Annotated in this window: 24 protein-coding genes (1 of these 24 running past the window's edge); 19 read left to right on the forward strand and 5 right to left on the reverse strand. The window is 56.0% G+C overall.

The features are described 5' to 3' along the window. Nucleotides 1-114: 114 nt before the first annotated feature. The 11 genes from NI000_RS30070 to NI000_RS30120 all read left to right on the forward strand — a co-directional run bounded on the left by NI000_RS30070 (nucleotide 115) and on the right by NI000_RS30120 (nucleotide 43,817). On the forward strand, nucleotides 115-981 hold the full coding sequence (locus NI000_RS30070; RefSeq protein ID WP_253415047.1) for a serine hydrolase domain-containing protein: 867 nt from the start codon (nucleotides 115-117) through the stop codon (nucleotides 979-981). 933 nt (nucleotides 982-1,914) lie between these two features. Then, the gene (locus NI000_RS30075) at nucleotides 1,915-2,646 is read left to right on the forward strand and encodes a hypothetical protein (protein WP_253415048.1); all 732 of its coding nucleotides are present in this window, start codon (nucleotides 1,915-1,917) and stop codon (nucleotides 2,644-2,646) included. A gap of 55 nt (nucleotides 2,647-2,701) precedes the next feature. Beyond that, nucleotides 2,702-3,046: a hypothetical protein gene (locus tag NI000_RS30080; protein WP_253415049.1), complete on the forward strand. Its 345-nt coding sequence runs from the start codon at nucleotides 2,702-2,704 to the stop codon at nucleotides 3,044-3,046. Between the two features lie 79 nt (nucleotides 3,047-3,125). Beyond that, nucleotides 3,126-12,845, forward strand: a complete 9,720-nt coding sequence (locus NI000_RS30085) for an amino acid adenylation domain-containing protein (RefSeq protein ID WP_375541018.1) — start codon at nucleotides 3,126-3,128, stop codon at nucleotides 12,843-12,845. A gap of 15 nt (nucleotides 12,846-12,860) precedes the next feature. Beyond that, on the forward strand, nucleotides 12,861-20,165 hold the full coding sequence (locus NI000_RS30090) for a non-ribosomal peptide synthetase (RefSeq protein WP_253415051.1): 7,305 nt from the start codon (nucleotides 12,861-12,863) through the stop codon (nucleotides 20,163-20,165). Continuing rightward, entirely contained in the window at nucleotides 20,162-27,607 is a 7,446-nt protein-coding gene (locus NI000_RS30095) for a non-ribosomal peptide synthetase/type I polyketide synthase (RefSeq protein WP_253415052.1), read from the forward strand. The genes NI000_RS30090 and NI000_RS30095 overlap by 4 nt, the downstream gene beginning before the upstream one ends. Before the next feature lie 46 nt (nucleotides 27,608-27,653). Beyond that, on the forward strand, nucleotides 27,654-35,507 hold the full coding sequence (locus NI000_RS30100) for a non-ribosomal peptide synthetase/type I polyketide synthase (RefSeq protein ID WP_253415053.1): 7,854 nt from the start codon (nucleotides 27,654-27,656) through the stop codon (nucleotides 35,505-35,507). A gap of 34 nt (nucleotides 35,508-35,541) precedes the next feature. Continuing rightward, nucleotides 35,542-41,202 (forward strand): non-ribosomal peptide synthetase, encoded by a 5,661-nt coding sequence (locus NI000_RS30105; RefSeq protein WP_253415054.1) that lies wholly within the window; start codon nucleotides 35,542-35,544, stop codon nucleotides 41,200-41,202. A gap of 8 nt (nucleotides 41,203-41,210) precedes the next feature. Further along, entirely contained in the window at nucleotides 41,211-42,812 is a 1,602-nt protein-coding gene (locus NI000_RS30110; RefSeq protein ID WP_253415055.1) for a pyridoxal-dependent decarboxylase, read from the forward strand. Nucleotides 42,813-42,954: 142 nt separating this feature from the next. After that, nucleotides 42,955-43,668, forward strand: coding sequence for a hypothetical protein (locus NI000_RS30115; protein ID WP_253415056.1), 714 nt, complete (start codon nucleotides 42,955-42,957; stop codon nucleotides 43,666-43,668). 11 nt (nucleotides 43,669-43,679) lie between these two features. After that, nucleotides 43,680-43,817 carry a hypothetical protein gene (locus NI000_RS30120; RefSeq protein WP_253415057.1) on the forward strand — a complete coding sequence of 46 codons (138 nt, stop codon included), beginning with the start codon at nucleotides 43,680-43,682 and terminating at the stop codon, nucleotides 43,815-43,817. 176 nt (nucleotides 43,818-43,993) lie between these two features. Here NI000_RS30120 and NI000_RS30125 read toward each other — a convergent pair whose 3' ends face one another. Continuing rightward, complete coding sequence (locus NI000_RS30125; protein ID WP_253415058.1) at nucleotides 43,994-44,584, reverse strand: TetR/AcrR family transcriptional regulator; 591 nt, start codon at nucleotides 44,582-44,584, stop codon at nucleotides 43,994-43,996. Between the two features lie 189 nt (nucleotides 44,585-44,773). Between NI000_RS30125 and NI000_RS30130 the strand changes: the two genes are divergently transcribed. Further along, nucleotides 44,774-45,436 carry a nitroreductase family protein gene (locus tag NI000_RS30130; RefSeq protein ID WP_253415059.1) on the forward strand — a complete coding sequence of 221 codons (663 nt, stop codon included), beginning with the start codon at nucleotides 44,774-44,776 and terminating at the stop codon, nucleotides 45,434-45,436. A gap of 87 nt (nucleotides 45,437-45,523) precedes the next feature. Here NI000_RS30130 and NI000_RS30135 read toward each other — a convergent pair whose 3' ends face one another. Next, nucleotides 45,524-46,921 carry an MFS transporter gene (locus NI000_RS30135; protein ID WP_253415060.1) on the reverse strand — a complete coding sequence of 466 codons (1,398 nt, stop codon included), beginning with the start codon at nucleotides 46,919-46,921 and terminating at the stop codon, nucleotides 45,524-45,526. 115 nt (nucleotides 46,922-47,036) lie between these two features. Here NI000_RS30135 and NI000_RS30140 point away from each other — a divergent pair, with 115 nt between their 5' ends. From NI000_RS30140 to NI000_RS30150, 3 genes are all read left to right on the forward strand, one after another. Continuing rightward, complete coding sequence (locus NI000_RS30140; protein WP_253415061.1) at nucleotides 47,037-47,915, forward strand: LysR family transcriptional regulator; 879 nt, start codon at nucleotides 47,037-47,039, stop codon at nucleotides 47,913-47,915. 46 nt (nucleotides 47,916-47,961) lie between these two features. Next, nucleotides 47,962-50,979, forward strand: coding sequence for a WG repeat-containing protein (locus NI000_RS30145; protein WP_253415062.1), 3,018 nt, complete (start codon nucleotides 47,962-47,964; stop codon nucleotides 50,977-50,979). A 222-nt stretch (nucleotides 50,980-51,201) separates the two neighbouring features. Then, entirely contained in the window at nucleotides 51,202-51,588 is a 387-nt protein-coding gene (locus NI000_RS30150; RefSeq protein ID WP_253415063.1) for a hypothetical protein, read from the forward strand. 212 nt (nucleotides 51,589-51,800) lie between these two features. On the opposite strand, the gene NI000_RS30155 is transcribed toward NI000_RS30150, so the two are convergent. Genes NI000_RS30155 through NI000_RS30165 form a run of 3 tightly spaced genes read right to left on the reverse strand, consistent with a single transcriptional unit; the run spans nucleotide 51,801 to nucleotide 54,385 of the window. Then, complete coding sequence (locus tag NI000_RS30155) at nucleotides 51,801-52,610, reverse strand: DJ-1/PfpI family protein (RefSeq protein WP_253415064.1); 810 nt, start codon at nucleotides 52,608-52,610, stop codon at nucleotides 51,801-51,803. Between the two features lie 39 nt (nucleotides 52,611-52,649). Continuing rightward, on the reverse strand, nucleotides 52,650-53,300 hold the full coding sequence (locus NI000_RS30160) for a DUF2306 domain-containing protein (protein WP_253415065.1): 651 nt from the start codon (nucleotides 53,298-53,300) through the stop codon (nucleotides 52,650-52,652). 50 nt (nucleotides 53,301-53,350) lie between these two features. Further along, nucleotides 53,351-54,385 (reverse strand): DJ-1/PfpI family protein, encoded by a 1,035-nt coding sequence (locus tag NI000_RS30165; RefSeq protein WP_253415101.1) that lies wholly within the window; start codon nucleotides 54,383-54,385, stop codon nucleotides 53,351-53,353. Between the two features lie 250 nt (nucleotides 54,386-54,635). Here NI000_RS30165 and NI000_RS30170 point away from each other — a divergent pair, with 250 nt between their 5' ends. From NI000_RS30170 to NI000_RS30185, 4 genes are all read left to right on the forward strand, one after another. Continuing rightward, a complete protein-coding gene (locus NI000_RS30170) occupies nucleotides 54,636-55,322 on the forward strand; it encodes a response regulator transcription factor (protein WP_253415066.1) in 687 nt (228 codons plus the stop codon). 1 nt (nucleotide 55,323) lies between these two features. Beyond that, nucleotides 55,324-56,655: a sensor histidine kinase gene (locus tag NI000_RS30175; RefSeq protein WP_253415067.1), complete on the forward strand. Its 1,332-nt coding sequence runs from the start codon at nucleotides 55,324-55,326 to the stop codon at nucleotides 56,653-56,655. Nucleotides 56,656-56,888: 233 nt separating this feature from the next. Beyond that, entirely contained in the window at nucleotides 56,889-57,182 is a 294-nt protein-coding gene (locus NI000_RS30180; protein WP_253415068.1) for a hypothetical protein, read from the forward strand. A gap of 188 nt (nucleotides 57,183-57,370) precedes the next feature. Further along, nucleotides 57,371-57,671 carry the beginning of a transposase gene (locus tag NI000_RS30185; protein WP_253415102.1) on the forward strand. Its footprint extends 707 nt past the window's final position, so 301 of the gene's 1,008 nt are visible here — the first part of the coding sequence; it begins with the start codon at nucleotides 57,371-57,373; its stop codon lies beyond the right edge, outside the window.

Genomic DNA, 57,671 nt, shown 5'->3' on the forward strand with positions numbered 1-57,671 from the left:
ATATAACATACAATTAGCTATCAATGCCACGGCTGCAGCCATCTATATTATTAAAAACGACACGATTGTAAATGAGTGGTATGAAAACATGATTCTTCCGAGAATGCACGGCCGGTGACCCCAGAAAGTCAATTCAACGTGGGCTCTATTCGTAAAACGTATCTTGGCTTGGCTATAAGTTTATTAGTTGAGCAAGGTTTAATTAAAAGTATCGACGAAGAAATTGGAGATTATTTAGACGAATATAAGGGAGTAGCGAATGGAATTACATTACGCCACCTGCTCACTCATACTCACGGTTTAAATAAGCAAGCGGAAGAATTATCAAGAGAGTTTCAGCCAGGGGAAAATTGGGCCTACAGAAACCTGGGCATTACCATGTTGTTTGAGTTGGTCTCGAACTTATCCAGGAAATCCTTAAGTACTTTTATGCGAGAAAATGTGTTTGAAATTTATAAGCTGAACGAAACCGGATGGAGAACGGAGTTTCATGAAGAACTCATTTACAACTATTATAAAGATAAAGATCCTTGGGTCGGTCCTAACAACAGTGATGCAGGAGACCAAAGCAATTTGTTCGTTAGTGCAAGAGACTTGGCAATGTGGGGATATATTCACCTTAAAAAGGGCCGGTTGAACGGAAAACAGCTGCTGCCTCCAAGTGTGTTTGAACGAGTAACTTCGCTGGCCACCCCCGGGACGGTTCCGCTCCATTTGCCTCGAAACGGTTATATTTGGTGGCTTCAAAGCGATACTCCGTTGAATCAAATAGGTGAATGTTTGCCAAGTAGTTCTTATCAAATACTTGGGATAACGGGATGCGCATGCTTAGTTATTCTGGAGTATGATGCAGTCGTCGTACGAATGTATAACCAGTTAGCCAATACCGGCGAATATGATTATTTAAAAGATATAAGACAGTTTGGAAATTTGGTCAATGACCTTCTGAGGTCCTATTCAGTCAATGAGCCAGTCCTTTAATGGAGCCGATGAGCTGTGACCCGTAAGTTAGACACTTAGACAAAAGTGGACTATCTTACGGGTCGTTTTGTTTTGATCACATGATCGAAGAACGAACATAAAACGATGCCATCGCTCAACAAAAGCGGCGTTTAATATCTGTCGAAGGATGAGTCAATCTACAACATTCGACAGGTGATTGTCTAAAAAAATCAACCTTGCCCATCCACCTTTCGGTTGATTCGTTTTTTTGGGTTGATGGGGTAAGATGGATTTGAAGTGAAGAAAAGTAAATACTGCAAGTAAAACGGAAACCGAAAAAGGACTTAAGCTTGATTCCCACATGGAATCCCAAGCTAGCGAAAATCAGTTATAAAATCCGACAAAATAAGCCTCTATTCAATAAATTACCATTGATGTATGATATTCTCTAAAAATGACTACTGCTAGTCAATATGCGACTAAAAAGCTTTGGCGAAGGCGCTTTGGGAGACCGGTCCGATATAAACGAAAGAAGCTGATTTCGCAGAGAAGCTTGTACGGATTGTCAAAAAAGGTGGCAGGACATCGGACTGAGGTCCATGCAAACCCAAGAACGGAAGCGCTTCCAAAATAACATCTAAGCTGTCGGAGCGCCGAGTCTGTACTTTCCGCGTTCTTTCATCCGCAATTCGATCTGGGCCGTAAGGCCTTGCTTCAACCGAATATGCTACCAATTATTTATACGCTCCAAGCCTGATAAACCTTTTGAAGCCAGTCGGCTTTTCCCGCAAACGGAGCGTTGAAGTTGAATAGATTGCATGATCGGCTTTTCATCAAAAGCCCCTTCCATCCGTACACCTTGATTTTACATAACCGGTTTACCTAATCCATCGATTTACGAAACCAATGAGAGGAGTCATGGTCATGGCGCAAATTATTCCAAGTTTAGAGTTAAAATGGGGGTTCCCTTATATGTCTCCTAATGGGACAGAGCCTTCCCCTTATCTGTATCAAATCAACCTGGATCATGAAGTGGGGCCGGGTATTCTATTCCACGATTGTCTGGTGAAAATCGCCAATGCTCACAAGGGTCACCAAAAGGGGAGCATCTATTCCTGCTATGGAAGCTGGATCGGCGCAGGCGTCGTATGGCTTATGTATCCGATGAATGAAGCCGACGAGCGTGAAAAAGCTCTTTCCGACGAGCAAATTTTGTGTGAAGCGTTAGGGGAAGAGGAAGGCAAGCAGACGATCGAGGCGTTCCGCTCTACGTTAATTTCGGACGAGCGCAAGCTTCTGAAATATTTGCCGTCGGCCAGCAATCCGTCTTCCCAGAAAGAAGAAACGCCGATGGAATATATTTATTACGCCGTCGTCCAACTGAACGAAAAATCCGGCACGGGCGAATATCAAGAGCTGGTATCGAAGGCGATCCAAGCCCACAATCAGCACGGACAAGGGTTAAAATGGGTTGCCTATGCCGAGGCGGGGACGGACTCCCGTAAGGTCCACCTGTTTGTACCGATGAGAACATTCGGTGAAATGGATCATTGGCAGGGACTGGGAGACATCTTGAACGTATTCGGGAGTGAAGAAGCCAAGACGATTCGCGACTCGCTCTTGTCGGGTGTAGAGGACTACAAATCGTATTTGATGACTTTCGTGCCCAGCTGCGACAATTCCGGCTGCGAATTCGTCGAGTAGCTCATTTTCGAAAAAGCCAGACCAATTTGATCCCTTATAAAGGAGCTGTTCACTCATGGAACAATTTTTATATCACTTGGATTTCTATATTATTCCGAGTAAAACATCGCAATTTGAAGAAAATATCACCAAAATTTTGGTGGCTCACCATAATCATGCCAAAGGCCTGGGGCATCGGATGACGTTTTACCGGACCTTCGTAGGCGGGGATGACGTGTTGTCGTTGACCATTCCAATGGAGTCGCTCGGTGACATGGACTTGTGGATGCATACCCCCGAAATTGTTATCGAGTATTTCGGTCCGGAGGAAGGCATCCGTATTTTGAACGATTATTCATCGGCAATGAAGGTATGGAAGAGCCGAATTACGAAACGCTTCGACTTCAATTTAGCGATTTAACCCGATGCTGCCACCGGTGAATGTATTCAGCGGTGGCGGTCCCTTATTCTTTAGGATACTTATCTTCGAGGTGACGACAGTGCTCAAGGAATCTTCGTTTCTGGACATTCTTCGCCGACGTGTCGCCGACATGCCGGATCAAGCGATTCATACGTTCCTGCAGGACGGAGAGCTGCCCGGCGATTCGCTTACTTACGCTCAGCTTGATCTTCGGGCGAGAGCGATAGCAAGCGCTCTGCAATCCGAGGTTGCGCCCGGCCAGCGGGCGATTCTTTTGTTTTATCCGGGAATCGACTATATAACGGCATTGTTTGGTTGCTTGTATGCCGGTGTCATCGCTGTTCCCGCTTATCCTCCCCGCCTTCGCAACCGGGAGTCCCGCGGGGGAAGCCAGCGGATCAGTTCGATGATTCAAGACGCGGAGCCCGTTATTGCCCTGACGCAATCCGGGTTGCTGGATCAGCTCGAGAGCTGTAAAGAGCAGCTGCCCGAGCTATCGTCGATGCGTTGGCTTGCCGTCGATCGGATTTCTTCGGATCAAGCAGCGGCGTATACTTCATACGATACGGCTCCTGGGGCGGTGGCTTACCTTCAATACACGTCAGGGTCCACATCATTGCCCAAAGGGGTAATGGTTACGCACGGGAATTTGTTGGCGCAATGCCGTCTGATGGTGGAATCCTTGAGGTATCGGGCGGACTCCGTTTCGCTGATTTGGCTGCCGCCTTTTCACGATTGGGGCTTGATCGAAGGGATCATGCTGCCCGTATACAACGGACATCGCGGGTTGTTAATGGACCCGGTCTCTTTCGTACAGCAGCCGGTTCGCTGGCTGGAGGCAATCACACGCTGGAAAGTAACCCACGGCGGGGGACCGAACTTCGCGTTGGATTTATGCATACGAAAGGTGACTCCGGAGCAAATCTCCCAGCTGGATTTGAGCAGTTGGGAAGCGGTGGGGGTTTCGGCGGAGCCGGTCCGTCAAGAAACATTGGAGGAATTTGCTTCCATGTTCGCTGCATGCGGGTTTCGCCGGCAGTCGTTGTCGCCCGGCTACGGCATGGCCGAGACCACGCTTCAAGTCTCGTCGGCTTTGCGTCATGGGCCTACTTATATCATGGGAGCCCCCGCCGAGCTAGCCTTGAACAGAATCGTGGATTGCACCGACGGAGAACTCGGCACGGCCTTTCCTTCCTGCGGAAAAGCGGGATGGGATATGAGAGTTCTTATCGTAGACCCGGAAACGCTGCAAGTATGCGCTGACAATCAGGTTGGCGAAATATGGGTAGCCGGCGGGTCCGTTTGCGCAGGCTACTGGAACCGGCCGGAAGAGACGGAAACGGCATTCCGGGCCTATACCAGCGATACGAAAGAAGGACCTTTCCTGCGCACGGGCGACCTGGGGTTTCTGCGAAACGAAGATTTGTATTTTGCCGGCCGCCGGAAAGATTTGATCATTGTTGACGGACAAAATCATTATCCGCAGGACATTGAGCTTACGGCGGAAAGAAGCTGTCTGATTCTGCGCAACGGCGCCGGGGCGGCGTTTGCCGTGAGGACTCGTGGAACGGAGGGGGTCGGTCTTGTCTACGAGGTGAAGCTTGCGGCGCGCAAGGCCAAGCTCGACATGGAAGCGATCGCTCATGAAATTCGTCAGGCGATCTCGGACGTTCACGGCATTTCGCTGGAATGCTTGACGCTGATCCGTCCCGGCAGCATTCCCAAAACGAGCAGCGGAAAAATCCAACGAAGCGCAAGCAAACAAGCTTATGAAAGCGGCCAGTTGGATGTGATCGGAAGCTGGAAGGCCGTTGCCGCTCCCGAACAAGAGGCTTCGCGGATTCTTGTTGACGGCCCGGCGGGGCAGCGGTTGGCGAGCTCTTGGAAAGAAGAGGCATTGGAGCATTGGGTCCGTAAACAGGTAGCTTCCCGTCTGGGACTGCCTCCTGCGGAGATTGATCCTCTAACGCCTTTCTCGTCTCTGGGGCTAGGTTCGAAGGAAGCCATCCTTCTGACCGGGGAGATTGAGCTGCATGTCGGACGCAGACTGCCGCCAACCTTGCTGTTCGAGCAGCCGAACATCCGCGCCTTGGCAAGGCATCTGACAGACGCCGGGACAGATATGGGGAGGTCCCGCATCCAACGAAGCAATAACGCTGAGCCCATTGCGATTATCGGACTCGCATGCCGTTTTCCGGGAGCGTCCGATCCTGAAGCTTTCTGGAAAGTACTGGAGAGCGGGGGGGATTGCATTACCGAGGTGCCCCCAGAGCGATGGCGGGTGGAAGACTACTATGACGCGGAGCCCGATGCGCCGGGAAAAACGTACAGCAAGCATGGCGGCTTCCTTGCCGATATCGATGCCTTCGACGCCAAGCTGTTCAATATCTCACGTCCCGAAGCGATGGAGTTGGACCCGCAGCAGCGGCTGCTGCTGGAATTGAGCTGGGAGGCGCTGGAACGCAGCGGCTATGCTCCCGACCGGCTGGCAGGTCGGCCCGCAGGAGTATTTATGGGCCTTAGCCATAGCGATTATCAACGTATACAGTGGATGGATATTGAGCGGCTCGGTCCCTATACTGCATCCGGCGGAGCGCTCAGTACGGCAGCCGGACGGCTCTCTTACTGCCTGGGGCTGCAAGGGCCTGCAATGGCGGTAGATACGGCCTGCTCATCTTCGCTTATGGCCGTGCATCTGGCTTGTCAAAGCATACGTAACGGGGAATGCGAGATGGCTCTGGCAGGCGGTGTAAACCTTACGCTGTCGCCAGAGGTGAACATCGGTCTTTCCAAGGCAAGAATGCTGTCGCCAACCGGACGATGCCACACCTTCGACGGTACGGCCGACGGATATGTTCGCGGGGAAGGCTGCGCCGTTGTAGTACTCAAGCGGTTATCCGACGCTCAAGCGGCGAAAGACCCTATTCTCGCGGTCATTCGCGGGTCGGCTGCCAATCAGGACGGACGCACGAATGGACTCACCGCGCCGAACAAAGCTTCCCAGACTGCGGTGATCCGCGAGGCGATCGGCAATGCAGGCGTGAAGCCGCAGGAGGTCCAGTACGTAGAAGCGCATGGGACAGGAACCGTGCTCGGCGACCCGATAGAAATCCATGCGCTTGCGGAAGCGCTCGGCGAAGGACGCGGCCCGGATCATGCTCTTCTGGTCGGCTCCGTGAAGACGAATATAGGTCATTTGGAAGCAGCGGCCGGTATTGCCGGTTTGGTGAAAACGGTCCTCTCACTGCAAAACCGGTGCATACCCAAGCATCTTCATTTTCATCAGCCTAACCCTTACATCGATTGGAGCTCGCTTCCCATTGCCATCCCTGCGCAAAGCACACCCTGGCCGACCGGACCTTCCGCTCGAAGGATCGCAGGGGTCAGCTCGTTCGGCTTTAGCGGAACCAATGTGCATATGATTTTGGAAGAAGCGCCGCCGGTTGCGGAGAAGCCTGTCGCGGAGCCTTCCGTTTCCCCGCTGCGACTGCTGACTTTATCGGCAGGCAGCGAGCGGGCGCTGCGGGCTTTGGCCGAACGTTACGGGAAGTTCTTGGCAGAAAAGCCTTCCGTCTCGCTTGCCGATTTCTGCTGCACGGCGAATACGGCGCGAGCTCAACTGCCGTACCGTACCGCCACAGTGGGGGCAACCCCGGAGGAAATGTCGGGGCAGCTGCGGCTCATCGGTCAAGGAACGGATGGACCGTCCGCCTTGATACGGACTCGGACTTTAAAAAGTCCCAAGCTTGCGTTCCTTTATGCCGGGCAGGGGGAAGCATACCCTGGTATGGGGCGACAATTATATGAGACGGAGCCGGTATTCCGACAGACGATGGATGTTTGCGACAGAACGCTTCAAACATTTCCCGCGTTTAAAGAACGCTCGCTTAAGGCGGCGATTCTTCAGGAGGAGGGTGCGGACAATTGGATGCTAGACACTTCTTATGTCCAACCGTTTCTCTTTGCATTCCAATACGCCCTGACAGAGCTTTATCGCGCCTGGGGAATCGGGCCTGCGGCTGTGTGCGGCCATAGTGTGGGGGAATTTTCCGCTGCCTGTGCCGCCGGAGTGCTGGACTGGCTGGACGGCTTGCGGTTGGTTGCCGAACGTGGGCAACTGATGCAGTCGCTCACGGAACCCGGCCGTATGGCAGCCGTGATGTTGGCATTACCGCAGGTTGAGGCTCTGCTGGAGCTGTATTCGGACCGGCTATCGGTTGCAGCCGTTAACGGTTCTGCAAATACGGTGGTGGCCGGCGATCCGGAAGCCCTCAACCAGCTGTGCGAGAGCCTGAACGCCGAGGGAGTGGACTGCCGCTTGTTGCGGGTGTCGCACGCATTTCATTCGGCGAACATGGATGCCGTGCTGGAGCCGTTCGAGGCTGCTGCGGCAAGGTACGCCTATGGAGCGCCTCAGCTTCCGCTGATCCGGAATTTGATCGGAACCGCTTGGCCGACCGGGGAAAAGCCGGATGCCGGGTATTGGCGCGACCATCTTCGGCAGCCGGTACGGTTTGCGGCGGGTGTCCAAGCTCTCGGCGAGCTGGGCTGCGAAGTGTTCGTCGAAATCGGTCCGACAGCAACGCTTACGTATTTAGCGTCCCAGTCTTTACCTCATGCCGTTTGTCTTCCCTCCTTGGGGAAAGGGAAAGATGATAGAAGAACCCTTTTGGAGACAATGGGAGAGCTGTATTGTTACGGAATTTCCTTGAACTGGACCGCCGAGAGAGCGCAAGGATCGCACGAGACGGGAAGAAGGATAGCGATTCCGACCTATGCGTTTGACCAAGAGCGGTATTGGAGTCCGTCGGTGACGGCCTTTCAGGCAAGGAACAGGTATGTAGGAGAAATGAAGACGGGACCGGAAGCACGGCTGGATACGACGGGAATTTCAGACCATTCGCCAATGACGGATAAAAGTCGCCATGACCATGCTTTGCAAGAGGGCACCGATGAGCTCGGACGAATCTTGAGGGAGGGACCGGATCGGACGGAGGCCGTGACCGCCTATCTTCGGAAGCAGCTGGCTTCCATGCTTATGCTTTCCGAATCGTCCCTGGAAGCCGAGCAAGCCGTGGCGACGCTGGGCTTCGACTCGCTGATGGCCATACACCTGCGGAACCGGTTGCAGAGGGATCTTCGGGTGACTGTGCCGATGATTTCTTTAATGGGGGAGGCGACCTTGGCAAGTATCGCTGCCGTTTGTCTGCGGGTACTCGATCCATCGGAGAACGCGGGTTCGTCAGGGGAGCAGGCGCCGATTTTGCAGCTCCCCAGGGGAGAAGAATCGTATGCGCTGTCCATCCCGCAGCGCCAGCTTTGGCTGCTTCAGCAGATGGACCCGTCAACGCCAGCCTACAATTTGCCCACCGGTGTGCGCTTGCATGGACCTCTGAAGCAGGACGTTTTGCATCGAAGCCTTCAGGAGCTTCTGAACCGACACGAGATTCTTCGGATACGTATCGATGCGATCGAAGGGGAACCGCGTCAGCGGGTGCTTGTCTCCGATCCCAGGCCGCTGCCGGTCGTCGATCTCCGCCATCTCGCCCCGGAGGCCAGGGAGCTTGAAGCGAGCCGCATTGCCTTGGAGGAGGCCAGCCGGCCGCTGGACTTGAGCTGCGATCCGCTTATGCGGACCCGTCTTATTAAGCTTGACGACGAGGATCACATCTTGCTTCTCCTGTTCCACCATATTGTGGCGGACGGCTGGTCCTTGGTCGGTGTTTTTATGCGCGAGCTGGATTTATTGTACGCCGCTTTCGAGAAAGGGAAAGAGTCTCCGCTTTCCGGGCAGCGCATTCAATATATCGATTACGCCGAGTGGCAGCGGACGCGATTGACTGACTCTTATCTAGCCCCGCAGCTAAACTATTGGAAGGAGCAATTGGAAGGGGCGTCGTTCCATCCCTGCTTCCCGGCCGACCGGCAGAGACAAGCCTTTACAAAGCACTTGGGCCGGCGGATACACGCTTACTTGCCGACGGAATTGATGGAAGCGGTGAATACGCTGAGCCGCAATCAGAACGTCACTCCTTTCGTGACGCTGGTGGCGGCCATGAAAGCTCTGCTGTACCGCTGGACCGGTCGCGAGGACCTGATTATCGGCACTACCGTTTCCGGCAGGACGACGGAGGAGCTTGAGCAGATGATGGGCGATTTTACGAATCATTTGCCTTTGCGCACGAAGGTTCAAGCCGATGAGAGCGCGCTCTCGTTCATTCATACGGTCGAAAGCACGGTGATGAACGCTTTTGCTCATAGCGAGTGCCCTTTTGAAAAAATCGTCGAAGCGGTCAATCCGGACCGTCACGGCAACCGCAATCCGTTATATGACATTGCGGTCGTTATGCATACCTTCTCCGGCCGGGCGTCTTCGTTAAAAATCGGGTCCTCGCTGGAGGCCGGCTTCATCGCTCCGGTGGCACAAATCGACAACGGAACGTCGGAGTTGGATTTGATTTTCGATCTGCTGGAGACCCCCAAGGGGCTGTTGATCGAATGCGAGTTCGATACGGAGCTGTTCGACGCTGCGACCATCGAACGATTGATTCAAAGCTTCGGAACATTGCTGCGTGGGCTGGTCGATGATCCCGCGTGTACGGTGAAGGATTTGCCGCTCCTTACGGAAGCCGAAGAGCGAGAGCTTCTAGCGGAGTCGGTCCGGGGGCGCGTCGAGTTTGCGCCGCAAGCTTGCTTGCATCATCTCTTCGAGAAACAGGCGCAATGTCGTCCGGACAACGTGGCTGTCGTTTGCGGAGACCGGCAGTTGACTTACGGGCAGTTGGAAGCAAGGGCCAATGACACGGCACGCAGACTTGCCGCTCGGGGCGTCGGACAAGGAGCATTGGTCGGCATTTGCACCGAACGCTCGCTTGAGATGGTCATTGCCATTCTCGGCGTTTTGAAGGCAGGGGCGGGATATATCGCTTTAGATCCGGTATATCCGGAAGAGCAACTCAACTTTATTCTCGGCGATTCTTCCGCTGCGGTTGTGATTGCGCAGGAGGCGACGCAGGAGTGCGTGCGCCGGTTGGAGGGAGTGCAGGTTCTCTATATCGATGCCGGGCCGGAACCCCGGCACGAGGACGGAAAGCCTCTGGACATCGAGGTGCGGCCGCAGGATACCGCTTATGTCCTCTATACCTCGGGTTCTACCGGAAAGCCCAAGGGAGCGCTGATTACGCATTTTAACGTGGTCCGGTTGTTTCAGGCAACGGCGGATTGGTATCGCTTTGGAGAGAAGGACGTATGGACCTTGTTTCATTCGTATGCCTTCGATTTCTCCGTATGGGAGCTGTGGGGAGCGCTGCTCCACGGCGGAAAGCTGGTTGTCGTTCCTTATTCCGTCAGCCGCTCTCCCGAATTGTTCCTGAACCTGCTGCGCGACCAGAAGGTGACGGTGTTGAACCAGACGCCTTCGGCCTTCCGTCTGCTGATCTATGCGGACGGTCAGTGTTCCGATCCCGTTCCTCTTTCGCTGCGGTATGTGATTTTCGGCGGCGAGGCGCTCGATCCCGCGCTGCTTGCGCCTTGGGTTGAAAGATATGGATTGGACGCTCCGCAATTGGTCAATATGTACGGCATTACGGAGACGACGGTGCATGTGACGTATTCCCCAATCCGTTCCATCGAAGAGGCGATGCTGCAACCCGCTTCGGTCGGAGTGCCGATCCTCGATCTGCAGCTTTACATTCTTGATGCCGGTCTGCGGCCAGTGCCGCCCGGCGCCGTCGGGGAAATCTGCATCGGCGGTGCGGGTTTAGCCCAAGGCTATCTGAATCGTCCGGTGCTGACGGCCTCCCGGTTCGTTCCGAATCCGTTCCGTCTTGGCGAGGGAGAACGGTTGTACCGGTCGGGCGATTGGGGACGCATGCTGCCGGGAGGCTTGCTTGAATATATCGGGCGGGCAGACGAACAGGTCAAAATTCGCGGTTTCCGGATCGAACCCGGCGAGATTGAAGCCGTGCTGAGGCGGCATACGGCAGTTCAGGATTGCGTGCTGCAGGTGTGGGAGCCGACCGAGGAGGACCGCAGGCTGGTGGCGTATGTCGTCGCGAAGCCCGAACGGGTCGAAGCCGACTTGCCCGATAGCGTGGCGGGTCAAGAACAGGTATCCCAGTGGCAAGCTGTGTTCGACACGACCTATAGCCAAGGCGAACACCGGGGTGACCCTACCTTGAATATAACGGGTTGGAGCAGCAGTTATACCGGTCAGCCGATCCCCGATCACGAAATGCACGATTGGGTCGAACATACCGTAGAGCAAATTGCCCAGTTGAATGCCAGAGAGATACTGGAAATCGGCTGCGGAACCGGGATGCTTTTGTTCCGGCTTGCTCCGGATTGTTCGCGCTATACGGCCTTGGACCTATCCGACGTAGCCTTGAACTATGTGCGGAGCCAATTGGCAGCTACAGGGTTGGAGGAGGCGAAGATAGAATTGCTCCATCGGCCGGCAGACGACTTGTCCGGATTGGAAGACCGCTTCTATGATGCGGTTGTCATCAACTCCATGATGCAGTACTTGCCGAGTATCTCGTATTTTATCCATATGCTGGAGCAAGCCGTAAGGCGGGTGAAACCGGGCGGAACCGTGTTTATCGGCGATATCAGGAATGCCGCTCTGCTGGAGGCTTTTCATACCTCGGTGCAATTTTTCCGGGCGTCGGAAGAAACGGAGCTATCCCGCATTCAGGCTGCCGCCCAGCGTGCCGTTCGGGAAGAAAACGAGCTGCTTGCCGCACCGGAACTGTTTTATGCGCTCAAGCGCCGGATACCGCAAATCGGACAAGTGGAGGTTCGTCTGAAGCGCGGACGCTACGAGAACGAATTGACGCGTTACCGTTACGATGTGCTGCTGCATATTGCGGATGCGTCCGAGCCCGGTCCTGCAGAGCCGATCGCACCCGAACCGCTTGTACTCGATTGGCGGAAAGACGGCCTTTCCCTCGCTTCGCTTCGGAGCATGCTGGAACGGGAGAAACCCGAACGTGTGATCGTTAAGGGGATACCGAACCGGAGACTGACCGGCGAGTTGGCCATTTGGGAACAGGTGAAGCGAGGAGCGGAGAAGCGGACTAAAGCGGAAATAGCGTCTCACGACCTTTTCCGGGCGGAAGAAGCTGTCGATCCCGGGCTGCTTTGGGCTTGGGAGAAGGAGCTGCCTTATTCCGTTCACGTTGGTTGGAGCGGAGCAGCAGACGGCCTTCCTACGTTTCAAGCGGCCTTGTGCCGCAAGGGGACGGATGGCAAGAGCGGAAGGGCAATTCTTCCCGAACCGACGTTGGAGGATAAACCGCTGACCTCGTATGCGAACGACCCTTCCCTCGGCACGCTGGCAAGAAAGCTTGCGCCGCAGCTGCGCTCCTATGCATCGGAGAGACTCCCGGCTCATATGGTGCCGTCGGCTTTCGTCATCCTGGACCGGCTGCCGCTTACCGCGAACGGGAAGCTCGACCGCAGGGCCCTTCCTGCGCCGGATACCGAGCGGCCCGCTATCGAAACCGCGTATGTGGAACCGCGCAATCCGATCGAAACGATGCTGGTCGATATGGCTTGCGAGGTTTTGGGAATCGGGCAGGTCGGCGTGCATGATAATTTTTTTGAGCTTGGAGGCAATTCGCTGCTCGCGACGCAATTTGTGGGCCGGGTTCGCGCGGCCTTTATGATTGAAGTGCGTTTGGTTGAACTGTTCACCGCTCCCACGATCGCTTTGCTGTCCGAACGCGTTGTGGACTTGCTGGTTCAGGAAGTAGGAAGCGAGTTTGTGGAAGAAATTGCATTGGCAGAAGAAGCATGACAAGGGGGGAGAACCGTGAACGATTCCTCACAGAAAATGAAAGCATTGTCGCAAGCGCAGCTGAATCGGGTGCTGGAGCGCATCGGCAGTAAGAAAAAGGGGACTACCACCATTCCGCGCCGTGACCATACGGAAGGCGAGGCGGGTCTCTCCTTGGCTCAGCAGCGGCTGTGGTTCATGTGGCTGCTTGATCCGGACAATCCGTTCTATAACGTTCCGGGAGTGCTGCATTTAACCGGTACGTTGGACTTTCGAGCGCTGGAGCGCAGCTTGACCGAGATTGTCCACCGTCATGAAGTGCTTCGCACCGCCTTTATCGAAGAAGAAGGCCGAGCGGTTCAGCGTCTCGTTTCAACAGGGGATTTCCGGTTGTCGTTTATCGATTTCAGCGCACTGCCGGAGCCTGACAAATCCAAGGAAGCCGAGAAGATCGTGCAGGAGGAAGCCAGCCGTCCGTTTCACCTGGGGGAAGCGCCTTTGCTTCGGGGGCTGGTCGTGCGAATGGCCCCGGAAGAGCATCTCTTCGTCGTGGTTATGCACCATCTGGCCTCGGACGGATGGTCGCTCGGCGTATTCGTGAAGGAACTGGCAGCTCTCTACGATGCGTTGAAACAGGGGAACGAATCGCCCTTGGCCGATCTGCCCATCCAATATGCGGATTATGCCCGTTGGCAGCGGGGCAAGTATGAAGCGGGCGAGCTGCAGGGGCAGCTGGCTTACTGGACGAACAAGCTGGGTCGCGACAATGCTTCCCTTGCGCTTCCCACCGACCGCCGCCGCCCGCCGTTCCAACGGTATCGGGGCGCCAAATACCGCATGATGCTGCCAGCCGGCCTTCAGCAAAAGCTGGAGGATAGCGCCCGGGGAAAAAACGCCACTTTGTTTATGATCCTGCTGGCCGGTCTGCATGCGCTGCTGTACCGCTATTCCAATCAAAGCACCATCCGGATCGGCTGCCCCATCGCGAACCGGAAATACCCGGAAATGGAAGAACTGATCGGCGTATTTATGAATACGCTGGTGATGAGCGCCGAATTTTCGCCCGAGCTTTCCTTCAACGAATTGTTGAATCAGGTTCGCACGACGGCGCTGGAAGCTTTCGAACATCAAGACGTGCCGTTCGAAAAATTGGTTGAGGAACTGCAGCCGGAACGGCATATGAGTCACAACCCGTTCTTTCAAGTAGCCTTCTTTTTCCAAAACGCGCCGATGCCTCCGCTGGAGCTGGCCGACCTGACCATCCGACAAGTCCCAGTGGACTGCGGGACCTCCAAATTCGATCTTACCTTCCAAATCACGCCCCGCGAAGAGGGGATGGAGCTGGAGATCGAATACAACACCGATCTGTTCGACGAATCTACGGTGGCCCGCATGTCGAGCCATTGGCAAACGCTGCTTACGGCGATTGCATCGAACGCCGATCTGCATATAAGTGAACTGCCGCTGCTAAGCGAAGAGGAACTGCTTCATTTTCGCGCCTGGAACGCCACATCGTCCGATTATGACGGCCCTTGGCTGCTTCATGAACTATTCGAGGCCCAGGTTGGCCGCACGCCGGATGCCGTCGCCCTCGAATTTGAAGGCAAGCGGCTCACCTATCTGGAGCTGGAGCAGCAAAGTAATCAGTTAGCCCACCATCTGAGAGGGAAGGGGATCGGACCGGAACGGACGGTAGGGCTGCTTCTGGACCGTTCGATCGAGCTTGTTATCGGCATTCTGGGCACGCTTAAGGCAGGCGGAGCGTATGTGCCGATCGGCCCGGATTATCCGCCGGATCGTATCCGCTTTATGATTGAGGACTCGCAAGTGTCTATCCTTCTTACGCAATCACACTTGCTAAGCGGCCTGCCGGAAACAGGAGTGCCCGCAGTTGCGCTCGATACCGAATGGAAGGACAAGATTTCGCGGGAAAGCGTATTGCCGCCGGACGACGGCGTGAGGCCGGAGCATTTGGCTTATGTCATTTATACCTCCGGTTCGACGGGCAAGCCTAAAGGGGTCATGAACGAACACCGGGGAATTTGCAACCGAATGCACTGGATGCTTGAAACGTTCCGGCTGGAGTCTGATGACCGGGTCATCCAAAAAACGCCGTACACGTTTGACGTCTCCATCTGGGAATTGTTCTGGCCGCTAATTACGGGTGCGCGGCTGATGATCGCCAGACCGGGCGGACACGCGGATAGCGCGTATCTGGTTGATTTCATCGCAAAACATGGGGTCACCGTGGCTCACTTCGTGCCGTCCATGCTGCGGATTTTCCTGCAAGAGCGGGATTTGAGCCGCTGCGCCTCGCTTAAGCAGGTCTACTGCACAGGCGAAGCGCTCGCTCCGGACATCGCGCAGGAGTGTATGGAAAGGGTCGGCGTCCGCATGATCAATCTTTACGGACCGACGGAAGCCGCCGTCGAAGCCAGCTGGTGGGAATGTGCGCCAGGCGAATCGGAAGTGCCAATCGGACGACCCATTGCGAATATGCAGATGTACGTGCTGGATGCCCAAGGCCATCGTGTGCCGGTCGGGGTGACCGGGGAACTGTACATTGGCGGAGTAGGGGTAGCCCGCGGTTACTGGAACCGGGAAGAACTGACGAAGGAACGTTTTTTGCCCGATCCGTATACGGACACACCGGGAGCCCGCTTGTATCGCACCGGCGATTTGGCACGCTTTCGGGCGGACGGTGCACTGGAGTTCCTCGGACGCACCGATTATCAGGTGAAGGTCCGGGGGTTCCGGATTGAGTTGGGCGAAATCGAAGCCGTATTGGGACAGCATGAGAGCGTGCGCGACGCCGTCCTGATTGCCCAGCCCGATGCGTCGGGCAGTTCCAGACTTATCGCGTATTGGGTACGGGAGCCGGGCGCAACGGTATCGGTCGCCGACCTGCGTGAACATATCCGGCAAGCTTTGCCGGTGTATATGATTCCTTCCTTGTTCATCGAGCTGGAGCGCATTCCGCTGCTTAGCAACGGAAAGACCGATCGCGGCTCCCTGCCTTCGCCCGACGCCGTGCAATGGGGCAAAGACAAGGCCCGGATAGCTCCCCGGACACCGCTGGAACGGACGTTGGTCCGAATCTGGAGCGAACTGCTTGGGACCGAGGAGATCGGAATCGAGGACAGCTTTTTTGAATTGGGCGGACACTCTCTGCTGGCCATTCGGCTGGTTGCCCGAATTCGGGAGGATTTGAAGGTCGAATGTCCGCTGCGCCAGTTGATTGCGGCGCCGACGATTGCCGAGCTGTCGGCCTGCTTGGACACGGCTGCGGCAGCAGGATCGTGCTCTGGGTTGCCCGAAACTTCCGAGGAGAGCGCTTGGAAACCGGCAGTTCCGGATGCGGAGCAATTGTACGAGCCGTTCCCGCTCAATGAGGTGCAGCAGGCTTATTGGATCGGACGCAGCGCAGACTTTGAGCTGGGCAATGTGGGAGCGCACCTTTATATCGAAATTGATGCCTCGGCACTTTCCATTTTACGTTTGAATCAAGCCTTGAACGTGCTGATTGGCCGTCATCCGATGATGCGGGCGATTGTCCGCAGCGACGGCATGCAGCAGATTGTTCGGGAAGTCCCGCCTTATGAAGTCAACTGCCGGGATTTGCGCCATTTGCATCCGGAAGAGGCTGAACGTGAACTTCTCGAGATCCGGAGCGAGCTTTCCCATCGCCATGCTCCGGCTGACCGCTACCCGCTTTTTGATATCAGCGCGACGCTTCTAGCCGACGAGCGACTCCGCCTGCATTTCAGCGTGGATCTTTTAATCGGGGACGCGCAAAGCTGGTACGTCCTGCTTCAGGAGCTCAATCAGCTTATGCGTGATCCGCAGGCGACCCTACCTCCGCTGGAGGTGACTTTCCGCGACTATGTGCTGGCCGAGCGGCAGGTGCTCGAATCTGAAGCGTATACGCGCTCAAAAGCTTATTGGGCGGCTCGGGTCCCTAAGCTGCCGCCGGCGCCGGAGCTGCCGCTTGCCCGCTCGGCCGGTTCCTTGCAGACGCCGAGGTTTCGCCGTCTCGCCGCCTTCCTTAGCCCGGAAGATTGGCGTAGGCTCTGCGGGTATGGCGGACGTTTTGCCGTTACGCCTTCGGCGATTTTGCTGGGAGCCTTCAGCGAAGTGCTGGCCGCCTGGAGCAAAAAACCGAAATTTACGATCAATTTAACGCTGTTCAACCGGCTTCCTTTGCATCCGGATGTAAACCGGATCATCGGCGATTTTACGACTTTAACGCTGCTGGAGGTGAACTGTTCCGCCCAGACTGCGTTCGGGGCGAGGGTGAAGGCCATTCAGCGGCAGCTGTGGGAGGACCTTGAGCATCGCTCCTACAGCGGCGTTCAAGTGCTGCGCGATTACGCGCGCGCCAATCTCGACAGCTCCAGCGCGGCGATGCCGGTAGTTTTTACGAGCACCTTGACGAAGACGGATGGCCTGGATGCCTCCGTGATGAGGGGCTTAGGCGAAGTGGTGTACGGGGTCAGCCAAACCCCGCAAGTTTATCTGGATCATCAGGTATACGAGGACGCCGGCATGCTGCGCTTCCATTGGGATGTGGCAGAGGACATGTTCCCGCCGGACATGATCGACGACATGTTTGCAGCCTACTGTTCGCTGCTCAGACGGTTGACGGATGAGGCGGAGGCGTGGAACGAGCCTGTCGGGCCATTGGCGCCCGCGAGTCAATTGGAGCGGATTGGCAGCGTTAATGCGACGGAGACGGATCTGGCCCGCGGTCTGCTTCATGAGCCGTTCTTCGAACAGGCGTCCCTACGCCCGGAAGAACCGGCCGTGCTGGCGCCGGGAATGACACTGACCTATGGCGAGCTGGGGCGTCTTGCGGATAGCCTGGCCGACTGGCTTATCGGGCACGGGGCAGGGCCGAATCGTCCCGTAGCGGTGGTGATGGAAAAGGGGTGGGAGCAAGCGGCGGCCATCCTTGGCATTTTGCGCGCACACGCCCCTTATCTGCCTATCGATCCGGGGCTGCCGGCGGAGCGTATCCGTCTGCTGCTGGAGAGCGGCGAGATTCGTTTAGCCATCACGCAATCGAAGGTAGATACCACTGTCCAATGGCCGGACGGGGTAGAACGTTATTGTATAGACGGACCGAAGCCTCATGCGGATGAAGCTCTCAAGTCTGAAGCGATTACGGCGGCCTCGGAAGATGATTTGGCCTACATTATTTACACGTCGGGATCGACCGGGATGCCTAAAGGCGTCGCCATTTCGCACGGAAGCGCCAGGAATACGCTGGAGGATTTACGTTCCCGCTTCCGAATCGGGGCGCAAGACCGGGTGTTGGCGCTCTCTTCGTTAAGCTTCGACTTATCGGTGTTCGATCTGGCCGGCCTGCTCCAAGCGGGCGGTGCGGTCGTCTATCCAACTGTCAGCGGCTTGAAGGATCCGGCCCATTGGTTGGAGCGGATGCATGAATGTCAGGTTACCGTCTGGAACTCGGTTCCGGCCTTGATGGGGCTTCTGGTCGATTATGCGGCTGCGACGTCGCGGCGGCTGCCGGACTCCCTGAGGCTGATTATGCTGAGCGGTGACTGGATTCCGGTCGGTTTGCCGGAAAGAATTCGTGAAATTGCCGCGCCGGGCGTGGAGATCGTGAGCTTGGGAGGAGCGACGGAAGCTTCGATTTGGTCGGTTCTGTATCCCATCGGAACGGTCGATCCGGCTTGGCAAAGCATCCCGTACGGCCGTCCGATGGCGAACCAGCGGCTCTATGTTCTTGACGAGAAGCTGGAGCATCGTCCCGTCTGGGTGCCGGGACATCTGTACATCGGCGGGGTCGGACTAGCCCGTGAATATTGGCGCGATGCGGATAAAACGGCTTCCAGCTTCATTCGGCATCCGGCAACGGGAGAACGCTTGTATCGGACGGGAGATCTGGCGCGTTATTTGCCAAGCGGCGATCTTGAGTTTCTGGGGCGCGAGGATGCCCAGGTCAAAATCCGCGGCTACCGGATCGAGCTTGGCGAGATCGAGCAAGCGCTGCGGGGGCATGAGGCCGTCAAGGAAGCGTTTGTGGCGGTGAAGCCGGGGCCGTCCGGCGATGCTGCGGCTGTAGGTTACGTGCTGCTTCACTACAGCGAAATGAATAAGATCGACGGCCACTGCCTACGGTCATTCCTTAGCGGCAAGCTTCCGGATTATATGGTTCCTGCTGCCGTCTTCATCCTGGAACAGTGGCCGATGACCGTGAACGGTAAGCTGGACGTCAAGGCGTTGCCTGCGCCCGAAATGTCCGGTCCGACCGCCGGTATGGAAGCGCGCGGGGAGAACGGAACGGATCGTGAACGGATTATGACGATAGTCAAAGCCTCCTTGCAACTCGACGATTTGGCGGAGGACACCAATCTTTTGGAGATAGGCGTTACCTCTATGGATGTCGTTCGAATGGCCAATGCTTTGGAAAAAGCGTTCGGCTTGCGAATGAAATTCGATGAATTTTACCGGCGTCCGACAGTCGGCGACGTGACGCAATCGTTTGTGACCCGAATGCATAAACATGCAGCCGAAGCAACCAAAATGCCTTGGACGGCCGCCGACCGGACACAAATGGAATCCTTCGACGCTTCGTACGAAGTGATCGTAGATCCCGAAGAACGCGAACGTTTTAAACAGCGACGCCACTGGCTGCGTTCGGAACCGTACGCCCCGGCGATCGACTTAGCGGCCTGCCATAGCGAAGAACCAGCGGCCGAATTCGTTGCGCTGGAGCCGTGCCGCCATTATGCTCAGGAGCCGATGCCTTTTGGCCGGTTGGCACGATTGCTGCAAGCACTGCGCCACGACGATTCGCACGGCAAAGGCGTCCGGCAGCATCCTTCCTTTGGCGAGCTTTATGCGGTCCAGACGTACTTGTATGTTCACGGCGGACGCGTAGAAGGCTTGGACGAAGGCGTGTATTATTACGATCCGTCCAAGAACAGGCTGCTGCTCCTGTCGCCCGAGGCCCGGTTCAGCAAAGACATTCACGTTCCGTTCGTCTACCAGCCCGTATTCGAGCAGGCGTCCTTCTCGGTATTCCTGATCGCCGATCTGGACGCGATCGGACCGATGTACGGAGATCAGGCCGAGCGTCTATGCACCCTGGAAGCAGGTTATATGGGCCAACTGCTCATGTCTGTGGCGGCGGCGGAAGGACTTGGTCTGCATCCGGTCGGCACGATCGATTTTGCTTCCATTCGCGGGATGTTCAAATTGCAAGACCGGCATGTGCTGGTGCATTCCCTGATCGGCGGTGTGCCGGCAGCCGGGACCGGCCGCCCGGAAGAGGACGGGGACGAAAACGATTGGGAGGAAGGCGTGCTGGAATGAACGATACCAATACTAGCCATATACGCGCCATAGTAGACCGGTTCCGCGAATGGGGTATCGAACTGTGGGCTGAAGAAGGGAAATTGCGGTTTCGTGCGCCCAAAGGGGCACTAACGCCGGAGTTGCGCAGCGAGCTTCAGGCTCACAAGGATATGCTGCTGGCCTACCTGTACGAAGAAAAAGGCGGCGGCGGGCTGTCTGGCCTGCCGCTCGCCCCGATAGCCCGTCATGGCGAAATGCCGCTTTCCTTTGCTCAACAGAGGCTGTGGTTTATGCAGCAGATGGATCCTACCAATATCTCATACAACGTGCCGATGACCGTCCGGATCGAAGGGGCACTGGATGCCGACATGCTGGAGCGCTGCCTGAACGAAATCATCCGGCGGCATGAGGCGCTGCGGGCGACGTTTCCGTCTTCGAGCGGGAAGCCGGTGCAGCATATCGCGGAATCGATGCTATTGAAATTGGAGCGTGCGGACCTCCGGGAGGAACCGGCGGAACGACGGGAGCGGCATGCGCTGGAATTGGCTGTACAAGAGGCGCGACGTCCTTTTGACATCGCATCGGGACCGCTCATTCGTTCGAAGCTGATCCGGCTGGAGGACGAAGCGTACATCCTTGCGTTAAATCTGCACCATCTTGTAACCGACGGATGGTCGATGGCCATTCTGGGCAGCGAGCTTTCGGAGCTGTACGGGGCATTTTCGGCGGGAGAGGCGTCACCGCTGCCCGAGCTGGAAATTCAATATGCGGATTTCGCTTATTGGCAGCGCCGCTGGGTGGAGACGGATGCTTTGCAGGCCCAGCGGACGTACTGGCATCAGAAGCTGGCCCAGCTGCCGCCGTTGGAGCTGCCTACGGACCATCCGCGCCCGGCCCGGCAGAGCTTCAAGGGGGACATGGAAACTTTCGTATTTCCGGCTTCGCTGGCCGAAGCGCTAACCGCTTTAAGCCGCCGGCAGGGCGTGACAACGTTCATGACCGTATTAACGGCTGTGAACGTGCTCTTGGCAAGATATACGTCGCAGGATGAAATTGTGCTGGCCACTCCGGTATCCACGCGCGGGATCACCGGACTGGAAAAAGTTATCGGCACTTTTATGAACACGCTGGTGATGCGCACGAAGGTATCAGGAGACCCGACATTTCTTGAATTGCTGGACCGGGTGCGCGACACTGCAGTCGAAGCGTTCGATCATCAGGATTTTCCTTTCGACAAGCTGGTGGAAGAAGTTCAGCCGGAGCGGAGCAGAAGCCATTCACCCCTTTTCCAGGTGCTTTTCCTGTTCGAGACGGTGGCATCTTCCTTGATCCGGTTGCCCGGGCTGCGGACTTCGTCCATCCATATTCCGCTCGGCACTTCCCGCTTCGATATTGTGCTGCTGCTGACTTCCACGGAGCGCGGATTGGAGGGGGCACTTGAATATGCGACAGACTTGTTCGATCCGTCTACCATCCGCCGGATGATCGGGCATTTGGAAGTGCTTTTGGAGGGAATCGTTCACAATCCGCAAGCATCTCTCTCCGAGCTGCCGCTGCTCACATCCGCCGAACTCCGGATGCTGGAGGAGTGGAATGCGACCGGAGCCGCTTGGGCGCAGGAACGTACGTTCCCAGAGCTGTTTGAAGCGGCGGTCGAAACAGCCCCAGACACAACGGCACTCGTCTGCAACAACGAGCGGCTGACGTTCCGGGAGTTGAACTGCCGCGCCAATCGGTTGGCTCATCATTTGCGCAAGTATGGCGTGGGCCGTGGCGTGCGGGTAGGCCTCTGCGCCGCACGTTCGATCGAAGCGATCGTAGGCTTGCTCGGAATCGTAAAAGCCGGCGGCGCCTATGTGCCAATCGATCCCGCGTACCCGGAGGACCGCATCCGTTACATGCTTCAAGATGCTTCCCCGGGCGTGATCCTGACTGACGAGGCTTCGGCAGGCAAGATGGACGGCGGCTTGGCGGTCCGGATTTATTTGGGGGCCGGGGAAGCCGCGCTGGCCGAAGAACCGGATGTTAACCCGGAAAGCTTGGCTCAGCCGGAAGATCCGGTCTATGTGATCTATACCTCGGGCTCGACAGGCCAGCCCCGCGGGGTTGTGGTCACGCACCGCTCCTTGTTTCATTTAAGCGAAGCCTTGGAGGAAGCGATTTACCGCCATCATTCGGGAGTACGGCAAATTGTGGTGAACGGCTCCTTATCGTTCGATACGTCGGTGAAACAGATCATTCAGCTGCTCCGGGGCCGCACCTTGCATATCATCCCGGAGGAGATTCGGTTGGACGGCGGGGCTTTCGTGGCTTACCTTCGGGAACAAGAGATCGACGCTTTCGACTGCACCCCTTCGCAATGCCGCCTGCTGATGCAGTTCGGACTGCTGGAGCATCGGGGCACGCGCCCCCTGCTGGGGCTGATCGGCGGCGAGCCGATCGAGGAATCGACATGGCAGGCGATGCGGGAAGCCAAAGGCATCGAGTTTTACAACTTATACGGGCCGACGGAATGTACGGTAGACGCCACCGTTTGCCGGGTTCGGGAAAGCGAGCTTCCGTCGCTCGGCCGCCCGCTGCGCAACGTCGCGATCTATCTGCTCGATTCCCGGCAAAAGCCGGTTCCGCTTGGGGTTCCCGGCGAGATCTGGATCGGTGGCTCCGGCGTATCCGATGGTTACCTGGGCCGTCCAGAGTTGACGGCGGAGAAATTTTGGCCGGACCGCTTTTCCGCTCAGGCAGGCGCCCGGATGTATCGGACCGGAGATATCGGAAAACGACGGGCCGACGGGTCGTTCGCTTATTTGGGCCGGACCGACTTCCAAGTCAAAATCCGGGGGTTTCGGATCGAGCTTGAGGAAATCGAATCCGTGCTTGCCGGTCATCCGGATATCGAGCAAGCGTGCGTCGTGGTCCGCGAAGACGAAACGGGACAGCCTGCTTTGGCCGCCTATGTAGTACCGTCGGCCGAGCGTGTGCCTACGGCTTCCGGACATACGCGCCATTTGCTGAATAACGGCTTGGCCGTGGTGCAGCTGAATAAAAACGAGACGAATTTTTTGTACCGCGATATTTTTGAAAATTTGGCTTATCTTCGTCACGGCATTTCGGTTGACGAAGGTCACGTGATTTTTGACGTCGGCGCCAATATCGGATTGTTTACTCTGCAAGCGCACATGCAGGCTCCGGGCGTTCGCATTCTTGCCTTCGAACCGAATCCGTATGTGCGGGAATTGACGATTCTAAACGCCCGTTTGTACAGGGCGGAGGCCACGATCTTGGACTGCGCTCTCGCCGCGGAGGAAGGAGAGGCGGAATTTACGTTTTATCCCAAATTTTCTTTCTTATCGGGTCTGCATACGGACACGGAGGAAGAAAAGGAATTGGTCCGTTCCTTCATCCGGCGTCACGAGAAGCCTTCGCAAGAGCTCGACGAAGCCGTCGAGGCTATTCTGAACGATCGTTTGAAGAGCGTACAGCTGACCGTTCCCGTCCGCAGGCTGTCGGATGTGATCCGCGAGCATCGGGTGGAGCGAATCGACCTGTTGAAGATCAACGTGGAGAAGGCGGAGCTCGCCGTGCTTCAGGGGATTGATGCCGAAGATTGGCCGAAAATCGGACAGGTCGTCTTGGAGCTTCATGACGTGGACGACCGCCTCCAATGGGTCATGGAGCTGCTGAAGCTGCACGGCTTTCAAGTGATTGCGGAGAAAGACTGGTCTCTCGACGTGACGCAAAACATTTACTACCTTTATGCGACCCGCGAGTCCAAAGAAACCGCAGTGAGACGTTGGATGACTCCGCTGCCCCCGATCAATGCGCAGGAGGTTCGCGTATATGCCGAGCAAAGACTCCCGCGGTATATGGTTCCATCGCATGTCGTCTTGCTGGATCGTCTCCCGCTGACACCGCACGGGAAGGTTGACCGCAATCGGCTTCCGGCTCCCGAGGAAGTTCGGGTACAGGGCTCCGCCGCGCAGCAGCTTCCCCGGACCGCCGTGGAGCGTGCGGTAGCTTCCATCTGGAAAGACTTGCTGGGAGTGAGCAGCGTCGGACTTGACGACAATTTTTTCGATATCGGAGGCCATTCCTTGCTGCTTACCCAGGTTCATGCCCGGCTTAGAAACGAGCTGTCCGCTGATATTGAACTGTTGGAATTGTTCGAGTACCCGACCGTTCGTTTGTTGGCGCAGCGGTTGACTGCTTCTTCGAAGGAAAATACGGAGGAGGCGGAAAATCGGGCAGAGCAGACAGCACAAAAAGCGGAGGTTGACCCCGGCGGACAAGCGGTCGCCATTATCGGCATGTCGGGGAGATTTCCGGGGGCATCCGATCTCGAGGCGTTCTGGGCCAATCTGGCGAACGAAGTCGAATCGATCCGTCGATTTACGCCGGACATGCTGGAAGCGAGCGGCCTTCCCCGGGAGCTATTGGCCCAACCCGAATACGTGCCTGCCCGCGGGGCGGTTGACGGCATCGAATGGTTTGACGCCGGTTTCTTTGGCTACAGTCCGAGGGAAGCGGAGATGCTTGACCCGCAGCAGCGGTTGTTCCTGGAATGCGCCTGGGAAGCAATGGAAAAGGCAGGGTATGATCCGTCCGAAGGAGGCGTTCCCGTAGGCGTTTATGCAGGTGCGGGCATTAGCACGTATTTGCTGTTCGGGCTCCTTCCCCATATGGACCCGGCAGATCCGGTAGCCGGTTATCAGGCGCTTATCGCTAACGATAAGGATCATCTTGCCACGCGCACCGCCTACAAATTGAATTTAACGGGACCGAGCCTTTCGGTACAGACGGCATGCTCGACTTCTTTGGTGGCGGTTCATCTTGCCTGTCAAGCGTTGTCCCGCGGTGAATGCGGGATGGCGATCGCAGGCGGCGCGACGATTACCGTTCCCCACGAGCAGGGTTATGTTTACCGCGAGGGCGGCATTTTCTCCCCGGACGGACACTGCCGGGCGTTTGACGCCCAGGCTAAGGGGACAGTGGCCGGAAGCGGCGTGGGTGTCGTCATGCTCAAGCGGCTGGACGAGGCGCTGCGGGACGGAGATACGGTTCATGCCGTGATCAAAGGATCGGCGATCAACAACGACGGAGGACGCAAGGTCGGGTATACGGCCCCAAGCATCGGAGGACAGGCAGAAGTGATCCGGATGGCGCTGGGCGCTGCGGGCGTCGGAGCGGAGAGCATCTCGTACGTCGAGGCCCACGGGACAGGGACGCCGCTGGGCGATCCGATCGAGCTGGCGGCGCTGACCGAAGTGTTCGGTCCGTCCACGGACGGACCTAGGTGCGGGATCGGCTCGGTCAAAACGAACGTCGGGCATATGGATGCGGCCGCCGGGGTGGCGAGCCTGATTAAGGTTGCGCTGTCGTTGCGCAACGGCCTGCTTCCGGCAAGCCTGCATTATACGAAGGGCAACCCGGCGGTCGATTGGGCAAACAGCCCGTTTTACGTCGTAGACCGGGCCCGGCCGTGGACCGGCGGCAGTCCGGGACAGCCCCGCCGGGCAGGGGTCAGTTCCTTCGGCATCGGAGGGACGAATGCGCATGTCATCGTGGAAGAAGCCCCTGCACAGCGTGCTTCCGACGATGCAGCGGCCGAGGAAGTGCTGGTGCTGTCGGCCCGGACGCCGTCGGCGCTGCAGGCGATGCGCGAACGGCTGGCGGCGCACCTGGAGGCGGAACCGTCGGTGAAGCTCTCCGACGCGGCGTTCACGCTGCAGCAGGGCCGCAAGGCGTTCGGCCACCGCTGGAGCGCCGTGTGCGGTAACGCGGAGCAGGCGCTGAACGCTTTGCGGGGCGAAGACGCGAGAGCGGTGCGCACCGGTCTGGCGGAAGCGGGAGAGCGTCCCGTCGTCTTCGCTTTTCCGGGGCAGGGGAGTCAATATGCCGGCATGGGCGCGGAGCTGTACGCGCAGGAGCCGGTGTACCGGGAGATGGTGGACCGCTGCGCCGAGCTGCTGAAGCCGCATCTGGGAATGGACGTGCGGGATGCGCTGCTGGGAAGCGAAGGCTTCGAAGCGGAGCGGCTGGAAGAGACATGGCTGACGCAGCCGGCGCTGTTCGTGGCGGAATATGCGCTGGCTCGGCTGTGGATGAGCGTAGGCGTGAAGCCGGCCGCGCTGATTGGGCACAGTCTGGGCGAGTATACGGCGGCTTGTTTAGCCGGAGTATTCAGCCTGGAGGAAGGGCTGGAGCTGGTGAGCGTCCGCGGTCGTCTAATGCACCGGTGCGAAGCGGGAGCGATGGCGGCGGTCGGCGCGAATGCGGCGGAGATGACGGAGCGATTAAGGGGGACGCTGGAAATCGCGGCGGTCAACGGCCCGAAGATGAGCGTGGTGACGGGTGCGGCCGAAGAGGTGGAAGAGCTGATGGCCCGTCTGCAGCAGGCAGGAATCGAATGCCGGCGTTTGCGGACAGGCGGGGCGTTCCATTCCTCGCGGATGGAGCCGGCGCTGGGCGAGCTGGAAGAGGCGTTAAAGCGGATGAAGCTGGGCGCGCCGCGAATTCCTTACGTGTCTAACGAGTCGGGGGATTGGATCACGGCGGAGCAGGCAGGAAGCGCGGCGTATTGGGTGTCCCACGCGAGGCGCACGGTCAGGTTTGCGGAAAATGCGGAGCGCGTGCTGGAGCGGTACCCGAATGCGGTGGTGATCGAAGTCGGCCCGGGCCAGACGCTGACGGGCTTGATGCGGCAGTCGGTCCGCTGGGGAGCGGAACACCGCGGCGTGCGCACGTTGCCGCCGGGCGGAACCGGAGCCGGAGAGCGGCGTCAGTGGCTGGAAGGCGTAGCAGAGCTGTGGAGTGGCGGGCAGAGCATCGCCTGGAAAGCGCTGCACGGTAGCCGGGTGCGCAACCGGGTCGAGCTGCCGACGTATCCGTTCGAGCGGCAGCGGTATTGGATCGAGCCGCGCCTCCCCGGAGCGGCACAGGGAGCTGCATTCGGACGGTACGCGCTTCACGGCGCGGCAGACGAGGTGGCGACGGCGGGGGTGGCAACAACAGAACCGGCCGCGGAAGCGGTCGAGCAATTGTATCCGCGTCCTCAACTGGCGACACCGTACAAGCCGCCGGAAAATGCGCTGGAAAAGCGGCTGGCGAGCATATGGCAGAAGCTGCTCGGGGTTGAACAAATCGGAACGCTCGATGACTTTTTTGATTTGGGCGGTCATTCGCTCTTGATCGTGCAAATGGCGGCGGAGGTGAAGCAAAGTCTGGGGGTCGACATCCAATCGCCCCGATTTTTCGAGCATCCGTGCGTCGCTCATTTGGCTTCTCTGGTTGAGGAGCATCAAGCAGCGGCAGAAGAGAAGATGATTGTGAATGCTCCAGAGCTGGATGACCCAGCGGACTTGCTGGAGCGGATGGACAGCATGAGCGATGAAGAGATCGATGCGCTGCTGAAACGGATGGAAGCGGAGCCCCGCAAAGGAACTGCCGTGTTCGACACGGAGTGACTTGCCTCAATTTTTGTGGGAGACGAATGGATGGGAAGTGGGAACTATGGAACGCAGTATGGACGAGAAACGTCTTCGGTTGGCGCGTCTGCTGCAGGAGCGGGAGACGCAGTCGCGGCAGTACCCCCTTAGCCTGCCGCAGCAGCGGCTGTGGTTTTTGGAACAGATGGCACCCGGCAATACGGCTTACCTTATCACAACGGCCATCCGCATGGACGGAGCCTTCGACCGGGAGGTGTTCGCAAAATGCATGCGGCATCTCGTCCGGCGGCACGAGAGCTTGCGTACCCGATTTCGGAGCGAGAGCGGAAAAGCGGCACAGCATGTGGACCCGCCTGCCGACATCGTTTCCTTTCCATTGCCGGAAACGGATTTGAGTTCATGGGACCCGAAAGAAAAGGAAGCGGAGCTGGTCCGGATTCTTCAGGCCGAAACGGAAAAGCCTTTTGACATCGCCCGGGATCGGCTGGTGCGGGCCCATTGGGTGCTGCTGGACCAAGAAGAAGGCGTACTCCTGCTGACCCTGCACCATCTGATCTCCGACGGCTGGTCCCAAGGGCTGCTCATCCGTGAAATCGAAACGTGCTATCGGGCTTACGTGCGGGGAGAAATGCCCAAGCTGGCTCCTCTACCGTTTACCTATGGGGAATATGCACAGCGTCAGCGCGAAGCGTTGGACGAGGACGTATTCAAGCGGAAGCTGTCTTATTGGAGCGAAAAGCTTCGCAACAGCCCGTCTTTGCTGGCTCTGCCTACCGATCGTCCGCGGCCAGCCGTGCAGTCGACAAGCGGTGCCATGGTACCGCTTAAGCTGCCCCGGGAGGTGGGCGAAAAGCTCAAGGGACTGGCCAGAGAGCGGGGAGCGAGCGTTTTTATGACGGCTTTGGCCGGATTTTACGCTCTGCTTGCCAGATATACAGGCCAAGAGGACATCGTTCTCGGCTGTCCGGCGGCCAACCGGAATGAAAGCGGAACGGCCGGTGTCGTCGGACTCTTTGTGAATCCGGTTGCCCTGCGGGTGCGCGTTTCCGGGGAGCTTAGCTTCCAGAGCCTGCTCTCGCAGGTGAAGGATACGATGGTCGAAGCTTTGGCTCATCAAGACGTGCCTTTCGAGCGGATCGTTGAAGAGCTTCAGCCGCAGCGTTCTTTGGATGCGTCCCCGCTGTTTCAGGTCATGGCGGTCCAGACGGTCCCGGCGTCGCTCCCGGACCTTCCCGGACTGCGGTTATCTCCAATAGGCGTGCAAGGATCGTCCGCCAAATTCGATATGACCCTCTATGTGGAGGAGTCGGAATCGGAGCTGTCCGTTGTGCTGGAATACCGAAAGGACCTGTTTGACGCGGAAACGGCGGAAAGGCTGCTGGAGCGTTACCGCGTTCTGTTGGCCGCCGCCGCGGACGATCCGCTTCGCCCGATCGGCACTCTGCCGCTCTTGACGCCGGAAGAGGAGCGTCAGGCGCTGGAAGACTGGCACCGCCCGGTGATGGCGGCCGAGGATGAGGAAGCCTCCCTTCTGGAGCTGTTCGACCGGCAGGTTCAATCCGGCGAAGACCGCACAGCCTTGATAGAAGACGGACGACACGTCTCCTACGGGATGTTAAACCGGATGGCGAACCGGATCGCATGGGAGCTTTTGTCCGCCGGCGTCGCGCCCGAAGTTTTCGTCGGCGTTTGCATGGAGCGGGGAATCGAGCGGACAGCCGCGCTGTTGGGCATTCTCAAAGCGGGAGGCGCTTATGTGCCGCTTGATCCGGGGTACCCCGCCGAGCGGATGCGGCTGATTTTGCAGGAGACCGGAGCGCCCTTGGTGGTGACTCAATCTTTTCTCGCGGCGAAGGTGCCCGCGGGGGATTACCGTCTTCTGAAGGCGGATTCGTTAGGGGAGCTTCCGGAACGGTACGATCACAATCCTCCGGCCCCCGATGTTCACGGGGATAGCGCGGCCTACGTCATTTTTACCTCGGGGTCTACGGGAGCCCCCAAAGGAGTCGTCGGTCTGCACAGGGGAATCCTGAACCGTCTTCGCTGGGGATGGGAAACGTATCCGTATGCCGAAGACGAGGTTTGCTGCCACCAGGCGGCGCTTACGTTTGTGGATGCGGTGGCCGAGACGTTCGGTCCGCTCCTGCGTGGAGTGCCGGCCGTTATTTTGCCGCAGACGGCTCTTCAGGATCCGGAGGTGCTGGTGGATGCCTTGGCCAAGCACCGCATCTCGCGCATTGTGATGGTTCCCTCGCTGCTGAGGGTCGTGCTCGAAGCTTGCGCCCGTCGAAAAGAGTTCCTGGAGCGTCTGCGCTATTGGTCCGTCAGTGGAGAAGCGCTTCCCCAAGCTTTGTGCGAGCGATTCTTCGAGCTGCTGCCGGGACGAGCGCTTATCAACATTTACGGCTCCTCGGAAGTGGCGGCGGACGCGACCTATCACGCGATGACAGCGCCGCCCCAAGGCGCAGGTGTGCCGATTGGGCGGCCCTTGCGCAATATGCGGATATGTCTTGTGGATGAGCGGCGTCAGCTCGTGCCTCCCGGAGTGGCCGGCGAAATTTGCGTCGGAGGCTTAGGCTTGGCGAGAGGATACCTCCATCGTCCGGATTGGACGGCGGAGCGGTTTATCGACGATCCGTTCGCTATGGGCCCGGGCGAGCGCTTATACCGGACCGGGGATATCGGCAGGAGGCTTCCGGACGGCACGCTTCTTTTCGAAGGCAGACGGGATCAGCAAATTAAAATTCGCGGCATGCGCGTCGAGTTGAGCGAGATTGAATCGGTCCTGATCCGTCATCCGGCCGTGCGTAACGCCGTGGTTGCCGCTGCGGAGAAGGACGGCAAAGCCGAGCGCCTGGTCGCCTATGTGGTGCAGGAAGACGAACGATGGGACCCGGCCGGGCTGCGCGGATATTTGCGCGAGTATTTGCCCGAGCATATGGTTCCGGCCTTATTCGTTCCGCTGGAGGCTTTGCCGCTTACGGCAACAGGCAAGATCGACCGCCGGTCACTCCCGGCTTGGACGGAAGCTTCCGCCTCTGCCTCTCCCGGATTCGTTCCTCCGGCCACGGACATGGAGCGGCGCATCTCGTCGGTCTGGCGGCAGGCGCTGCAAACGGACCGCGTGGGCCTTCGCGATAATTTCTTTGATCTCGGCGGCCATTCCCTGCTCCTGATCGAGGTGCGGGATCGGCTTAACTTGGAGCTGTCCCGCGAATTGAGCGTCGTCGAGCTGTTTCAATACCCGACGGTGGCCGAGCTGGCGGGCCATTTGGCGGGTCAAAGCGCCGATAGCGGCTCCCACCGCGCACGCAAACGGAGCTCAGCCTCGGCGGAGTATTCAGGCCTGCCGAACGATTCGGCGGATATCGCCATTATCGGCATGTCCGGCCGTTTTCCCGGCGCAGACGGGATCGAGGCATTCTGGACGAATCTGCTCCAGGGCGAGTGCGGAATCCGCAGCTTCTCGAAGGAGGAGCTGGAGAACGCGGGAGTCCCCGCACGGATGCGCGCGGACCGACATTTTGTAAACTGCGGCGGGAAGGTGGAAGGGATCGAGTCATTTGACGCCGCATTTTTCGGATACACGCCGGGCGAAGCGGAAATGCTCGATCCTCAGCACCGGATGTTTCTGGAGTGCGCATGGGAAGCGCTGGAACGGGCCGGGTATGCTCCCGGCAGCAGCGAAGGGGCGATCGGTGTCTACGCGGGCACGACGCAGAGCACCTATCTGTTGTGTTCGCTTCTTCCGCGTCTTGACCCGGCGGACCCGGCAGGCATGTTTGCGGCGAGCACGGCGAACCAGGAGAGTTACCTTGCGACCCGGGTAGCTTATAAGCTGGATCTTCATGGCCCCGGGGTCACTGTGCAGACGGCGTGCTCGACGTCACTGGTCGCCGTACATACCGCTGCGCAGGCGCTGCTTGCAGGCGAATGCGATATGGCGCTGGCGGGAGGCGTTACGGTAAAAGTGCCGCAGACAACGGGATATGTATACCGGGAAGGCTCCATTGTTTCGGCGGACGGCTCGTGCAAAGCGTTCGATGCGGAAGCGGACGGCACGGTCTTTGCCAACGGTGCAGGCGTCGTCATGCTCAAGCGGCTGGACGAGGCGCTGCGGGACGGAGATACGGTTCATGCGGTGATCAAAGGATCGGCGGTCAACAACGACGGAGGGCGTAAGGTCGGGTATACGGCCCCAAGCATCGGGGGACAGGCGGAAGTGATCCGGATGGCGCTGGACTCCGCTGGCGTCGGAGCGGAGAGCATCTCGTACGTCGAGGCCCACGGGACAGGGACGCCGCTGGGCGATCCGATCGAGCTGGCGGCGCTGACCGAAGTGTTCGGCCCATCCACGGACGGACCTAGGTGCGGGATCGGCTCGGTCAAAACGAACGTCGGGCATCTGGATGCGGCCGCCGGGGTGGCGAGCCTGATCAAGGTTACGCTGTCGTTGCGCAACGGCCTGCTTCCGGCAAGCCTGCATTATACGAAGGGCAACCCGGCGGTCGATTGGGCAAACAGCCCGTTTTACGTCGTAGACCGGGCCCGGCCGTGGACCGGCGGCAGTCCGGGACAGCCCCGCCGGGCAGGGGTCAGTTCCTTCGGCATCGGAGGGACGAATGCGCATGTCATCGTGGAAGTAGCCCCTGCACAGCGTACTTCCGACACTGCAGCGGCCGAGGAAGTGCTGGTGCTGTCGGCCCGGACGCCGTCGGCGCTGCAGGCGATGCGCGAACGGCTGGCGGCGCACCTGGAGGCGGAACCGTCGGTGAAGCTCTCCGACGCGGCGTTCACGCTGCAGCAGGGCCGCAAGGCGTTCGGCCACCGCTGGAGCGCCGTGTGCGGTAACGCGGAGCAGGCGCTGAACGCTTTGCGGGGCGAAGACGCGAGAGCGGTGCGCACCGGTCTGGCGGAAGCGGGAGAGCGTCCCGTCGTCTTCGCTTTTCCAGGACAAGGGAGCCAATATGTTGGCATGGGCGCGGAGCTGTACGCACAGGAGCCGGTGTACCGGGAAACGGTGGACCGCTGCGCCGAGCTGCTCATGCCGCATCTGGGAATGGACGTGCGGGATGCGCTGCTGGGACGGGAAGGCTTCGAAGTGGAGCGGCTCGAGGAGACGTGGCTGACGCAGCCGGCGCTGTTCGTGGCGGAATATGCGCTGGCCCGGCTGTGGATGAGCGTGGGCGTGAAGCCGGCTGCGCTGATCGGGCATAGTCTAGGCGAGTATACGGCGGCGTGTATCGCCGGAGTATTCGGCCTGGAGGAAGGGCTGGAGCTGGTGAGCGCCCGCGGCCGTCTGATGCACCGGTGCGAAGCGGGAGTGATGGCGGCGGTTGGCGCGAATGCAGCGGAGCTGACGGAGCAATTGAAGGGAACGCTGGAAATCGCGGCGGTCAACGGCCCGAGGATGAGCGTGGTGACGGGGGCGGCCGAAGAGGTGGAAGAGCTGACGGCCCGTCTGCGGCAGGCGGGAATCGAATGCCGAAGGCTGCGGACAGGCGGGGCGTTCCATTCCTCGCGGATGGAGCCGGCGCTGAGCGAGCTGGAAGCGGCGCTAACGCGGGTGAAGCTGGGCGCGCCGCGAATTCCTTTCGTGTCTAACGAGTCGGGGGATTGGATCACGGCGGAGCAGGCAGGAAGCGCGGCGTATTGGGTGTCCCACGCGAGGCGCACGGTCAGGTTTGCGGAAAATGCGGAGCGTGTGCTGGAGCGTTACCCGAATGCGGTGGTGATCGAAGTGGGCCCGGGCCAGACGCTGACGAGCTTGATGCGGCAGTCGGTCCGCTGGGGAGCGGAGCACCGCGGCGTGCGCACGCTGCCGCCGGGCGGAACCGGAGCCGGAGAGCGGCGGCAGTGGCTGGAAAGCGTGGCGGAGCTGTGGAGTGGCGGGCAAAGCATCGCCTGGAAAGCGCTGCACGGCAGCCGGGTACGCAACCGGGTCGAGCTGCCGACGTATCCGTTCGAGCGTCAGCGGTATTGGATCGAACCGCGCCTGACTTCTGCTTCAGCCGCTGCGGTTCGCAGCCGCGGGTTGGAGCGATTGGAGCCGGAGCAATGGCTTTACGAGCCCGTGTTCCGTCCGACGACGGCTATCTCCACGTGGCGTCCCAAGGAGCGCAGCGGGGTATGGATTGTATTCGAGGAGGGACGCGGAGGCTGGATGGATTTGCTGGCGGAGCGGCTTGAGCATGCCAGCCAGCCTATCGTTAGGGTCCGGGAATCTTCGGGCTTCGAACAGCTGAGCGAGCGGCTGTACGGCTTGAACCCGGCCCGGCCTGAACAGTACGCACTGCTCTTTGATGCTCTGGCTGCGGGTGAAGGACCGATGCGGGTTCTCTGCTCATGCTGCTCGTGGATGGGAGCGGATTCCTCCTTTGGCGGTGTGACCGGTTTTTTGCAGCTGTCCAGAGCGCTGCAGGCTCATGCCGTTGCCAGCGGAAATTTCACCCATTTATGCGTCGTTACAGAGGGTCTTTATAATATTGCGGGAGAAACGGACGTTCGGCCCGAACGGATGATGGTCGCCGGGCTTGGCCAAGTCTGGATGCAGGAGCATGCGCTGGCCGCGTTTCATCTGGCCGATGCGCTCATGCCGAACAGACGTTCTCAGGCAGAGGCCATGGCAGACGCCATTTTGGAGGACTTTATGTCCGCCCCGGCGGGAAGTCCGCGCATCTATCGCGGGAGTCAGCGGTGGATGCTCGAATACGAGCCTGTACATGCTAAGCGGCCTGTTGAGGAAAACGAAACCGTGCAGGTCGCCGGTACCTATCTTCTCATCGGCCCGTTCGATCGAAAAGTGCAAGCTTTCGCTCAATATCTGGTTCAACCGTCGCCCGATCCGGGGCTTAGGCGGATCGTCATCATAAATGAGCAGCCGGTCATGCCGGACAAGGCCGTCTGGCCTGCGATTGCGGAGGGCGAATTACCTGCCGGCGATAAGGTGCGGCAGGCTGTAGCTCATGCTCTACGGCTGGAGGAGCTGGGGGCGGAGGTTCATTTTGTCCCCATTGCGGCCTCGAAACAGAGGGCACTGACAGAGGCTGTCGACGAAGCGGCAGCTCTGTACGGGGAGATTACGGGCGTCCTCTATGCGGACTGGTCTTCGGAAGAAATGACTTTTACAGCCGCGAGCGAACTGGATTGGCAGGCCGCCGAAGTCGAGCTTGACCGGACGGCGCGGGGCTTGGACGAGCTGGAGCGGGCTTTGTCGCCGCATCGGCCGGAATTTTGCCTCATCCAGTCCTCGATTGCTTCCGAGATCGGAGGCTTGGGTTTATCGCTTCATGCCGCTGCGGCTGCTTATACGGAGGCGTTCGTGCGCAGGCACAACGAGCTGACGGATTCACGCTGGCGCTGCATTCAATGGGATGCCTGGGCCTCGGGCCCCGTCTCCGATCGGGAAGGAAGGGTAAGCGAGCTGGCAAGACTGGCCATTCGTCCCGAGGAAGGAGTCCGGTTATGGACGAAGCTGATGACATGTGGAAATATTTCCCACTGCCTTGTCTCAACGGCTGACTTTGCTGCTCGGCAGGCCTACGCTTTACAGAGCCACAGCCGGCAGGCAGAGCAGGCAGGCCCGGATAAGGGCAATCTGGCGCTCCGCCCCCGTCCGGCGTTGACGGTACCGCTGGTTGCTCCTCGCCATGACATGGAGCAGCAGCTTGCGGACGCGTGGGCCGAGCTGCTCGGTATGGAACCGATTGGCATTCATGACGATTTCTTCAGTCTTGGCGGCCATTCTTTGCTGGCTACACAAGTGATTTCGTGGGTGAACAGCCGGTTTCCGATCGAATTCCCGCTGAAGCTTTTTTTCGAGCATCCGACGGTCGCCGAGGTTACCGAGGCCATTGAAATGCTGTTAATCGAAAAGCTGGAAGCGATGACGGAGGAACAAGTCAGCGAGCTTTTATAGGGCTCCGATCATGAAACAGAAAGGGTGACAGAAGGTGTCCATTGAAAGCGCATCGCCATCTGGCGGCAATCTATCCGATGCCAAACGGGCCCTGCTCGAAAAGTGGAAAAAGGGAAGCGCCGCAACGGGGAAAATGGGCCCGCGCGAGCAGAGGGGCCCGCTTCCGCTGTCGTTTGCTCAGCGGCGAATATGGTTTTTGGAGCAGTTGGTTCCGGGGACACCGGTCTATAACATTCCGGGAGCCGTGCGCTTAAGCGGCGAATTGAACACGGACGCGTTGAAGCTGGCGCTCAGTGAGATCGTTCGACGCCATGAGGTGTTCCGCACCCGATTTACGGTTCGGGAAGCCATCCCTTACCAGGAAATCGAAGAGTTCGGAGCCTGCGAGCTGCCGGTTGCGGATTTGAGCCGCCTTCCGGAAGCGGAACGGGAGGTGGAAGCCGCCCGCCTGCTCTCGGAAGAGGCGAGGAAGCCATTCGACTTGACCCATTCGAAACTTCTGCGCGCCCGACTGATCCGTTTGCGGGAGAACGATCACCTTCTCGTGATATGCATGCACCATATTATTTCCGACGGGTGGTCGCTTGGGGTTTTCCAGCGGGAGCTCGCTTTGCTTTATGAAGCTTATTCTCAGGGCAAGCCTTCGCCGCTGACGGAACTGCCGATTCAGTACGGGGATTTCTCGGAGTGGCAGCGGAAGCGAATGGAGGCGGGAGAATACGAGGAGCAGCTGGCTTATTGGAGGCGCCAGCTTACCGGCCTGCGGTCCGATGCGGCTCTGCCGTACGATCGAACGCGTTCGGCGGTGCCGACTTATCAGGGGGAGCGGCATTACTTCGAACTGTCCGAAACGCAGACGGAGGGCTTGCGCCAACTTGCCCAGGAGGAAGGGGCTACCCTCTATATGGCGCTGCTGTCCGTGTGGAAGGTGCTGCTGTATCGGTACGGCCAATCGCCGGACATTTCGGTAGGTTGTCCGATTGCCAATCGGAATCAGGCGCAGATTGAAGGTTTGATCGGTTTCTTCGTCAATACGCTCGTCATGCGCTCGCAGCTTGGGGAGGACGACGACTTTCCGGCGGTTCTCCGCCAGGTGAAGCGTGTGGCGCTGGAAGCGTACGCCCGGCAGGATGTGCCGTTTGAGCGTTTGGTGGAGGCTCTTCAACCCGACCGCGATCTGAGCGTTTCGTCGCCGTTCTTTCAGACGGGTTTCGTCTTTCAGAACACGCCGTTTCCGAAGACGCAGCTGAACGGACTGGAGCTGGCCCCGATTACCGTGCACAACGGGATGGCGCCCTTCGACCTGCTGCTCTCGCTTACGGAAAGCGAGGGCAAGCTGATCGGGTTTTTCGAGTACTCGACGGAGCTGTTTGACGCAGAAACCGTCGTCCGCATGACATCGCACTTTCGGGTGTTGACGGACAGCATTCTTTCCAATGCCAAGTTGCCGGTGAAGCGTCTGGCCTTATTGCCGGAGGAGGAGCGTCGGCGGGTGCTGACGTGGGGAGCCGCGGCCAAATCGCCGCAGCCCGTCACAAGCTGCATTCACGAACGCTTCGAAAAGGCGGCCGCTCTGACACCCGGCGCTGTTGCCGTTACGTATGAAGGCAGCTCGCTGACCTATGCCGAGCTGGATGGAAGAGCCAATGCTCTGGCTCGCCGACTTAGGCGGCTGGGTATCGAGGAGGAAGTCCGGGTCGGCATCTACCTGGAGCGTTCGCTTGAGCTTGTCGTCGCGATTTTGGCTGTGTTCAAAGCGGGTGGCGCCTACGTGCCGCTCGATCCTGCCTATCCGAAGCAGCGGATCGCTTATATCGCCGGCGATGCCGGGCTGTCCTTGATGCTGACGCAGGCTTCGCTTCTCGATACGCTGCCCGATCTCGATGTACCGACCGTTGCCGTGGATGATTTCGACGCGGATGCGGAGAGCCAAACCCCGCTTGAGCTCGGGGCCGATCCGGCACAATTGGCCTATGTGATTTACACCTCCGGTTCGACCGGCCAGCCGAAGGGCGTGCTTGTAGAGCACCGGAACGTCGTCCGCTTGTTCGATGAGACGCAGGCCTGGTTCGGGTTTGACCGGAGCGACGTATGGACGCTTTTCCATTCGCACGCTTTCGATTTTTCGGTGTGGGAAATGTGGGGCGCTTTGTTCTATGGAGGCAAACTTGTCGTCGTTCCTTACCTGGTCAGCCGTTCGCCGGAAAGCTTCTATGCGCTCCTGCATTCGGAAGGGGTGACCGTCCTTTGTCAGACCCCTTCGGCTTTTCGCCAGCTGGCGCATCACGAGGAGAGGCAGCCGCCGAATATGCTCGAAGCCCTTCGATATATTGTATTCGGCGGGGAAGCGTTGGAGATGCATACGCTCAAATGCTGGTTTGAACGGCATGGCGATGCCCGGCCCCAACTGGTCAACATGTACGGCATTACCGAAACTACGGTACATGTCACCTACAGACCGCTGACCCTGGCCGATCTCGAAACGCGATGCAGCCCTATCGGGATTCCCATCCCCGATCTGAGCTTGTACCTGCTGGATCGCAACCGCGAGCCGGTGCCGATCGGCATCGCCGGCGAAATTTATGTGGGAGGAGCAGGCGTATCGCGGGGGTATCTGAATCGTCCGGAGCTGACGGCCGAGCGGTTCGTCCCGGACCCGTTCTCCGGCATCCCGGGCGCCACCCTTTACAAAACCGGCGATGAGGCAAGGCTCTTGCCTTCAGGAGAGCTGGAGTTCCTCGGGCGCAACGATCATCAGGTAAAAATCCGCGGCTTTCGCATCGAGTTGGGAGAAATCGAAGCGGCGTTGAAACAGCATGCTGCCGTCCGCGATGCCGTAGTGGCCGTCAAGCAGGATGCCATGGGTCATCCGCAGCTGGTAGCCTATCTCATCGAGAAGGAAGCGGATGACCACGATGTGGAAATAACGAAGCAATGGGAGCATGTATTCGATCAAACTTATGAAAACGGAGCGGATACGGAAGCCGCCGATTTCAATATCGCCGGTTGGAACAGCCTATACGATGGCCGGCCTCTTCCTGCCGAGGACATGCGGGAGTGGGTGGACGCGACGGTAAAGCACTTGCTCGACGCGAAGCCGAAGCGGGTGCTGGAGCTGGGCTGCGGAACGGGGCTGCTGCTTTTCCGGGTGGCGCCGGTGTGCGAGCATTACATGGGAACCGACATTTCGTTAACGGCCATCCGGCGGTTGGAGACGCTGACGGAGAAGCTGCCGCAGGTGAGGCTCCGGCAGCAGCCGGCCCATCATACGGAGGGAATAGAACCGGGCTCTTATGATCTGGTCATACTCAACTCGGTCATTCAATATTTCCCTAGCGTGGAGTATTTCCTGGTGGTGCTCGATGCCGCCGTACGAGCCGTTCGTCCCGGAGGCGTCGTGTTTATCGGGGATGTGCGGAGTTTGCCGCTGCAGGAAGCTTTTTATTATTCGGTGGAGCAGTTCAAGGCGAGGCGGGCGCTCACGCCGGAAGAACGAAGCTCCCGGGTGAAGGAACGGATGGAGCGCGAGCATGAGCTGCTTCTCGATCCGCAGCTTTTTGTAAAGCTGGCCGAGAGAAAGCCGCAGATTGCCCAGGCCGAAATTCAGTGGAAGCGCGGAAGCCGCTGGAACGAGTTGACACGGTTTCGCTACGATGTCCTGCTGCGCCTAAGCGCCTCGGAACAGCGGACGGTTGAACCGCTCATGCTTCCATGGTGCTCCGTTCGGGATGCGGAAAGCGCACTGCAAAAGCTGGCCGGACAAGGCGCGGAAGCCGTTGCGATCCGCGGCGTCCCCAACGCCAGGCTGCGGGGCTTTCTGGAAGAGGTGGGAGAAGACGCCGTCGATCCTATGGCCTTTGTCGAGCTGGAGCGTTCCCTTCCTTACGATATCGCGATCCATTGGGCGGGACCCGGCCGGGAAGACCGATTCGATGTGCTCTGTACTCGTCGGGACTTGTCACCGAACAAACGAATCGTCCAGACGGGAAGCGGAAAATCGGAGGGAAGCGAAGAATGGGGCGCATACGCCAACCGGCCCGTGAAGCTTGCAGCGCCCGGCGGACTCCGTCCGGAGCTGCGCAGCCTGTTGAAGGAGCGGCTCCCGGATTATTTCATTCCGTCCGCCTGCGTTACAGTACGTTCGTTCCCGCTTACTTCCAACGGCAAAATCGACAGGGCGGCGCTGCCGGCCCCGGGCCGCGAACGTCCGGAGCTGGAAAATCCGTATGTCGAACCCCGTACTCCGCTGGAACGGCGGCTGGCCGAGCTTTGGAGCAGCGTGCTGGGTATCCCGCAAATCGGCGTCATGGACAGCTTCTTTGAGCTGAGAGGCCACTCTTTGCTCGCCACCCAGCTTATTTTCAAGCTGCGCGACGAGCTCGGCATCGAAATTCCGCTGCGCGTGCTGTTTGAGACGCCAACCATCGAGTGGATGGGCACCACGATTGAAGCTATCCAAAGCGGTCAGGGAGAGCTTGTTGCTTCGCGACTTGATTTATGGAGCGAGAGCAGCCTTCCGTTTGCCATCCGCAATCCGGGAACGGCCGGTCAGGCGAGCAGACCTGTGCAAAATATTTTGCTGACCGGAGCCACGGGCTTCCTCGGAGCCTTCCTGCTGCGCGAGCTGCTGCGAAGCACGAGAGCCGATATTTTCTGTCTTGTCCGCGGCCGTTCCGAAGAGGAGGCCATGCGGCGGCTGCAAACCAATCTTGCCAAATACGGGGTTCGCGACGAAGCAGTCTCGGAGCGTGTTAGGGTCATTCCCGGCGATCTCGGGCAGGAGAGGCTGGGGTTGTCCGAAGCGGCCTTCGAGCGGCTGGCCGGGCAGATGGACGCCCTTTATCACAACGGCAGCATGGTGCATTTTATCGCGCCTTATGTCGAGCACAAGGCGGCGAACGTTCTGGGAACCCGGGAAATGATCCGGCTGGCGAATACCGGGCGTTTCAAAACGCTTCACTACGTCTCGACCACGCATGTGTTCTCGGGACGCGATATCAAGGACGGCGTTTTGATGGAGAAGGACCTGCCGCAGCATCCCGAAGACCTTAGGCTTGGTTATACCCAGAGCAAATGGGTTGCGGAGCGGATGGTACTGGAAGCAGCTCGCTCCGGGCTGCCCGCGCTCATTTACCGACCGGGCCGTATCTGGGGAGACAGCGTAACGGGCCGCTGCCAATCGAGCGATTTTATGTGGCTGATCATCAAAGCCTCGCTGCAGTTCGGGCTCATTCCCGCTATGGAAGCGGAGCTGGAGATCGTGCCGGCGGATTTTGCGGCTCGGGCGATTGTGCATCTGTCGGGGGCGGAAACGCCGGACGGCCGCGCGTACCATCTCGTGAATCCGACGCGGACCACATGGAGCGAGGTGATCGATAGCCTTACCGACTACGGCTATGCTCTTCGGACGGTACCTTACGGGATTTGGCACGAACGGATCTTACAGGCGGCGGCCGAGTCCGGAGATCATGCGGCGAAGGCGGTTCTGCCGCTCCTCGAAGGCGACTGGGGGGACGGCATATCGGAATTCCAGGTTGTCTACGATTGCACCCATCTTCATCAGGGCTTGAAGGGAAGCGGTGTGACTTGTCCGAAGCTGGATAGGTCCTTGATGAGCACTTACCTTACTTATTTTGTCCAAACCGGGTTCCTGCCGCAGCCTAGCAGCGGAAAGACAGGCCATCAGGGAGCGTGAGGAAAGCTATGGAACCATTGTATATCCAGCCGCTTCTCGAAATCAGGGAGTATCTTCGTTTGGCGTTCGAGCCGTCTGCGGATCAGCAGGCCGTGGAGGAGAGACTGGACCGTTACATCACGGAAGTGATTGAAGGGTTATATGGGGCTACGCGCGTCACGACGGATACGTCATTGGAGCGGTTGTCTCTGTCCCGGCAGAAGGCAGCCGTTCCCGGGAGCGCGGTACACCCCGAAGCGTATATGAGCCGCTTGGTTCATGAGGTCGTGCCTCATGCCATCAATACGTCATCCCCGAACTTTATCGGCCATATGACCTCGGCGCTGCCGATGTTTTTCAGGCCGCTGAGCCGGCTGCTCACGGCTTTAAACCAGAACGTGGTCAAAGTGGAAACGTCCAAGTCGTTCACCGTGCTCGAGCGGCAAACGCTTGCGTTCATGCACCATCAGGTCTATGGCCGCGACGAATCCTTTTATACCGAGCACGGGCAACATCCCGAAAGCACGCTGGGCATGATGACTTCGGGCGGGACGGTCTCGAACCTGACCGCCCTGTGGATCGCGCGCAATGCGGCACTGCTTTCGCCGGAAGCCGACGTGAAGCGGGACGGGTACGCGCTGGCGCTGCAAAAAAACGGCTACCGGCGGGGCGTCATTATAGGCTCGTCCTTGATGCATTACTCGATCGATAAGGCCGCGGATATTCTCGGCTTGGGGAGCGACGGCGTGATCCGGATCGGCTGCGATTCCCGCGGCCGGATCGATCTGCCGAAGCTGGCGAAGGAGATGGCCGCTTGCCGCGATCGGGGGGACCGGATCCTCGCCATCGTCGGCATCGCTGGCACAACGGAAAGCGGAGCCATCGATCCGCTGCAAGAATTGGCAGGGATGGCCCGCGCGGAACGTATTCATTTTCATGTGGACGCCGCTTGGGGAGGTCCGCTGCTGCTGTCGGACGCTCACGCCCATAAGCTCCGGGGGATCGAATGGGCGGACACCGTCATCATCGACGGGCATAAGCAGATGTATTTGCCGATGGGCACGGGGCTGCTCCTGTTGAAGGATCCGTTGGCCGCGGCCTTGATCGAGAAAAAAGCGCAATACATCATCCGCGGGGGCTCCTCGGATCTGGGACGTCGATCTCTGGAAGGGTCCCGTCCGGCTATGTCGGTGTTTCTGCATGCAGGACTCCATTTGCTGGGCCGGGAAGGCTACGGCTATTTGCTCGATGAAGGCATTCGAAAAACCCGTTGGATGGCCGATCTGCTTGCCGGGCATCACGCCTTCGAGCTGATCGGGGAACCGGAAATCAATATTTTAACTTATCGTTACATCCCTGCGCCGCTGCGTGAAGCGGTACGGAACGGCACTTTGACCCCCGAGGAGCACAACCGGATTAACCGGTTCAATGAGCGTCTTCAGGAAACGCAGGGACGGCAAGGGGAGTCCTTCGTCTCCCGGACTACGCTGTCCGGAATCGAAGGGCTGCCGGAATCCATCGTCGTCTTACGGGTCATACTGGCCAATCCGTTAACGACGGAAGAGCATATTAAGAACATCTTGGACCTTCAGCAGACGATTGCCGGGGAATTGGAGCTTTCGTTCGGCTAGCGGGAGCTGTCACGACGTTCCGTAGGTATGCTGCTTTACGGGGCGATTTGCTTATTGTTTTGATCGTAACATTTTAGTATAAATGACATATAAAGGAATCCTGTAATTTCGTGGATCCCGTCCTACAAAGGAGTGAGGTACCATGGCCTTGAGAACGCCTAAATCCCTGTTGACTTTTCCAAAAGGAGCGATCAGGAATGCCCAAATCAATCAACGGTTTCCAGCCGAAGGGATCCGGGAATTTCGCATCGACGTGCACACGCTGGGCAACCTGCTGATTTGTTTTGATGCGGAGGATGAGATTAGCGTTGTGGCTGCCGGCGAATCCCATCTGCTGCCTCAACGGTTGTTCTGCTCCGGCGGCGCGCTGCGGTACGAGGGAAGCAATTTTGTCTCTTACCTCAAAAACGGACAAAAGCAAAAAATTCTCATTGAAGCCCATGTGCCCCCGGAAACGAAAGTTCTGGCAAAATTCACGGCAGGTGTCGTGATCTTGGACGGAGGCCGGGGCGACATTGACATCCGTGGGACATTCGGCGAAGTGTCCGGGATTACCGACTCCTCCAAGGTACGGATCAAGCTGCAAACAGGAGATGTTTCGTTGAACGAACTGCAAGGGGAGGCAGATATCCGGCTGAACGTAGGAAGCGCTACGCTGGGGTGGACCGAGCTGGCCGGCCCGAAGCGTATTCACGTTCATTGCGGATTCGGCGGGGTCGACTTGCTCTTGCCCGCTGTGGAATTCGCCGCTCACGATGAGGGCGTGTTCCCTCGAACTAAACGGATAACGACATCCTCCGGGTCGGAAATAACGGCTGTGGCAGGACTTGGATCGATTGACGTCAAGCATTGGTGACGGAGAAACCAATGTTCAAGGAGCTTGCAGTTGGCCAATATGGTCTGTTTTATTGCTATTCAAATAGTGGACATCATGTCATCATGGAAAATGTAACGCAGCCGGATAAGGCTGCGTTTTTGCTTGTAGAAGGGATTGTTTCCAATTAGAAATATTTGACATCGCGCTTCGCAGCGAAGGTAGGAATGCGACCCATGCCTGAAGATGGTTACCCCACGCTGGCTCCTATGATTACCCGCTTGGCTGCAAATGAGATTATCGACAACGCGCAGATGAAAGAATTGGAAAGCTGCCGTCTATCCAGATTTTCATTTCCAGACAGGACCTAGTCCAGCAGTTCTTTGGCTCCGTTCATCACTAAGGGCATGGTCTGTTTAACGAATGATTCTGCAGGTATTAGACGCCCTTCATTGTTCCAAACGTAAGCTGCTCCATACATCGCCCAACTTAACATGATAGAAGCTGTATTTAGTAAGAATTGCGCGTTTGGATTCGAAAGCATCTTGTCTTTGTCTATAAAGGAAAGAAGTATCTTTTGAATTTTTTCCTTTATTTGAATTTCGAATACAGGTCCAAGCGATTTATACCTTCTTCTGCACATGATGCTTAGATCCTTGTGAAAATCGCATACACCCAGAAAAATACTCTGAATTGTTTCTTCATTTAATATTTCGTGACCGCTTATTCTACGATTTATGATTGTCATAAAAGATTCCGTTAGTCTGGACTCGAGAATTTCGAATTTATCTGCAAAATGCGCATAAAAAGTCGCTCTGTTTACAGTAGCCCGCTCTGCAATATCCCTAACGGTTATCGATTCGAAGTCTTTTTCTTGAATTAATGAAGCGAAAGCGTCCTGAAGGAGCCGCCGTGTACGGATCACACGAGGATCAGCTTCATTCTTTTGAATTGTCATGGCTAAGACCTCCCCAATAAAACGACATTATAGAAATAGTGTTGTCTATGCAACGGTTAATGGATATTGCTGGTTGCGTACCATTTGGTTGTTATTATAACATATCAATACAACAAGTGTTGTTCAAACAACTACTGTTGTATTGATACAGAATGTCGAATGCCGTTTTTCCAAGAGGAGGAGAGAACCATGTCGGTTTCACAACCGTCGCAAACGATGGAGCAGCAACTTTTTTTTGATGTTATTCGAGAACGCCGGTCAGTTCGTGGCTATGATCCCGAGGTCAAGATTTCGCGGGAGGAATTGACCGAAATATTGCGGCAAGCCACGCTGGCTCCCTCGGCCGCTAACCTGCAGCCGTGGCGGTTTCTCGTTATCGACTCGCCGGAGCTGAAGCAGAAGCTGCTTCCGATCGCATTCAATCAACAACAAGTGGTCGAGGCTTCGGCTGTCATCGCCGTTCTTGGAGATCTCGAGAACATCCGGATGGCCGAGAAGATTTACGGCCAGACAGTCGATGCGGGCTTCATGCCTGCGGATACGGCAAAATCGTTTGTTGAGCGCTATACCGGTATGTATTCAAGCATGCCGCCCGAGGCTATCCGTCAAATCGTTTATACCGACGGCGGGCTAGTATCGATGCAGCTTATGCTTGTTGCCCGCGCCAAAGGCTACGATACGGTACCGATGGCTGGCTACGACAAACAAAAGTTCACGGAAGCTTTTGGCATATCAGATCGGTATGCTCCAGTTATGCTGATCGCCATCGGCAAGGCGGCGAAGCCCGGTCATCCGACGACGAGGCTGCCAATCAAGGATGTAGCTTATTTTAACGAAATGCCTAACGAATAAGAACCTGTAAAAGACCTTCGCATCCGCATAAACAGCGGCGAGCTAAGGTCTTTTACAGGTTCTACGCATCTAATGCCAACAAGGCGTTCATTTACGAAATTCAAGCTCTTCCAATTGTCCCGGCTCCCGGCTCCTCCGACTCAGGAATACCAACAACAATGCAATCCCCGCAAGGATCATCCCAAGCACTCGAAATCCCTCAAAGCTGAACTTACCTCCCATGACGATGCCTATTAACAATGAAGAGAGAATGGTTCCCAAGTATCTTGATGTATTAAATAATCCGGATGCTACACCGATGATTTCTTTTGGAGAACTTTGGAACAAGGCCGCTTGCATACCGACACTGTTCAACCCGTTACTAATTCCGAAAGCGGCTAAAGCCAAACACACACTGATCACCGGCGAAGTTTGATTCAATGTCACGATCCACACTGACCCCAATGTCATTAACATTGCGGATACGAGCAATGCCGGCCTGGGTCCTGATTTATCGATCCATCGTCCTGCCAATGGAGAAGCAATGAGCGAGCACAAGCCTAAACTTAACATAAGAATCCCTGTATGGAATTCGCTTACATGACGTACCATTTGCAAGTAGGACGGAAGCCCGAAAAAGAGCGCGTAAAAAAGAACGTTAACGAGCATGAATTGGATATTGACCCAAGTCATCGCAGGATATTTGGCGAATGTGCGCAAAGGAATAAAGGGTGACGTCGCTTTTAACTCATGTCGTACGAAAGCACCCAATGTAACGAGGCCTATCAGCCCGACAATGACATACCAAAATGAGACGTGCCCAGATGATTTTGCCGACAGTAATCCAACGAGCAGGGCAACCAAACCCACGGTGAAGAGCAGGATCCCTGACCCATCAATCAAATCAAACCATTTATGAAAGGACATACTGCGTGCAGCGGATGTTGGCTTTTCGTCCTTGGGAATCGTCCTCCATGCGAGCAGAAAGCTCGCCACCACGAACGGAATATTGACGAAAAAGATAGCGGGCCAATCCCACCAGTGAATCAAAATCCCACCAATAAAGGGTCCAATGGCAGCCGCTCCGGATAGGAATACGGACAAAACAGACAATGCCGTTGCTTGTTTCTCTGTAATATAAATTCGCACAATGGCCATTCCAACCGCAACCATCATGCTTGTTCCGATCGATTGCACGATGCGGAACACGATGAGCCACCCAAAGTTTGGCGATAGTGGAGCTAATAAGGATGCAATGAAGGCTACAACAAGCCCGGTAATAAATATCTTTCGGCGACCGAATAAATCGCTGGCCCTTCCCATGACAGGTTGAGCGATAGCACTCGCAATGTAGAAGGAAAAAATAACCCAGGAGACACCTGTAAAGTCAAGTTGGTAAACACTTTGCAGCCTTGCAATAGCAACAGCAATCATCGAAGAGTTTAACGGGTTCAATAGGATCCCCAGACCAACGGAAATCATCAGCCACCTGCTGCGAGCATTCATTTTTGCGTTCCCCCCGAAAGTGTTTTAATGATATCGTAATTGAAATGGAGTATTTACTCCAACGCATTTTATGTTATGATTTCATTGACACGAAGGAATGAATGGGGGGTACGAAATGGAACTTCTTCAACTGCAATATTTTCTCGCGGTCGCTCGATTGGAACATGTGACCGAAGCTGCACGAAGTCTGCACGTTACTCAATCGTCACTAAGCAAAACGATTCAACGCCTGGAGGAGGATCTGGGGGTCCCTTTATTCGATCGAACAGGGAGGAAGCTGCGATTGAATGAGTTCGGAAGCAGATTTCTTCGCCGTGCGGAAAGGGCTTTGTTTGAATTGGAACAAGGGAAGCAGGAGCTTAGCGATTTGTCCAGCCCCGAACATGGCACAATCGAATTGGCGGTGACCAACGCAAGCAAGCTGCCCTATATCCTTCGAGAGTTTCGGAAAAAGCATCCCCATATCCAATTTCATGTGCAAATGCTGACCACGCAAGAAATGATAACGCTTCTCCATCGTGGTGAGGTCGATTTCTGCTTGTCCTCGCCCCCTATGCAAGAGGATGACATCGAATGTCAAATCGTGTTCGTCGACCCCATCCTTGTAGCTGTTCCAAAGGGGCATCGGCTGGCAGACCGAAGCAGCGTATCCTTGACAGAACTTCAGGATGAACGGTTTGTCGGTGTAAGGAGAGGCTACCTTACTCGCGATTTAGTAGATTCCGTATGCTTATCGGCTGGATTTGCACCTAAATATGTATATGAGGGAAACGAACCTGCGAGGCTAAGTGCTTTTGTGGAAGCCGGAATTGGGATTGCCTTCATACCAAGCACGGCGATGAATTCACGGGAACATATCCACTATCTTCAAGTAGAGGGGCACCAATTGGTACGGGAGATTGCTTTATTATGGCACAGAAATCGGTACATTTCGCGGGCCGCTTTGGAATTCCGCGAGGTCGTTGTACAATATTTTGAGGCACTATCCAAATAGACCATTTAATCGTGCTGCACCACTAATATGCCGAGGAGAGACTGTCATGACGGAAAATAGCAACGTGTTTCATCCACCCTATGTCGTACGTTTTCCATTCGAAAAATTGCGCGGGCTACGTAATGCGTTGATCGACGTTAACGGAAATCTTGTTCGCGAGCCGAATTTGCTTAAAGTACATAACTTTACTCCAAATGGTAAGGGGGGGTACATTACCGCTGCTCAGGACCTAAACGAAAAATGGGGGTATCTGGATCAAAACGGCAGATGGTTGATCGAGCCGATTTTGGAGGATGCGCGTATTTTTGGCGAGGAGGGTATGGCCAGATTCAAAAAAGAAGGGCTATGGGGCTATGTAGACTTAAACGGGGAGATCAAAATCCAACCCCAGTTTGAGGATGCGCTACCATTTAACGCAGGCTTGGCTGCGGTTCGATGGCACAATGGTTATGCTTATATCAATGGTACGGGGCAAGTCGTCATCGAGGGGCCGTTTGCCGAGGCAGGTTTCTTTTCGCCGATCGGGCTGGCTGCCGTGAAAAAGCAAGGGAGCTCCGCTTGTGGGATTATCAATATGAAAGGTGAAATGGTGATTGCCCCACAATTTGCGGATGTCAGCATGTATACAAGCGATGGCATAGCCCCTGCAAGGAAAGGTAAACTATGGGGATTGATCGATACGCAAGGCGAATGGATCGTGCAGCCGACCTATTCACGTATCGAAGAGTTCAATGAAGAGGGGCTCGCTTTTTTCAGTGATTATACCGATATGATGAACATAAGAAAGGGTTATCTCAATACAAAGGGCGAAGTGGTCGTCGAGGGAACGTCGATCTCGGACCAAATGGTGTGCGGGCTGGTAAAAGAAGATGTGCCTTATGGCGGAGGTATCGGCTTCTTCGATCGTACCGGTACGATGGTGATTCCGCCACAATACGCTTGGGCCGATCCTTTTCATGAGTGTGGCGCCAGTGTCGTTCTTCTCAAGGATAAATGGGGGATTCTTACGATGGACGGCCAATTCCGGGAGATGCCTTATGTGGAGCCGCTGACGGATCATGAAGGCTGGGTGCTGGGCTTTTATGGCGGCAAGGGAATGGCTCCGTTTCTTATCGGGCAGGGTGAAGTCGTCTACGTGGACGCGGCTGGAAGGGAAGTTTGCAGACTGCGGGTAGAGGAGACGGAGAATCCGCAGGAGCGTGTATTGCGACTTCTCAATGCCGAGGGAAGAATCGTATGGCAAAACGAAGGGGAGCAGGATACATTTTGTGTGGAGAGTCCGTTTTTGTGCAAGCAGCCTGCCCAGCATTTTGAGGATATCCAGTATTGGAAGGGAGATATTACGGCTGCCGCGCAAGCCCTCTTGGATGCGGAACCTAGAGATTTTTATCCCTATGGCCAGTATGAACGGGATGTGTACGATCTATCGGAAGAGGATGAAGATGAGATCGACGAGTATAAAAAAAGAGGCGCGATAGAGGTCCTGGCAGGCACCTATGTGAGCGAGGAGCATTATGGGCATTACCCTTTTCTCGGAGAATGGGAAAGAAAGACGTTTGAACAGTATTTTACAGCGATCGCTGACCGTCTTTCCGATTCTTTTGGCGACCCGCTGCCCGATGCGTCCATCATGCTGCGCTGGGGCGATAACAACATTAGCAAAGTATGGGAAGTGAACGGCAAGTATCTGGTGCTGGAATGGTTCACTGAATATGGGGATGGCGATTTTGTCCACCGGCTGTGGCTTGCTGCAGGATGCAAAGAGGATTTGGAATACGATGAGGAGGATGACGAGAGCGAATACGGTACAAACGAGGAAGAAACCCAAGAAAATGACAAGACCTTCGATCTCGATCAGTTTGAGAAGCTGGTGAAAGAGGCAGAGGCTCATATGGATGCGGGGGAACATGAGGAAGTTCTGGATTTGGCGTTCCAAATGGAGGAGCTCGCCTCAGATTCCACGGATGTGGATGTCACGGACATGAGCTGGATCTATGACTGCAAGCGGAATGCGCTGTATTCATTGGGGCGGGTAGAAGAAGCGCTCGAGACCTGCCGCGAAGCGACTGCCTATATCTCCCCGAGGATGTTGTTCAACTACCGGCCGGAGCCCCGCCAAACGCTGCGCGCTTGCCATAATATGCTCGCACGGGAGCTAATGGAGCACGCCGCATCCAAAGAAGAATGCCTGACAGCCTGGGAACATGTAAAGGCTTGTTTCAAAACGGTGAAACCGAACGAGGGTGAAGCGGTACTTGAATATTTCTATGACACCCGAGCGCTTGTGCTGCTGAAGTTGAGTGAGTTTGATCCCACTGAGCAAGCGAAGGCATTTGCATTTCTTCAGCGGATGCAGACCATGGGGTCACCGTATCTGAGAGACGAGCCTCGACTGGCAAAAGCGATAAACTCAGTAGAGTATCAGGCCTTTTTGAAAAGCAGCCATGAAGTCGATCGAGAATATGTACAGGCACCTGCTCAGGAAACCGCTATGGAGGCAGTGACCCGGTACCACAAGGCATACGAAACATTTAGCCAATTCAACTCGCAAGTGGAAAAGGAATTCGGGCCCATTCTCTCCCTTTCGTTTAGGGAGGAAATGATTGCGAAAGCTGAAGAGGAATTAGGGTTTGCCTTGCCGGATGCACTTCGTCAATTTATGCTGGTGCCTGGCCTTGTACACGGGCTATATCCGGAACTTGTGCCCCCTATGAAAATTCAAGGGATGTTTTCGCTAATCAGTGATGTGTGGGGAGTGCGCCGGGAGTTCGAGGAGCGTTTGACGCAGAAAGAATTGTACTGGCTGGAGGTTCATTGTCAGATCTGCGGCTTGTCGCAGATGGACGACCATAGTCAAGAGTATATGTACTTTACTCCCGGAAAAGGGTTTGGCACTTTTATCTACACTCGGGATGATTGGGATAAATTTGAAGCGGATGTGCTCAGACCGCTGCTGGTGCAAGAGATTCCCGTTGAGACGTTTGACCAGGTGTTTTCCCGAAAGGTGACCGATCAGATTAAGCGGATGATTGAGGTTAGCAGAAACCCTGGTGCAATGCACTGATCGTATCCCCTCTAAGTAGACCGTAAAGGATAAGTCCTTACTGTTTGCTTGGAGGGGATTTTCTGTCCTGTCAAATGAAAGTATTGACATTACTACGAAAACGTATTAAATTGAGTTCAGACATATATTACGATTTCGTAGTAAATCGGACTTTCTTTTTTACACATTTACTACGAATTCGTACTAAAAGAACTGTGGGCATAAAAAAGGAGGGGGATTTACATGGATTGGCAAGACGCAGCCTTGGTGATAGCTGGGCTTATCGGAAGTGGCGTGGCGGTGATTCACGGGAGTCTGACCCAACGGCTCATGATCAGGCCGTTGGCGAAGTCTGCTCTAGCCGACGAGCTAACGTTAGTCAAAAAGCTCGTGCCGTCACTCTTGCAATTCAGTACGTTCAACTGGTTTCTCGGCGGTCTAGCCTTGATCGCTTCTGCGCTCTGGTTCGAGCAGGACGTAAGGCTTGCGATTAGCCTGCTCGTCGGCAGTTCCTACCTGTATGGCGCTCTCGTCAACCTTTTGGCGTCACGCGGCCGTCATCCCGGCTGGATGCTTTACGCGGTTGCGCTCGGCTTGATCGCCTTCGGCGTCAGCGGATCCGGCGGTTGAGGCGACTTTTGATGAGAAGGGAGGGAAGGACGACCCGGGCTTCGCCATATTGATCCGACAGCTTGCCTGTTACGAGGCGAATGACCATAAGTGATGCGGAACAAGCGAGGAAGAGTCCGGGGCACCGAGATCGATTTCCGCCAAGAATCGATTTATCCCTTATTCTCGGTGCTTCCCAGAGCTGTGCAAATCAGTGAAGCATATTGGGTTCCTTACATAGCAGCAGCCGGTTGTACTTCTTTAGAAGCTTCCTGACTCGTCGTAAAGTCGATCGGCGTAACGCCTTCCGCTCGCCACACCGTGCCTCTTCGCTCGTACTCGAATAACTTTTCGACGGCATTCGCGATTTGAGGCCCTAGCTCACGCTCAACCAAATACAAGGCCACGTCAAGTCCTGAAGTCACGCCTCCGCCGCTCACGAGGCGAGGACCGTCTACAACGACTCTTGCCTCAACCGGAATTGCGCCGGCGGCTTTTAACGCAGCCATGCCCATATGGTTTGTTACGGCATGTCTATCTTTCAACAAACCTTTTATAGCAAGCAGTAAGGAGCCTCCACATACGGTAGCCACAGTGACTTCCTTATTGTCAACAGCTTGCTTCATCAAATCCGGTAAGCCTGTCTTCATGGCCTGCCCTAATATATTCGGGATGGCATCTTCCGAATTTCCCGCCGGCTTACCCGCAGCTCCAGGCACCAAAATAATTCCCGGACGATTCGGATCTAATGCCGCTTGCGCTTCGAGGGCGGGCCCATTCATACCGCTCGGGACAGAACGCTTGCCTTCTGCGGATACCATTTCCAGCGTAACAGCTCCTCCCGAGTACATTCCCGCAGCAGCGAATACTTCATATGGCGCCAAGGCGTCCATCAGATCGAAACCATCGAATAAAACGATTTGAACATGCACACTTTTGTCCTTGGACGTATCATGATTCCCGCTTGTTTGCGCATTTGCCGCAGGGGCAACCAGACTTAGCACTAGGACAAGCGACAGGAGCAATCCAAAAAAATTTTTCATCCTTAACCATTCCTTTCGCTTGGAGGTGGGTGGACTACCTCATTTATGGGGAACCGCAGCTTCTCCGGATGAACCGTTCATTCTAATGATGACGTCAGGAATGACCAGCAGAAGCACAATGGAGCCGTAAACGCCAATGGTATAGCTGGTAGCGTAAGCAAGACCGAAACCCTGATGAAACAGGAAGGTGATAAGATGAATGAACAAGTTCGTAAAACAAAAAGCGTAGCTTCGGATCATCCAGTTTCGGTGCTGGATGATCCGTTTCATTTTGATTTGGACGAGCGCCATGATAGTGATAAACAGCCATATAATATTCAGTGCATTGAACCCCATACTGCTTATTTTTCCTCCGGTGGCGTAAGGCGCCATGTATCCGGAAGTCAGCACGACAAGAAGTACGGACACGAAGTAAACGTAGCCGTTGATGCGATGGAACTTGCGGTTTTTTTCCAAGATTCGGTTGGAAAAGTTGAGCAGCCCCGCCGCCATGGCGATGCAGGCAAATGCAACATGAACGTACATCACATTTAACCAAACCGGGAGATTAAGCTCCCGCTTGAGTCCGGTTTTATGGCTTAAAAAACCCTCGGCTCCGGGATCGATGATATAATTGTCCACCAAGGCGTAGAGGATAAATAAAATCGTGACACAGGCCAAAAGGCCGGATAATATGTTCCGTTTCTTCATGTGATCCGAACCCCCGCGGCTCCATATTTATGACCAATACACAGTTCCGGTCAGGAAACGCGATTTCCTGTTAATTTGGATGCCGGCAGCATGCCAGCCTTGGCGATTCCGGTCATGCGATCTCCGTCAGCGGCAACTTCGAATTTCAGATTCAAGCGCATCGGTTTCGTGATTTGCAGCGACCAAGTAAGCTTGTTATCCAGAAGGACGGGGTTCAACAACGCTACCGTCTCATTCCCTTGAGTGGCCTTACCTTGGATCACCCCATTCCTTGTTGAGATGGAGAGCTTAACCTGCAGTTTCCCAACTGGCGTAGCGATTGTCGTATCCCAATCGCCTTCGAAGACGGATGCCTCTGTGAGTTTGTTATCCGGAGTACCATAAATCATGGGTGCTTTGTCCGCCGCGATGTTCGATTCGTCGCCTGTCCATGTTTTTGGACGGACAGGTGCCATTCCTGCTGCTCTCCAAACCGTCCCCCTCCGTTCAAATTCAAACAACTGTTCTACGGCGTGAGCGATACGCGGTCCAAGCTCACGTTCCACTAGATACAGCGCTACATCGAGTCCCGAAGTTACGCCGCCGCCGCTAACCAAGTTGCCATCGTCCACGACGCGCGCCGAGACGGGAATGGCTCCGGTTGCTTCAAGTACATTCATGCCCAGATGATGTGTTACCGCCGGTCTGCCTTCCAAGAGCCCTCCCATGGCCAGCAGCAGGGAGCCGCCACATACAGTGGCGACTACGATGTCTTTTTGCCCGAGTGCCTGCCTAATCATATCGGTCAATTCCGTGTTCATGGCCCGGGCCAGAATAGCCGGTATGGAATCGGGGCCATCTCCTTCAACGTCACCCGCTGCGCCGGGCACGAGAATGATACCCGCACGTTCCGGCTTCAATCTGCCGCTTGCTTCAATTTTTAATCCATTGATGCCGCTAGTCACGGCCTTCGGCCCTTCGGCGGTGACGAATTCTACGCTTAACGCGTTTTCAGCATTCATCGCAGCGGCGCAAAAAACTTCGTAAGGTGCAATGGCATCCAGAAGGTCGAAGCCGTCAAAAAGTACAATTTGAACCGTTAACATCAGTAAATCTTCATCCTCCTCGTATTCAAAGTAGTTGAATACCTCCTTCATCCGTTTGTTTCTGCGTAGGACGATTATTACCCGCGGTATTTGCCGTCCGTGTTCGCAAGAAGAAGTTTAACAAATGAATATCTCAAACGAAGCTGTAAAAAGGTAACAAAACAATAACAATCGATCACAAATCAGGTGGTTACGTTAGTTTCTTGCGGGAAACATGATAAACTGGAATTCAAACAAAGGTGGGATATTCATGAGCGAAGCAAATACGATACTGGTTGTGGACGATGATCCAAGTATTGTCGAACTATTGAGTGACTTTTTAGAGTATGAAAACTTTCACGTGATAACCGCTTGTGATACCGCTCAAGCGTGGGCCGTGTTCCAGCAGAATTCCATTCATTGTATTATTCTTGACATCATGATGCCGGGACAAAACGGATTTGAGTTATGTCGCCGGATTCGGGAGGAAAGCAACGTTCCGATCCTTTTCTTGAGCGCACGCAGCGATGATGTGGACAAGATTCGAGGGTTGACGCTCGGCGGCGATGATTATATCGTCAAATCCGCTTCACCCGGCGAGATCATAGCCAGGGTAAAAGCGGTATTGCGGCGTTCCGCTTCTTCGCATCAAACGGAGGGAAGGATCCTGGATTTTGGCCGCATCAAGCTAAATCTGTCCACAAGAGAAGTGACAGTGGATGGGAGGAATGTAACGCTCACGCCGAGGGAATACGAGTTGCTGCGATTATTTGCCGAACATCCCAGACATGTTTTTACCTATCAACAATTACTTGCAAAATTTTGGGATGGGGTAGGCGATAAGCATACGATCCGGGTGCATCTCGGTCGACTTCGCGAAAAAATCGAAACCGATCCGAACCATCCACAATACCTGGTTAATGTATGGGGAGTAGGGTATCGCTTCGAGGGAGGATAACATGAGAACGATTCGCATTCGTACGTTTACTCTGCTGTGCTTCTTTTTCATCCAACTGGTGCCGTGGATCTTCTTTGTTACGGCTCACTTCATGGAGACAAAAACGCTCAGCTTCGCAAAAAAACAACCGCAAGACGAGGTTTTGCAAAGACATTTGACCGACATCACGCACCTGATTGAAACGAACCCGGACAAATGGAGAGATCCGAATTGGCAAAATCAATTGCATACCCAGTTACAGCAAGCGAACATAGAGGTAGCTATCTTATCTGCGTCAGATCAGGAAATTTATCGGTCTAATCCGGAGCACCAACGCACTTTGTCCTCAACCGAACGGTTTTCCGTCATAGAGAACGGTCAATTACTCGGAAAGGTCGTCATTTACCTGCCGAAGTCCAATACGGTTCAGACGATTTCGGTGTTTATCGGAGTATTGCTTGCTTTCATTATTATCGGTGTTGCCATGCGAAGATTCCTTCTTAGGCCCCTCGAAAGGATGAGCTTGGCAGCCAGACAAATCGCCGCAGGAGATTGGGATGTGAAGCTGCCTTGGTCCGGGATCACCGAAATCTCTGAAGTCCGCGACGGATTCGAAGTGATGGTGAAGGGGCTTCAACAATCTTTTCAGAAACAAATGGAATTGGAAGAAGAACGTCGATTCGTGATCGCTGCTGTCGCGCATGATTTACGGACCCCGTTGTTTGCCTTGCGGGGGTATCTGGATGGTCTGGAGCAAGGAATTGTGCAATCTCCGGAGAAAATAGCTAAATATTTGGCGGTATGTAAGGAAAAATCGGCGCAATTGGACCGATTGGTAGAGGACCTATTTACATTTACGAAGATGGACTATTTGGAGATGAAGCTTCATCACAAGAAGATTGATTTTAAACACCTAATCCAGAAGTCGATTGATAGTCTAAGTCCGCTGGCCCGGCAAAAGCACATCTCGATCTCGAACCATGCTGAAGACGACTGCTTCATTAGCGGTGACATGCACTTATTGGAACGTTCCATCAATAACCTTTTGGATAATGCGGTCCGGCATACCTCCTCCTATGGTGAAATTGTTGTTCAATGCTATATAGATCGCGACCAAGTGAAATTTACGATACGTGATACAGGGCCGGGCTTCTCGCCGGAAGAACTGCAACGGGCCTTTGAACCTTTATATCGTGGCGAAACATCCAGGAATCGTTCAACCGGAGGGAGCGGGTTAGGGTTGACGATTTCACAAAGAATTATTAGGCGTCACGGAGGGGAACTTGCTGCAGGCAACCATTCGGAGGGAGGAGCTCTCCTGACGGGTTGGCTACCTGTAAACGGTCCGAACTAAAAATTGATCCAAGCTTCACGGATGTTTTTCACCAACTCTAACAGCCACAAAGGGTTCACGTTAATTCGTGGCTGCGAATATTTTTTACAATCTAACAATCTAAAATCTAGGATATATGGTATTATGTAGTTGATTTAGAGTGGGATGGTTAAAAAAAAAGTAAAATCGGACGATTGGGCTTTCGGGATCGTGTAGTTGTCGTGAACTAAAAAAACGAAGGAGGGGGAAATGACTTGGAAATAATCGGAAAAGTACTTCTTGGTGCAGTTCTAACGTTTTCGTTGATGTCTGGGGGAGTTTCGGCAGCAATCTCCACAGAGCAGCTTTCAACGGAGAATCAAGAAGTGAACCGAGCTTTCGCACCGGTTGAGCATTATACATTAAAATTGAACGAAGCCATCAAGTTGAAGACATTGATTTCTATGGGTTTCATAGAATTGATCCAAGTAGTACGGGTGAAGTATCAATTAGGGGAGATGCGTTTACAGCAAATAATTATTTCACAGGGAAAAAAGTGGGGACGGTAATTGTTGAAGTTTGGGACACATATGACGATTGGTACGGGACACCTCCAAAATTAGTTAAAAAAATTTATCGTTAAGGCTGAGAAGACTCCCTCTTCGATAAGGGGGAGATGAATCAGCATCTTTTGTGTATGAATGCGAACATATGTGCTATAATTATCACAAAATCACCAAAGAAGGTAATTGCTCACATGTTGCATCATAAAGCTTTTCGCTTTCGCATCTACCCTACGGAGGAGCAAACGACGCTGATCCACCAGATGTTTGGATGCGCTCGCTTTGTCTTTAACCACTTCCTTGCGAGGTGGAACGACACCTTCCAAGAAACAGGTAGAGGCTTGTCTTACCAGACCTGTGCAACTGGGCTGCCAGCGTTGAAAAAGGAAAGGCCTTGGCTCAAGGACGTGGACAGCATTGCTTTGCAATCCGCCGTTCGCAGCCTGGCAGATGCGATTGCCTGCGATCTGCTGAAACTTCCGAAGCTGGGATGGG

It is taken from the genome of Paenibacillus tyrphae (assembly GCF_024158745.1).
Taxonomy (GTDB): Bacteria; Bacillota; Bacilli; order Paenibacillales; family NBRC-103111; genus Paenibacillus_G; species Paenibacillus_G tyrfis_A.

Excerpts from the sequence above, each read along its gene's own strand:
- NI000_RS30175 (WP_253415067.1), top strand. The coding sequence starts at position 55,324 with ATGAGAACGATTCGCATTCGTACGTTTACTCTGCTGTGCTTCTTTTTC.
- NI000_RS30095 (WP_253415052.1), top strand. The coding sequence starts at position 20,162 with ATGAACGATACCAATACTAGCCATATACGCGCCATAGTAGACCGGTTC.
- NI000_RS30150 (WP_253415063.1), top strand. The coding sequence starts at position 51,202 with ATGGATTGGCAAGACGCAGCCTTGGTGATAGCTGGGCTTATCGGAAGT.
- NI000_RS30125 (WP_253415058.1), bottom strand. The coding sequence starts at position 44,584 with ATGACAATTCAAAAGAATGAAGCTGATCCTCGTGTGATCCGTACACGG.
- NI000_RS30145 (WP_253415062.1), top strand. The coding sequence starts at position 47,962 with ATGACGGAAAATAGCAACGTGTTTCATCCACCCTATGTCGTACGTTTT.
- NI000_RS30110 (WP_253415055.1), top strand. The coding sequence starts at position 41,211 with ATGGAACCATTGTATATCCAGCCGCTTCTCGAAATCAGGGAGTATCTT.
- NI000_RS30080 (WP_253415049.1), top strand. The coding sequence starts at position 2,702 with ATGGAACAATTTTTATATCACTTGGATTTCTATATTATTCCGAGTAAA.
- NI000_RS30120 (WP_253415057.1), top strand. The coding sequence starts at position 43,680 with ATGTTCAAGGAGCTTGCAGTTGGCCAATATGGTCTGTTTTATTGCTAT.
- NI000_RS30135 (WP_253415060.1), bottom strand. The coding sequence starts at position 46,921 with ATGAATGCTCGCAGCAGGTGGCTGATGATTTCCGTTGGTCTGGGGATC.
- NI000_RS30160 (WP_253415065.1), bottom strand. The coding sequence starts at position 53,300 with ATGAAGAAACGGAACATATTATCCGGCCTTTTGGCCTGTGTCACGATT.
- NI000_RS30170 (WP_253415066.1), top strand. The coding sequence starts at position 54,636 with ATGAGCGAAGCAAATACGATACTGGTTGTGGACGATGATCCAAGTATT.
- NI000_RS30130 (WP_253415059.1), top strand. The coding sequence starts at position 44,774 with ATGTCGGTTTCACAACCGTCGCAAACGATGGAGCAGCAACTTTTTTTT.
- NI000_RS30100 (WP_253415053.1), top strand. The coding sequence starts at position 27,654 with ATGGAACGCAGTATGGACGAGAAACGTCTTCGGTTGGCGCGTCTGCTG.
- NI000_RS30155 (WP_253415064.1), bottom strand. The coding sequence starts at position 52,610 with ATGAAAAATTTTTTTGGATTGCTCCTGTCGCTTGTCCTAGTGCTAAGT.
- NI000_RS30165 (WP_253415101.1), bottom strand. The coding sequence starts at position 54,385 with ATGTTAACGGTTCAAATTGTACTTTTTGACGGCTTCGACCTTCTGGAT.
- NI000_RS30075 (WP_253415048.1), top strand. The coding sequence starts at position 1,915 with ATGTCTCCTAATGGGACAGAGCCTTCCCCTTATCTGTATCAAATCAAC.
- NI000_RS30115 (WP_253415056.1), top strand. The coding sequence starts at position 42,955 with ATGGCCTTGAGAACGCCTAAATCCCTGTTGACTTTTCCAAAAGGAGCG.
- NI000_RS30140 (WP_253415061.1), top strand. The coding sequence starts at position 47,037 with ATGGAACTTCTTCAACTGCAATATTTTCTCGCGGTCGCTCGATTGGAA.